General features: G+C 59.7%; 45 protein-coding genes and 2 tRNA genes (1 of these 47 running past the window's edge). 33 read left to right on the top strand and 14 right to left on the bottom strand.

The window, feature by feature from the left end:
* A protein-coding gene (locus ACP7BN_RS25705; RefSeq protein ID WP_426206615.1) for a Fic family protein crosses the window boundary here: on the top strand, nucleotides 1-734 show its 3' portion. The gene continues 313 nt to the left of window position 1, outside the view; only the last 734 of its 1,047 coding nucleotides appear in the window; the start codon falls outside the window, past its left edge; its stop codon occupies nucleotides 732-734.
* Nucleotides 735-758: 24 nt separating this feature from the next.
* Here ACP7BN_RS25705 and queG read toward each other — a convergent pair whose 3' ends face one another.
* A complete protein-coding gene (queG, locus tag ACP7BN_RS25700) occupies nucleotides 759-1,829 on the bottom strand; it encodes a tRNA epoxyqueuosine(34) reductase QueG (protein WP_426206614.1) in 1,071 nt (356 codons plus the stop codon).
* Between the two features lie 63 nt (nucleotides 1,830-1,892).
* On the opposite strand from queG, the gene ACP7BN_RS25695 reads away from it, so the two are divergent.
* From ACP7BN_RS25695 to ACP7BN_RS25640, 12 genes are all read left to right on the top strand, one after another.
* The gene (locus ACP7BN_RS25695; protein WP_426206613.1) at nucleotides 1,893-3,383 is read left to right on the top strand and encodes an NAD(P)H-hydrate dehydratase; all 1,491 of its coding nucleotides are present in this window, start codon (nucleotides 1,893-1,895) and stop codon (nucleotides 3,381-3,383) included.
* Nucleotides 3,371-3,841, top strand: a complete 471-nt coding sequence (gene tsaE, locus ACP7BN_RS25690; RefSeq protein WP_426206612.1) for a tRNA (adenosine(37)-N6)-threonylcarbamoyltransferase complex ATPase subunit type 1 TsaE — start codon at nucleotides 3,371-3,373, stop codon at nucleotides 3,839-3,841. The genes ACP7BN_RS25695 and tsaE overlap by 13 nt, the downstream gene beginning before the upstream one ends.
* Nucleotides 3,842-5,278, top strand: a complete 1,437-nt coding sequence (locus tag ACP7BN_RS25685) for an N-acetylmuramoyl-L-alanine amidase (RefSeq protein WP_426206611.1) — start codon at nucleotides 3,842-3,844, stop codon at nucleotides 5,276-5,278.
* Nucleotides 5,279-5,283: 5 nt separating this feature from the next.
* Nucleotides 5,284-7,185, top strand: coding sequence for a DNA mismatch repair endonuclease MutL (gene mutL, locus ACP7BN_RS25680; protein ID WP_426206610.1), 1,902 nt, complete (start codon nucleotides 5,284-5,286; stop codon nucleotides 7,183-7,185).
* Entirely contained in the window at nucleotides 7,185-8,156 is a 972-nt protein-coding gene (gene miaA / locus ACP7BN_RS25675) for a tRNA (adenosine(37)-N6)-dimethylallyltransferase MiaA (protein WP_420647012.1), read from the top strand. The genes mutL and miaA overlap by 1 nt, the downstream gene beginning before the upstream one ends.
* Nucleotides 8,157-8,249: 93 nt before the next feature.
* Nucleotides 8,250-8,510 carry an RNA chaperone Hfq gene (gene hfq, locus ACP7BN_RS25670; RefSeq protein WP_401216129.1) on the top strand — a complete coding sequence of 87 codons (261 nt, stop codon included), beginning with the start codon at nucleotides 8,250-8,252 and terminating at the stop codon, nucleotides 8,508-8,510.
* A gap of 12 nt (nucleotides 8,511-8,522) precedes the next feature.
* Nucleotides 8,523-9,824: a ribosome rescue GTPase HflX gene (hflX, locus tag ACP7BN_RS25665; protein WP_426206609.1), complete on the top strand. Its 1,302-nt coding sequence runs from the start codon at nucleotides 8,523-8,525 to the stop codon at nucleotides 9,822-9,824.
* A 96-nt stretch (nucleotides 9,825-9,920) separates the two neighbouring features.
* Nucleotides 9,921-11,090, top strand: coding sequence for an FtsH protease activity modulator HflK (gene hflK / locus ACP7BN_RS25660; protein WP_420647014.1), 1,170 nt, complete (start codon nucleotides 9,921-9,923; stop codon nucleotides 11,088-11,090).
* Entirely contained in the window at nucleotides 11,090-11,959 is an 870-nt protein-coding gene (gene hflC / locus ACP7BN_RS25655) for a protease modulator HflC (RefSeq protein WP_420647015.1), read from the top strand. The genes hflK and hflC overlap by 1 nt, the downstream gene beginning before the upstream one ends.
* A 314-nt stretch (nucleotides 11,960-12,273) precedes the next feature.
* On the top strand, nucleotides 12,274-13,461 hold the full coding sequence (locus tag ACP7BN_RS25650) for an ATP phosphoribosyltransferase regulatory subunit (protein ID WP_420647016.1): 1,188 nt from the start codon (nucleotides 12,274-12,276) through the stop codon (nucleotides 13,459-13,461).
* 54 nt (nucleotides 13,462-13,515) lie between these two features.
* Complete coding sequence (locus ACP7BN_RS25645; RefSeq protein ID WP_420647017.1) at nucleotides 13,516-14,805, top strand: adenylosuccinate synthase; 1,290 nt, start codon at nucleotides 13,516-13,518, stop codon at nucleotides 14,803-14,805.
* A 140-nt stretch (nucleotides 14,806-14,945) separates the two neighbouring features.
* Nucleotides 14,946-16,880, top strand: coding sequence for a methyl-accepting chemotaxis protein (locus ACP7BN_RS25640; protein ID WP_426206608.1), 1,935 nt, complete (start codon nucleotides 14,946-14,948; stop codon nucleotides 16,878-16,880).
* Between the two features lie 105 nt (nucleotides 16,881-16,985).
* On the opposite strand, the gene ACP7BN_RS25635 is transcribed toward ACP7BN_RS25640, so the two are convergent.
* The 4 genes from ACP7BN_RS25635 to ACP7BN_RS25620 all read right to left on the bottom strand — a co-directional run bounded on the left by ACP7BN_RS25635 (nucleotide 16,986) and on the right by ACP7BN_RS25620 (nucleotide 20,107).
* Complete coding sequence (locus ACP7BN_RS25635) at nucleotides 16,986-18,551, bottom strand: ABC transporter permease (RefSeq protein ID WP_426206607.1); 1,566 nt, start codon at nucleotides 18,549-18,551, stop codon at nucleotides 16,986-16,988.
* Nucleotides 18,551-19,561, bottom strand: a complete 1,011-nt coding sequence (locus ACP7BN_RS25630; RefSeq protein WP_426206606.1) for an iron ABC transporter substrate-binding protein — start codon at nucleotides 19,559-19,561, stop codon at nucleotides 18,551-18,553. Before ACP7BN_RS25630 ends, ACP7BN_RS25635 begins: the two co-directional genes overlap by 1 nt.
* 192 nt (nucleotides 19,562-19,753) lie before the next feature.
* Nucleotides 19,754-19,840: transfer RNA gene (locus ACP7BN_RS25625), tRNA-Leu, on the bottom strand.
* A 180-nt stretch (nucleotides 19,841-20,020) separates the two neighbouring features.
* Nucleotides 20,021-20,107: transfer RNA gene (locus ACP7BN_RS25620), tRNA-Leu, on the bottom strand.
* Between the two features lie 225 nt (nucleotides 20,108-20,332).
* On the opposite strand from ACP7BN_RS25620, the gene rnr reads away from it, so the two are divergent.
* The 7 genes from rnr to dnaB all read left to right on the top strand — a co-directional run bounded on the left by rnr (nucleotide 20,333) and on the right by dnaB (nucleotide 27,656).
* Entirely contained in the window at nucleotides 20,333-22,987 is a 2,655-nt protein-coding gene (gene rnr, locus ACP7BN_RS25615; protein ID WP_426206605.1) for a ribonuclease R, read from the top strand.
* Entirely contained in the window at nucleotides 22,984-23,751 is a 768-nt protein-coding gene (gene rlmB / locus ACP7BN_RS25610) for a 23S rRNA (guanosine(2251)-2'-O)-methyltransferase RlmB (protein WP_426206604.1), read from the top strand. Before rnr ends, rlmB begins: the two co-directional genes overlap by 4 nt.
* A 307-nt stretch (nucleotides 23,752-24,058) precedes the next feature.
* Nucleotides 24,059-24,484, top strand: coding sequence for a 30S ribosomal protein S6 (gene rpsF, locus ACP7BN_RS25605; protein WP_420647023.1), 426 nt, complete (start codon nucleotides 24,059-24,061; stop codon nucleotides 24,482-24,484).
* A gap of 28 nt (nucleotides 24,485-24,512) precedes the next feature.
* The gene (rpsR, locus tag ACP7BN_RS25600; RefSeq protein WP_002551829.1) at nucleotides 24,513-24,743 is read left to right on the top strand and encodes a 30S ribosomal protein S18; all 231 of its coding nucleotides are present in this window, start codon (nucleotides 24,513-24,515) and stop codon (nucleotides 24,741-24,743) included.
* Nucleotides 24,744-24,779: 36 nt separating this feature from the next.
* Entirely contained in the window at nucleotides 24,780-25,673 is an 894-nt protein-coding gene (locus ACP7BN_RS25595) for a hypothetical protein (protein ID WP_420647024.1), read from the top strand.
* 18 nt (nucleotides 25,674-25,691) lie between these two features.
* A complete protein-coding gene (gene rplI / locus ACP7BN_RS25590) occupies nucleotides 25,692-26,138 on the top strand; it encodes a 50S ribosomal protein L9 (RefSeq protein ID WP_008078307.1) in 447 nt (148 codons plus the stop codon).
* Between the two features lie 120 nt (nucleotides 26,139-26,258).
* Nucleotides 26,259-27,656 (top strand): replicative DNA helicase, encoded by a 1,398-nt coding sequence (gene dnaB / locus ACP7BN_RS25585; protein WP_420647025.1) that lies wholly within the window; start codon nucleotides 26,259-26,261, stop codon nucleotides 27,654-27,656.
* Nucleotides 27,657-27,698: 42 nt separating this feature from the next.
* Here the strand turns inward: dnaB and ACP7BN_RS25580 are convergent, their stop codons facing one another.
* Entirely contained in the window at nucleotides 27,699-31,409 is a 3,711-nt protein-coding gene (locus ACP7BN_RS25580; RefSeq protein ID WP_426206603.1) for an NEL-type E3 ubiquitin ligase domain-containing protein, read from the bottom strand.
* Between the two features lie 192 nt (nucleotides 31,410-31,601).
* Here ACP7BN_RS25580 and ACP7BN_RS25575 point away from each other — a divergent pair, with 192 nt between their 5' ends.
* From ACP7BN_RS25575 to ACP7BN_RS25560, 4 genes are all read left to right on the top strand, one after another.
* On the top strand, nucleotides 31,602-33,905 hold the full coding sequence (locus tag ACP7BN_RS25575; RefSeq protein ID WP_426206602.1) for a YgiQ family radical SAM protein: 2,304 nt from the start codon (nucleotides 31,602-31,604) through the stop codon (nucleotides 33,903-33,905).
* A gap of 365 nt (nucleotides 33,906-34,270) precedes the next feature.
* Nucleotides 34,271-37,546 (top strand): DUF2126 domain-containing protein, encoded by a 3,276-nt coding sequence (locus ACP7BN_RS25570; protein WP_426206601.1) that lies wholly within the window; start codon nucleotides 34,271-34,273, stop codon nucleotides 37,544-37,546.
* Between the two features lie 88 nt (nucleotides 37,547-37,634).
* Nucleotides 37,635-40,121: a circularly permuted type 2 ATP-grasp protein gene (locus ACP7BN_RS25565; protein WP_426206600.1), complete on the top strand. Its 2,487-nt coding sequence runs from the start codon at nucleotides 37,635-37,637 to the stop codon at nucleotides 40,119-40,121.
* Entirely contained in the window at nucleotides 40,121-41,011 is an 891-nt protein-coding gene (locus ACP7BN_RS25560; RefSeq protein ID WP_426206599.1) for a transglutaminase family protein, read from the top strand. Before ACP7BN_RS25565 ends, ACP7BN_RS25560 begins: the two co-directional genes overlap by 1 nt.
* A 142-nt stretch (nucleotides 41,012-41,153) precedes the next feature.
* Here ACP7BN_RS25560 and ACP7BN_RS25555 read toward each other — a convergent pair whose 3' ends face one another.
* Together ACP7BN_RS25555 and ACP7BN_RS25550 are read right to left on the bottom strand one after the other, a co-directional pair.
* The gene (locus ACP7BN_RS25555; RefSeq protein WP_426206598.1) at nucleotides 41,154-41,345 is read right to left on the bottom strand and encodes a hypothetical protein; all 192 of its coding nucleotides are present in this window, start codon (nucleotides 41,343-41,345) and stop codon (nucleotides 41,154-41,156) included.
* A 68-nt stretch (nucleotides 41,346-41,413) separates the two neighbouring features.
* Nucleotides 41,414-42,001 (bottom strand): TIGR00730 family Rossman fold protein, encoded by a 588-nt coding sequence (locus ACP7BN_RS25550; protein ID WP_426206597.1) that lies wholly within the window; start codon nucleotides 41,999-42,001, stop codon nucleotides 41,414-41,416.
* A gap of 343 nt (nucleotides 42,002-42,344) precedes the next feature.
* On the opposite strand from ACP7BN_RS25550, the gene azu reads away from it, so the two are divergent.
* Nucleotides 42,345-42,791 carry an azurin gene (gene azu, locus ACP7BN_RS25545; protein WP_420647033.1) on the top strand — a complete coding sequence of 149 codons (447 nt, stop codon included), beginning with the start codon at nucleotides 42,345-42,347 and terminating at the stop codon, nucleotides 42,789-42,791.
* A 130-nt stretch (nucleotides 42,792-42,921) separates the two neighbouring features.
* Here the strand turns inward: azu and nadE are convergent, their stop codons facing one another.
* From nadE to ACP7BN_RS25520, 5 genes are all read right to left on the bottom strand, one after another.
* Nucleotides 42,922-43,749, bottom strand: a complete 828-nt coding sequence (gene nadE, locus ACP7BN_RS25540; protein ID WP_426206596.1) for an ammonia-dependent NAD(+) synthetase — start codon at nucleotides 43,747-43,749, stop codon at nucleotides 42,922-42,924.
* Nucleotides 43,750-43,753: 4 nt separating this feature from the next.
* Nucleotides 43,754-44,977, bottom strand: coding sequence for a nicotinate phosphoribosyltransferase (gene pncB, locus ACP7BN_RS25535; RefSeq protein WP_426206595.1), 1,224 nt, complete (start codon nucleotides 44,975-44,977; stop codon nucleotides 43,754-43,756).
* 123 nt (nucleotides 44,978-45,100) lie between these two features.
* A complete protein-coding gene (locus ACP7BN_RS25530; protein ID WP_426206594.1) occupies nucleotides 45,101-45,286 on the bottom strand; it encodes a hypothetical protein in 186 nt (61 codons plus the stop codon).
* Nucleotides 45,279-45,548, bottom strand: a complete 270-nt coding sequence (locus ACP7BN_RS25525) for a hypothetical protein (protein WP_426206593.1) — start codon at nucleotides 45,546-45,548, stop codon at nucleotides 45,279-45,281. The genes ACP7BN_RS25530 and ACP7BN_RS25525 overlap by 8 nt, the downstream gene beginning before the upstream one ends.
* Before the next feature lie 28 nt (nucleotides 45,549-45,576).
* Nucleotides 45,577-47,010 carry an alanine/glycine:cation symporter family protein gene (locus ACP7BN_RS25520; protein WP_426206592.1) on the bottom strand — a complete coding sequence of 478 codons (1,434 nt, stop codon included), beginning with the start codon at nucleotides 47,008-47,010 and terminating at the stop codon, nucleotides 45,577-45,579.
* Nucleotides 47,011-47,184: 174 nt separating this feature from the next.
* On the opposite strand from ACP7BN_RS25520, the gene ACP7BN_RS25515 reads away from it, so the two are divergent.
* On the top strand, nucleotides 47,185-47,994 hold the full coding sequence (locus tag ACP7BN_RS25515) for a helix-turn-helix domain-containing protein (RefSeq protein WP_426206618.1): 810 nt from the start codon (nucleotides 47,185-47,187) through the stop codon (nucleotides 47,992-47,994).
* Nucleotides 47,995-47,996: 2 nt separating this feature from the next.
* Here ACP7BN_RS25515 and ACP7BN_RS25510 read toward each other — a convergent pair whose 3' ends face one another.
* Entirely contained in the window at nucleotides 47,997-48,902 is a 906-nt protein-coding gene (locus tag ACP7BN_RS25510; protein WP_426206591.1) for a LysR family transcriptional regulator, read from the bottom strand.
* Nucleotides 48,903-49,076: 174 nt separating this feature from the next.
* On the opposite strand from ACP7BN_RS25510, the gene ACP7BN_RS25505 reads away from it, so the two are divergent.
* The 7 genes from ACP7BN_RS25505 to ACP7BN_RS25475 all read left to right on the top strand — a co-directional run bounded on the left by ACP7BN_RS25505 (nucleotide 49,077) and on the right by ACP7BN_RS25475 (nucleotide 57,499).
* Nucleotides 49,077-50,567, top strand: coding sequence for an aldehyde dehydrogenase family protein (locus tag ACP7BN_RS25505; protein ID WP_426206590.1), 1,491 nt, complete (start codon nucleotides 49,077-49,079; stop codon nucleotides 50,565-50,567).
* Nucleotides 50,568-50,657: 90 nt separating this feature from the next.
* Nucleotides 50,658-51,941: an NAD(P)/FAD-dependent oxidoreductase gene (locus ACP7BN_RS25500; protein ID WP_426206589.1), complete on the top strand. Its 1,284-nt coding sequence runs from the start codon at nucleotides 50,658-50,660 to the stop codon at nucleotides 51,939-51,941.
* Between the two features lie 368 nt (nucleotides 51,942-52,309).
* Nucleotides 52,310-53,443 carry an ABC transporter substrate-binding protein gene (locus tag ACP7BN_RS25495; RefSeq protein ID WP_420647039.1) on the top strand — a complete coding sequence of 378 codons (1,134 nt, stop codon included), beginning with the start codon at nucleotides 52,310-52,312 and terminating at the stop codon, nucleotides 53,441-53,443.
* 254 nt (nucleotides 53,444-53,697) lie between these two features.
* Nucleotides 53,698-54,612 (top strand): ABC transporter permease subunit, encoded by a 915-nt coding sequence (locus ACP7BN_RS25490; protein ID WP_041480712.1) that lies wholly within the window; start codon nucleotides 53,698-53,700, stop codon nucleotides 54,610-54,612.
* A 3-nt stretch (nucleotides 54,613-54,615) separates the two neighbouring features.
* Complete coding sequence (livM, locus tag ACP7BN_RS25485) at nucleotides 54,616-55,917, top strand: high-affinity branched-chain amino acid ABC transporter permease LivM (protein WP_426206588.1); 1,302 nt, start codon at nucleotides 54,616-54,618, stop codon at nucleotides 55,915-55,917.
* Nucleotides 55,914-56,786: an ABC transporter ATP-binding protein gene (locus ACP7BN_RS25480; protein WP_426206587.1), complete on the top strand. Its 873-nt coding sequence runs from the start codon at nucleotides 55,914-55,916 to the stop codon at nucleotides 56,784-56,786. Before livM ends, ACP7BN_RS25480 begins: the two co-directional genes overlap by 4 nt.
* Nucleotides 56,783-57,499: an ABC transporter ATP-binding protein gene (locus tag ACP7BN_RS25475; protein ID WP_420647041.1), complete on the top strand. Its 717-nt coding sequence runs from the start codon at nucleotides 56,783-56,785 to the stop codon at nucleotides 57,497-57,499. The genes ACP7BN_RS25480 and ACP7BN_RS25475 overlap by 4 nt, the downstream gene beginning before the upstream one ends.
* Nucleotides 57,500-57,671 lie beyond the last annotated feature (172 nt).

The raw sequence follows: 57,671 nt of genomic DNA, 5'->3' as shown, positions 1-57,671 counted from the left end.
AGATGTCCTTTTCTGAAGGGATTTTGCAGCAGCTGCATACTGTGCTCTATCGATATCTTCCGCAGGACGGCGGCCATTGGAAGGCAACGAACAATGACATCATCGAGCGGCACATCGATGGAAGCTCACGCGTTCGTTTCCGGCCGGTCGCTGCGCATTTGACCCCTATCGCGGTTGCCGACATGGTCACGCAATACCGGCGAGCAGTGGACCAGAACTCGGCTGATCCCTTGGTTCTAGTTCCGCTCGTTGTTCTTGATTTTCTTTGTATACACCCCTTTTCGGATGGCAACGGGCGAGTTGCGCGCCTGCTGACGCTGCTGCTGCTTTATCAATTCGATTATCGAGTCGGGCGCTTCATCAGTCTTGAACGAATATTTGAAGAATCAAAAGAAGGTTACTACGAGACGCTTGAGCTGAGCTCAAAGGACTGGCATGAAGGTTTACATGACGTTCAGCCATGGCTTGACTATTTTTGGGGTGCGATGCTTCGAGCGTACAAAGAGTTTGAGAGTCGAGTCGGTAAGATTGATAGCCGTCGGGGAGGTAAGAGTGATCGGGTCAGAAGCGAAGCACTGAAGCGTGAATTGCCCTTTTCCATTTCGGACATTGAAAGATCCTGCCCTGGAGTAAGTCGCGACACAGTTCGAATGGTGCTGCGTGCGCTCAAGGCGGATGGGCTGATTGAGTCTACAGGCAACGGGCGCAGTGCCAAATGGAGGAAGCCGATGTGAGGCCGCGAATTTTCACCCGCTAAACTACCTAACGCGGTCAGCGTGTTGCCTCAAAGCCCATTCAACGTGTTCGCGCACCAGATCCGAAGGATAGTCGCGGCGTGATTTAAGTGCTTCCAGCACCGGAATGCTCGACGGCGCGTTGCCCAGCCCCACCGCCAAATTGCGCAACCAGCGTTCATAACCGGCGCGGCGCAATGGCGAGCCCTCGGTGCTGCTGAGGAACTTGTCTTCATCCCACATGAACAATTCGGCCAGCTCCGCGTTGTCCAGATTGTGCCGTGGCTTGAAGTCGCTCTCTTTCGAGGGGCTTGCGAAGCGATTCCACGGGCAGCAGATCTGGCAATCATCACAGCCGAATACGCGGTTGCCGATCAGTGGTCGCAAGTCTTCGGGAATCGCGCTCTTCAGCTCGATGGTCAGGTAGGAAATACAGCGCCGGGCGTCCAGCACATATGGCCCGACGAAGGCATTGGTCGGGCAGATGTCCAGACACGCCGTGCAGCGCCCGCAATGTTCGGTGCTGTGCGGCTCGTCCACCGGCAACGGCAAATCGACAAACAGTTCACTGAGAAAGAAGTAGCTACCGGCCTTGCGATTCAACACCAGCGTATTTTTGCCGATCCAGCCCAGACCAGCCTGTTCGGCGATGGCTTTTTCCAGCACCGGCGCGCTGTCGACGAAGGCGCGGAAACCGAACGGGCCGATCTCGGACTGGATCTTGTCTGCCAATTGTTGAACACGCTTACGGATCAATTTGTGGTAATCGCGGCCCAAGGCATATCGCGAGACGTAGGCTTTTTCCGGTTGGGCGAGCAAGTGCGCCATTTGCGTGTCGCCCGGCAGGTAGTCCATGCGTAGCGAAACCACGCGCAAGGTGCCCGGTACCAGTTCTTCGGGGTGCGAGCGTTTGCTGCCGTGGGCACCCATGTAATCCATTTCGCCGTGGTAGCCGGCATCGAGCCAGCGTTGCAGGTGCTGCTCGTGTTCAGCCAGATCCAGACCGCTGATGCCGACTTGTTGAAAGCCCAGCTCACGGCCCCAGTCCTTGATGGATTGGGCGAGGGCGGGCAGGTCTGTGGTGATGGCGGACATGAGGCGAGAGAAACCGGAGCTGAGGTGCGTATAATTCTGCCAGACATCGGAGCCGGAAGACGCATGCCGCACACTAAAGATGAATTACCCGACGCGCTGTACCGCGCCGCACAGGTGCGAGCACTCGACGCGCGGCTGATCGCCGCCGGCACGCCGGGCTTCGAATTGATGCAGCGTGCGGCGCATGCGATGTGGCGCGCATTGGTCCGGCAATGGCCTGCAGCGCACGAGTTAACAGTGGTGGCCGGGCACGGCAACAACGCCGGTGATGGATATCTGGTGGCCGCGCTGGCGCTGCGTGCCGGGTGGCAAGTGCGAGTATGGGCTGTCGGCGATCCGCGACTCTTGAAGGGCGATGCTGCGCTGGCGCATGCCGAAGCACTGGCCGAAGGCGTTACCGTCAATGCTCAAGGTGAGTTACGCGGAGTCATCCTCGACGCATTGCTCGGCACTGGCCTGAGCGGCGAAGTGCGCGAACCGTATGCCTCTGCGATTGCGGCGATCAATGCCAGCGGTCTACCAGTCGCCTCGGTGGATATTCCTTCCGGACTTTGCGCCGATACCGGCCGCGTGCTGGGCGATGCGGTGCATGCGGATCTCACCGTGACGTTCATTGGCCTCAAGCTGGGACTGTTCACTGGTGACGCGGCGGATCACGTCGGCGCGCTGGTGTTCAACGATCTGCAAGCCACCGACGAAACCTTCAGTGACATACCCGTCGCAGCCAAACGGCTCAACGCCGCTAATCTTGCCCTGCTGCCCGCCCGCGCGCCGACCTCCCACAAAGGCCGTTTCGGGCATGTCTTGCTGATCGGTGGCGATCACGGTTTCGGCGGCGCGATTCTGCTCAGCAGCGAAAGCGCGTTGCGTAGCGGCGCGGGCATGGTGTCGCTGGCAACTCGTCCGGAGCATGTGCCGGCCGCGTTGAGCCGGGTGCCGGAAGTGATGGTGCTCGGCACTTCCTCGGCCAATCAGTTGATGGGGTTGCTGGATAAGGTCTCGGTGCTGGTCGTCGGGCCGGGATTGGGCCAGGCCGGTTGGGGGCGCAGTCTGCTGTCCGCAGCGGCCAACGCACCGTTGCCGCAAGTGTGGGACGCCGATGCGCTGAACTTGCTGGCAAGCGGTTTGGTCAGCTTGCCCAAGGACTGTGTGATCACTCCGCATCCGGGCGAGGCTGCACGTCTTCTGGGGATCAGCACTGCCGAGGTCCAGGCTGATCGTCCGGCGGCGGCGTTGGCTCTGAGCAAAAAACATACAGCTGTCGTGGTGCTCAAGGGCGCCTGCAGCCTGATCGCCCATCCCGACGGGCGCTTGGCGCTGTGTCATCAGGGTCATCCGGCGATGGCCACTGCAGGTCTCGGCGATGTGCTGGCCGGGCTGGTCGGCGCGTTGCTCGCGCAAGGCATGGATGCTTTTGATGCCGCGTGTCTGGCGGTCTGGCTGCACGCCAACTCCGGAATGCAACAAGGCAAATTCGGCCGTGGGCTGGCGGCCAGTGATCTGATTCCAGCCATTCGTCAGTTGTTGGAGGAGCATGCACCGTGTCTGAAGTAACCCTGTACCTGGCCGATGAACAGGCCATGAGCGACTTTGGCGCACGCATCGCCGGCGTTACCCAGGGCCATGGCCTGATTTTTCTTGTAGGCAATCTGGGGATGGGCAAAACCACCCTGTCGCGGGGCATTATTCGTGGCTTGGGGCATATCGGTGCGGTAAAAAGTCCGACCTTCACTTTGGTCGAACCCTACGAGATCGGCGACATCCGCGCGTTTCACTTCGACCTGTATCGACTGGTCGATCCGGAGGAACTGGAGTTTCTCGGCATCCGCGATTACTTCGAAGACGACGCCCTGTGTCTGATCGAGTGGCCCGATAAAGGTGCAGGCTTTTTGCCAAAGCCGGACCTGACCATTACCATTAGCCCGCAAGACAGCGGGCGTTCGCTGAATATTTTGTCCCAGGGCTCGCGTGGCGAGGCCTGGTGTGCCGCTTTGGCATTGGAATCCAATTAAATGATGGGGTCAGGTATGCGCTTTCGCGCGGTGGTAGCTGCCGTTGGACTGTTGTTGATGGCAGTAACCGTCAACGCTGTGGCCGAAACAAAGGTCAACAGCGTGCGCCTGTGGCGGGCGCCGGACAACACGCGACTGGTGTTCGATCTTAGCGGCCCGGTGCAGCACAGTGTGTTCACCCTGACGTCACCCGACCGACTGGTGATCGACATCAATGGCGCCACCCTCGGAGCGCCGCTGAAAATCCAGTCGGCCAACACCCCGATCACCGCAATGCGCTCGGCGCAGCGCACGCCGACCGACCTGCGGGTGGTCATCGACCTGAAAAAAGCCGTTACCCCGAAAAGCTTCTCGCTGGCGCCGAACGCGCAGTATGGCAACCGTCTGGTGGTCGATCTGTTCGACAACGCCGCCGATGCCGCGCCGCCGCCTGCGCCAATCCCGACCCCGGCGGTGGCGAACATCCCGGCGGTGCCGGTCACCCCGACCGAGCCGTCGATCAAAATGCCACCGGCCCCGCCCGGCAAGCGCGACATCATCGTGGTGATCGACGCCGGGCACGGCGGCGAAGACCCGGGTGCGTCCGGCTCGCGCGGTCAGCGGGAGAAAGATGTGGTGCTGCAGATCGCCCGCGAACTGCAAAGGCAGATCAACGGCATGAAAGGTTTCCGCGCCGAGCTGACCCGCACCGGTGACTACTTCATCCCGTTGCGCGGCCGTACCGAAATCGCCCGGAAGAAGGGTGCTGATCTGTTCGTCTCGATCCACGCCGACGCCGCGCCATCTACGGCAGCCTTCGGTGCCTCGGTGTTTGCCCTGTCCGACCGTGGCGCCACCTCGGAGACCGCCCGTTGGCTGGCAGACAGCGAAAACCGCTCCGACTTGATCGGTGGTGCCGGCAACGTCAGCCTCGATGACAAGGACCGTATGCTCGCCGGTGTGCTGCTCGACCTGTCGATGACCGCGTCGCTGACCTCCAGCCTCAACGTCGGCCAGAAAGTCCTGACCAACATCGGCCGGGTAACTCCTCTGCACAAACAGCGCGTGGAGCAGGCCGGGTTCATGGTGCTGAAATCGCCGGACATTCCGTCGATTCTGGTCGAAACCGGTTTTATCTCCAACGCCAATGAAGCTTCGAAACTTGCGGCATCCGGCCACCAGCAGGCGCTGGCGCGGTCGATCAGCAGCGGCGTGCGCCAGTTCTTCCAGCAGAATCCGCCACCGGGCACTTACATTGCCTGGCTGCGTGATTCCGGCAAGATCGCTCAGGGGCCGCGTGATCACCGGGTTGGCCCGGGTGAAACCGTGGCGATGATCGCCGTGCGCTATCAGATCTCACCGGCCGCGCTGCGCAGCGCCAACAATCTGAAAAACGATGAGCTGAAAATCGGCCAGCACCTGACCATTCCCGGCACCGAACTGGCGTCCAAAGAATGAACCAGATGAGCAACACCGGCCGCATCGAACTGCTCAGCCCACGGCTGGCGAACCAGATCGCTGCGGGTGAAGTGGTCGAGCGCCCGGCATCGGTGATCAAGGAGTTGCTGGAAAACAGCCTCGATTCCGGTGCCAAACGCATCGATGTCGATGTCGAGCAGGGCGGCGTCAAACTGCTGCGGGTGCGTGACGATGGCAATGGTATTTCTGCCGATGACTTGCCGCTGGCGCTGGCGCGTCACGCCACCAGCAAGATTCGCAATCTGGAAGACCTGGAACAGGTGATGAGCCTGGGTTTTCGCGGTGAGGCGCTGGCATCGATCAGCTCCGTCGCACGCCTGACTCTGACCTCGCGCACCCGTGATGCCGATCAGGCGTGGCAGGTCGAGACTGAGGGGCGCGACATGGCCCCGCGCGTCCAGCCTGCGGCGCACCCGGTGGGCACCTCGGTGGAAGTGCGCGACCTGTTTTTCAACACCCCGGCGCGGCGCAAATTCCTCAAGACCGAAAAAACCGAATTCGATCACCTGCAAGAAGTGATCAAGCGTCTGGCGCTGGCGCGTTTCGACGTGGCATTTCATCTGCGGCACAACGGCAAGACCATCCTCAGCCTGCACGAGGCCCACGATGATGCGGCCCGTGCGCGGCGAGTCGCGGCGATTTGCGGGGCCGGGTTCCTCGAGCAGGCGCTGCCGATCGAGATCGAGCGCAATGGTCTGCACCTGTGGGGTTGGGTCGGGCTGCCGACCTTCAACCGCAGCCAGGCCGACTTGCAATATTTCTTCGTCAACGGCCGTGCGGTGCGTGACAAGTTGGTAGCCCACGCGGTGCGTCAGGCTTATCGCGACGTGCTGTTCAACGGGCGGCATCCGACCTTTGCACTGTTTTTCGAGGTCGATCCGGCGGCGGTCGATGTCAACGTGCACCCGACCAAACACGAAGTACGCTTCCGTGACGGACGCATGGTGCATGACTTCCTGTATGGCACCTTGCACCGCGCGCTGGGCGATGTGCGGCCCGAGGATCAACTCGCGGCGCCTGCCGCAACTGCTGGCATCGTTCGACCTACCGGTATCGATGCCGGGGAATTCGGCCCGCAGGGCGAGATGCGTCTGGCGGCGAATGCCTTGCTCGAACAACCGCAGGCGCAGCCGACGTTCAATACTTCATCCGGCGCCAGCACGGGCGGCGGTTATCAGTATCAATACACGCCGCGCCCGCAATCCGGTGTGCCGGCGGGTGAGGCGCAAGCGGCTTATCGTGAGTTTTTCGCGCCGCTGCCCGAGGCCAATGCCAACGCATTGCCAGCCGGTCAGGAAGACATCCCGCCGCTCGGCTACGCGCTGGCGCAGCTCAAGGGCATCTACATTCTGTCGGAGAACGCCCAGGGTCTGGTGCTGGTGGACATGCACGCCGCGCACGAGCGAATCATGTACGAACGGCTGAAAATCGCCATGGCCAGTGAGGGCCTGAGCGGCCAGCCGTTGCTGGTGCCGGAGTCGCTGGCGGTCAGTCAGCGCGAGGCCGATTGTGCTGAAGAACATGCGGCGTGGTTCCAGCGGCTGGGCTTCGAATTGCAGCGACTTGGCCCGGAAACCTTGGCAATCCGTCAGATTCCGGCGCTGCTCAAGCAGGCTGAAGCCAACCGTCTGGTCGGCGACGTACTTTCGGATTTGATGGAATACGGCACCAGCGACCGGATTCAGGCCCACCTGAACGAATTGCTCGGCACCATGGCCTGCCACGGCGCGATTCGCGCCAACCGGCGTCTGGCCCTGCCGGAAATGAACGGCCTGCTGCGTGACATGGAAAACACCGAGCGCAGCGGTCAATGCAACCATGGCCGACCGACCTGGACCCAACTGGGCCTGGACGATCTGGACAAACTGTTTTTGCGCGGACGTTGATGAGCCAGCTACCTCCAGCGATTTTCCTGATGGGCCCGACCGCTGCGGGCAAGACTGACCTGGCCATCGAGCTGACCAAGGTGCTGCCGTGCGAGTTGATCAGCGTTGATTCGGCACTGGTTTATCGCGGCATGGACATCGGCACCGCCAAACCTTCGAAAGAGCTGCTGACCGAGTTTCCGCACCGTCTTATCGATATTCTTGATCCGGCCGACGCCTATTCGGCTGCGGATTTCCGCCGCGACGCGCTGGAGGCCATGGCAGAGATCACCGCGCGCGGCAAAATCCCGCTGCTGGTCGGCGGCACAATGCTCTATTACAAGGCTTTGGTCGAAGGTCTGGCAGATATGCCGGCGGCCGATCCCGAAGTGCGCGCGCAGATCGAAGAAGAGGCTGCACGCCTTGGCTGGCAAGCCCTGCACGAGCAATTGGCGCTGATCGACCCGGTCTCGGCGGCGCGCATTCACCCGAATGATCCGCAACGCCTGAGTCGCGCGCTGGAAGTTTATCGAGTCAGCGGTAAAAGCATGACCGACCTGCGCCTGCAACAATCTGCGCAAAGTACTGAAGCTGCGGCATCGGGGCGCCAACAATTGCCCTATACTGTCGCGAACTTGGCCATTGCTCCGGCAAATCGCCAGGTACTGCACGAGCGCATTAAACAAAGATTCACAAATATGCTGGAACAGGGGTTCATCGACGAGGTCGTAGCCCTGCGTACAAGAAGTGACCTGCATTCGGGGTTGCCGTCTATACGTGCAGTAGGCTATCGCCAAGTCTGGGATTATCTGGATGGCAAGCTGACGTCAGCCGAGATGCAGGAGCGCGGCATCATTGCCACGCGCCAATTGGCCAAACGCCAGTTCACCTGGCTGCGCAGTTGGGAAGACTTACACTGGCTCGACAGTCTCGATTGCGACAATCTGCCACGCGCCTTGAAATACCTTGGGACCATCTCCATATTGAGCTGAGTCCTTGCAATTGCCGTCTATCCTTGGGGGTGTGACGGCCAAAGCCATCTGTTTACCTATTTTTATTATTGAATCCTTAAAGGAGTGCGGCACATGTCAAAAGGGCATTCGCTACAAGACCCTTACCTGAATACTTTACGTAAAGAGAAAGTTGGGGTTTCCATCTACCTGGTCAACGGGATCAAACTGCAGGGCACGATCGAATCGTTCGACCAGTTCGTCATCCTGCTGAAAAACACCGTTAGCCAGATGGTTTACAAACACGCTATCTCGACAGTCGTTCCAGTTCGTCCAATTCGTCTGCCTAGCGCAGCTGATGGCGAACAAGCGGACGCTGAGCCAGGTAACGCCTGATAGGAGTCTCCTTTGTTCTTTGAGCGCCACGGTGGTGGTGAGCGAGTAATCCTCGTTCACTTGGATGGACAGGACCCTGAGGCGCGCGAAGATCCGCAGGAGTTTCAGGAGTTGGCTAATTCGGCCGGCGCCGAGACCGTTGCGTTTTTTAACGTGCCGCGTCATCGGCCAACCGCCAAATTCCTGATCGGCAGCGGCAAGGTCGAGGAACTACGCGACCTGGTCCATGCCGAAAAGGCCGATCTGGTGATCTTCAATCACATCCTCACGCCCAGTCAGGAACGTAACCTCGAACGTGTTTTCGAGTGTCGCGTGATCGACCGTACCGGTCTGATTCTCGATATTTTCGCCCAGCGCGCCCGGACCCATGAAGGCAAGCTCCAGGTCGAACTGGCCCAGCTTGATCACATGAGCACCCGGCTGGTTCGCGGCTGGACTCACCTTGAACGTCAAGGTGGCGGTATCGGCATGCGTGGTCCGGGCGAAACCCAGCTCGAGACCGACCGCCGTCTGCTGCGGGTGCGCCTGCGACAGATCAAGGGCCGTCTGGAAAAAGTGCGCAGCCAGCGCGAACAATCGCGACGCGGCCGCATGCGCGCGGATATCCCTACCGTCTCTCTGGTGGGCTATACCAACGCCGGCAAATCCACGCTGTTCAATAACGTGACCAAATCCGACGTGTACGCGGCCGACCAGCTGTTTGCCACGCTGGACCCGACCCTGCGCCGTCTGGAACTGGACGACCTGGGGCCGATTGTCCTCGCCGACACGGTGGGTTTCATTCGGCACTTGCCGCACAAGCTGGTCGAGGCATTTCGGTCTACGCTCGAAGAGTCGAGCAACTCCGACCTGCTGTTGCACGTGATCGATGCGGCCGAGCCGGATCGCATGTTGCAGATCGAGCAGGTGATGGTGGTGCTGGGCGAGATTGGTGCCCAGGACTTGCCGATCCTCGAGGTATACAACAAACTCGATTTGCTTGAAGGCGTTGAGCCACAGATCCAGCGCGATGCCGATGGCAAGCCGCAACGGGTCTGGCTGTCGGCGCGTGATGGCAGTGGTCTGGAATTGCTTGAACAAGCCATTGCCGAATTGCTCGGCAGTGAATTGTTTGTGGGAACTTTGCGCTTGCCGCAACGATTCGCTCGACTGCGTGCGCAGTTCTTCGAACTCGGCGCGGTGCAGAAAGAAGAACACGACGAAGAGGGTGTCAGCTTGCTGGCCGTTCGATTGCCGCGCTCGGAGCTTAATCGGCTGGTCAGCCGTGAAGGCGTTGTACCGGCTGAGTTCATCGAACAACACACTTTGCAATAAAAGCCTGAAAAAGCGGTTGTGCCGCAGTCGCAGGCATTCTGTAGCATTGGTCGGCGCGCCGTGGGTGCGTCTTTGCTTTATCAGATGGAGAGCGCTATGGCTTGGAATGAGCCGGGTGGCAACTCGAATAATCAGGATCCTTGGGGTGGCAAGCGCCGCAATAACGGCGACCGCAAGGGGCCACCAGATCTCGACGAGGCCTTCCGAAAGCTGCAGGAAAGCCTGAACGGGTTGTTCGGTGGTGGTAAGAAACGTGGTGGCGACGGCGGTGGTTCGAGCAGGAGTGGCGGCTTTGGCGGCCTGCTCGGCATCGGCCTCGTTGTGCTCGCGGCCGTCTGGCTGTACAGCGCGGTGTACGTGGTCGACGAGCAGGAGCAAGCCGTTGTGCTGCGCTTCGGCAAGTACTACGAGACTGTCGGCCCGGGCCTGAACATCTACTTCCCGCCGATCGACAAGAAGTACATGGAGAACGTCACGCGTGAGCGGGCGTACACCAAGCAGGGTCAGATGCTCACCGAAGACGAGAACATTGTCGAAGTGCCACTGACCGTGCAGTACAAGATCAGCAACCTGCAGGACTTCGTGCTCAACGTCGACCAGCCGGAAATCAGCCTGCAGCACGCGACCGACAGTGCTCTGCGTCACGTGGTGGGTTCCACCGCGATGGATCAGGTGCTGACCGAAGGTCGTGAGCTGATGGCCAGCGAAATCAAGGAGCGTCTGCAACGCTTCCTCGATACCTATCGCACCGGTATCACCGTTACCCAGGTCAACGTACAGAGCGCAGCTGCACCGCGTGAAGTGCAGGAAGCCTTTGATGACGTGATCCGCGCCCGTGAAGACGAGCAGCGTTCGCGCAACCAGGCTGAAACCTACGCCAACGGCGTGGTGCCGGAAGCCCGTGGTCAGGCCCAGCGCATCCTCGAGGATGCCAACGGTTACCGCGACGAGACTGTCTCGCGCGCCAAGGGTGAGGCGGATCGCTTTACCAAACTGGTTGCCGAGTATCGCAAGGCGCCCGAGGTCACGCGTCAGCGTCTGTACCTGGACACCATGCAGGAAGTCTTCAGCAATACCAGCAAGGTTCTCGTGACCGGCAACAAGGACGGCCAAAGCAATCTGCTGTACCTGCCGCTGGACAAGATGATTCAGAATGGTTCGGGCGGCAATGCGCCGGTAACCGGTTCGGCCGCTGCCACCAACAACACGGACGGCACGCCGCATGTCACTGACCAGCCGCAATCGCGTACAAGGGAGACCCGCTGATGAGCAATAAATCGCTGATCGCCCTGATCGTTGGCGTTGTGGTGCTGCTGGTGGGCTGGAACTGCTTCTACATCGTCGCTCAGACCGAGCGTGCGGTGTTGCTGCAATTCGGTCGTGTGGTTCAGGCCGATGTCCAGCCGGGTCTGCATGTGAAAGTGCCTTACGTCAACCAGGTGCGCAAGTTCGACGCCCGCCTGATGACGCTGGATGCACCGACACAACGTTTCCTGACGCTGGAAAAGAAAGCCGTGATGGTCGATGCCTACGCCAAGTGGCGCGTGAAAGATGCCGAGCGCTTCTACACCGCAACTTCCGGCCTCAAGCAGATCGCCGACGAGCGTCTTTCCCGTCGTCTGGAATCGGGCCTGCGTGACCAGTTTGGTAAGCGCACCCTGCACGAAGTGGTTTCCGGTGAGCGCGATGCGCTGATGGCTGACATCACTGCGTCGCTGAACAAGATGGCGGAAAAAGAGCTGGGTATCGAAGTGGTCGATGTCCGGGTCAAGACCATCGACTTGCCAAAAGAAGTCAACCGCAGCGTGTTCGAACGTATGAGCACCGAGCGTGAGCGTGAAGCTCGTGAGCACCGCGCCAAGGGTAACGAGCTGGCCGAAGGCATCCGTGCCGACGCCGATCGCCAACGCCGCGTGCTGCTTGCTGAAGCCTATCGTGAATCGGAAGAGGTTCGTGGTGATGGTGACGCTCAGGCCGCTGCGATCTACTCCAAGGCCTACGGCCAGGATCAGGAGTTCTACGGTTTCTACCGTAGCCTGCGTGCCTACCGTGAAAGCTTCGCAAATAAAACCGACGTCATGGTCCTCGACCCAAGCAGCGACTTCTTCCGTTACCTGGAAAAGTCCAAGCCTTGATACAACGTTGACCTGAATCATCCCCGCCTGGCGGCTAAAAACTGCGGCGGGGTGATCCTTTGGGAAAACGTGTGTATGATGCGGCAGCCGGGAAATTCCCGGCTTTTTTGCGTCTGCACGTTTGATTGGTGTTGTTGGTTGCAGGCGTCGGGTTGAATGACCCGACAGTTTTTCGAGGAAAGTGATGGGCGAAGCCGCTGACAGGCCTTTCGCTGCGTCGTTCATGCGCGTGCGTTTTGAACAGACTGGTCATTTTCTGCTTCACTCAAGGCTCGCCCTAGTGCTGGCCGCCCGGATCAAAGGGGAATGGCGTAATGGCAACGGTAGACCGCTGGCTGCTGCCAGATGGCATCGAAGAAGTACTGCCACCGGAAGCGGCGCGCATTGAAGTAGCGCGTCGTCAGGTGTTGGATCTGTTCCAGAGCTGGGGTTACGAGTTTGTCGTGACTCCCCATATCGAGTACCTGGAATCCCTGCTGACCGGCGCGGGCTCCGATCTCGATCTGCGTACCTTCAAGGTCATCGACCCGCAATCGGGCCGGCAGATGGGTTTTCGCGCGGACATCACGCCGCAAGTGGCGCGCATCGATGCGCATACCCTGCGTCGCGAAGGCCCTAGCCGTCTGTGCTACGCCGGCAGCGTGCTGCATGCGCAGCCGCGTGCATTGTCTTCCTCACGCAGCCCGATCCAGTTGGGCGCCGAGTTGTATGGCGATGGCAGCCCGAGCAGCGACGTTGAAGTGATCAGCCTGATGCTGGCCATGCTGCAACTGGCCGATGTGCCGGATGTGCACATGGACCTCGGGCATGTTGGCATCTACCGCAGTCTGGCCCAGGCGGCTGGTCTGTCGGGCGAAGTCGAGCAACAGTTGTTTGACGCCTTGCAACGCAAGGCCATCGACGAGGTCATTACCCTGACCGAAGGCCTGCCGGCCGATCTGTCCGGCATGCTGCGTGCGCTGGTCGACCTGTGTGGCGGACGTGAAGTGTTGAGCGCTGCCCGCGAGCGTCTGGCCAATGCGCCGGCGCCGGTATTGGCGGCACTGGAAGATTTGCTGGCGATCGCCGAGCGCTTGTCGGCGCGCTTCCCGGAGCTGCCGCTGTACTTTGATCTGGGCGAGTTGCGCGGCTACCACTACCACACCGGTGTGGTGTTCGCGGTGTTCGTACCGGGCGTTGGCCAGTCCATCGCGCAGGGCGGTCGTTACGATGACATCGGCGCTGATTTTGGTCGCGCGCGTCCGGCGACTGGCTTTTCCACCGATTTGAAAACCCTGGTGACCCTGGGGCGTGCTGAGATCGAGCTACCGTCTGGCGGTATCTGGATGCCTGACAGTACGGATGCGGCACTCTGGCAGCAGGTTTGTCAGTTGCGCAGTGAGGGTCAGCGTGTCGTTCAGGCATTGCCTGGACAACCATTGGCCGCCGCCCGTGAAGCGGACTGCGACCGGCAATTGATCCAGCAGAACGGGCTTTGGCAAGTATCGCCACTGGCTTCTTGAGTTTTCCTGCCGGCTGACGCCGGCACCAAGTTTGCGCGAATGAGGACAAGTGTTATGGGTAAGAATGTCGTAGTCCTGGGCACCCAATGGGGTGATGAGGGCAAAGGCAAGATCGTTGATCTGCTGACCGAACATGCTGCCGCCGTAGTGCGCTACCAGGGTGGCCACAACGCTGGTCACACTCTGGTCATCGATGGCGAAAAAACTGTCTTGCACCTGATCCCGTCCGGCGTGCTGCGCGAAGGCGTGCAGTGCCTGATCGGCAACGGCGTGGTGGTTGCACCTGACGCCCTGCTGCGCGAGATCATCAAGCTGGAAGAGAAAGGCGTACCGGTGCGCGAGCGCCTGCGTATCAGCCCGTCCTGCCCGCTGATCCTGTCCTTCCACGTGGCGCTGGACCAGGCCCGTGAAAAGGCCCGTGGCGAGCTGAAGATCGGTACTACCGGTCGCGGCATCGGCCCGGCGTACGAAGACAAGGTTGCACGTCGTGGCCTGCGTGTTGGCGATCTGCTGAACATGCCGCGCTTTGAAGACAAGCTGCGTGAACTGGTGGATTACCACAACTTCATGCTGGTGGGTTACTACAAAGAGCCGGCCATCGAGTTCGAAAAGACTCTGGCCGAGTGCAAGGAATACGCTGAGCTGCTCAAGCCGCTGATGCTGGATGTGACTGCCGAGCTGCACGACCTGCGTCGCGCTGGCAAAGACATCATGTTCGAAGGCGCCCAAGGCTCCCTGCTGGACATCGACCACGGCACCTACCCGTACGTGACCAGCTCCAACACCACTGCGGGCGGCGTTGCCACTGGTTCGGGCGTTGGCCCGATGTTCCTCGACTACATCCTGGGCATCACCAAGGCTTACACCACTCGCGTCGGTTCGGGTCCATTCCCGACTGAGCTGTTTGACGAAGTGGGTGCGCACCTGGCCAAACAAGGTCACGAGTTCGGCGCTACCACCGGCCGTGCCCGTCGTTGCGGCTGGTTCGATGCCGTAATCCTGCGTCGCGCTATCGATGTGAACAGCATCTCGGGCATCTGCCTGACCAAGCTGGACGTACTCGACGGCCTGGAAACCATCAACATCTGCATCGGCTACAAAGATGCCGAAGGCAAGGCAGTTGCCCCGACTGACGCTGACAGCTACGTCGGCCTGCAGCCTGTGTATGAAGAAGTGCCGGGCTGGACCGAATCGACCGTGGGCGCCAAAACCCTGGAAGAGCTGCCAGCTAACGCTCGCGCCTACATCAAACGCGTTGAAGAGTTGATCGGCGCGCCGATCGACATTATTTCGACGGGCCCGGACCGCAACGAAACCATCGTTCTGCGTCATCCGTTCGCTTGATAAGTCGTTGATGTAACAACACAAAGGCCCCTCAATCGGGGCCTTTGTCGTTTATGCCTGTTGGACGGCATGACCTTTGCTGTGAATCTGTCTACAAGAGTGCCATCAAATTAATGGCGTCAGAAGTAGAGGGATTCAAAGTGTCAGCCGTTCTCTCACTGTTACAAAGCCGGTTGTTGCGACCGGTGTTCGTTACCCTTGGTATCGCCCTTTTGGTGCAAGTGCTGGTGGCTGTTGCCCTGACACGGAGCACCGTCACGGCGCTGGAAGCCGATCTCTCTGCAAGGCTGGGCGCCGACAGCCAGAAACTCTCTGGCGAACTGGAGCAGGCCGGGCGTGAAGTCACGTCAAGCCTCGACACTCTCTCGACCAATACCCGTCAGCGTCTTACCGCCGGTTTGTCCTCGCGTCTGAAGGACGAGCAGGCGCAACTGCGTGCGACCCTGGAAAAAGACCTCAAGGACTCGGCCAATGACATGGCTCAGTTGCTCGCCTCGGTGGCGCCACGCGCCATGTGGGACAGCGACGTGCCGACCCTGTCCGAGTTCGCTCGGCGCGCCCAGCGCAATCCCAACGTGCTGTTCGTGGTCTACGACGACGCCACCGGCCAGCATTTGACCCGCTACCTCAATCGCGAAAACCCGATCAACAAGGCCCTTTTGGAAAAAGGCCAGGGCGAGCGCGCGCTGGACAAAGTGCTGGATGCGGCAAAAAACGATCCTTCGGTCTACTACCTCGAAGCCTCGATCAACCCCAATGGCGTAGAGATTGGCAAAGTGCTGATGGGCGTTTCTACCGCCTCGGTGGAAACTGATCTGGCAGCGTTGGATAAGCGCTTCACGGCGCTGATCGCCAGCAGCGATCAACTGGTCGGCGACAGCCTCAAAGGCGCCGCCGCCGACAGCGCCACAGCGATGCGCGCGCGCTTGCAATCAGCGCAGTCCACCGCCGCCGAGATGAAAGCCAACACCACCAGCACCGTGCAGGACGCCGCTGGCACCTTGCGCTGGCGCATCGGTATGGGGCTGGCGTTGGTCGGCGCCGGCGTGTTGCTGTTGATCGCAATCGTGCTCGGTCGGCGTGTGGTCAATCGTCTGAAGCTGCTGATAGCCGCAATGGATGATCTGGCGGCGGGTGAGGGCGACCTGACCAAGCGCGTGCAGATCAACAGCAAGGACGAGATCGGCGACATGGCCTCGGCGGTCAATCGCTTTGTGGATAAGTTGCAGCCGATCGTGCGTGAAGCGGGCGATGTGGCCCAGCGGACGGGAGTCGAAATTGGTGCCATGACTTTGCGCAATGCTGGCGCGGATGCAGCGGCCGGGATGCAGCGGGATGAGGTCGCGGAAAGTCTGCGTGCGTTGTCGCAGATGGCCGATGAAGCACAATCGGAAAGCCATGCGATGCAGGCCGCGTTGAAGCAAGTGGTCGATATTCGTCAGGCCACGGATGAAAACACCCGCACATCCGCCAAGGTCGGCAGCCTCATCGAAGCGCTGGCGGGGCAGGTCGATACCGGTTCGAAAGTCATCGAGCGGCTGGCACAGCAGAGCGAGCAGATTGAAGTGGTGTTGACCGTGATTCATGGCATCGCCGAGCAGACCAATTTGCTGGCGCTCAATGCCGCCATCGAAGCGGCACGAGCGGGCGAAACCGGTCGCGGCTTTGCTGTGGTGGCAGACGAAGTCCGGGCTCTGGCGAGCAAGACGCAAAACTCGACCGGCGACATTCAGGCGCACATCGTTGCCTTGCAGCAGGGCGCACGTGAGGCGGTGGAAGCGATTGGTCAGGCCGGACGTCAGGCCAGCGAAGGTTTGCTGGTGCTGCGCGACAGTGCGCGGTTGCAGCAGTCGGTGCAGGCTTCGGTCGAGCAGGTGCATGCGGCGATTGGGCTGGCGACCCAGGCCGCAGCGCATCAGGCGCAGGGCGCGCAAGCGGTGCGTGGGCGAGTCGAGACCATTCATGCACAGGCTGAGAAAGCGGCGCAGGCAGTGGTGGAAACCACGGCCAGTGGCAAAGTGCTGGATGGGTTGGCTGCCCAGTTGAAAGCGAGCTTGGGGCAATTTCGGGCCTGAAGATCAAACGATCGTCCGATCGCGGCCCGGGCCTTCGGCAGCTCCTACAGGGGAAACGCAATATCCTGTGTAGGAGCTGCCGCAGGCTGCGATCTTTTTGCTTTTTCAGCGGCTCAGATACATCCGCGTCGTCAGCAGATAAACCGGCAAACCCGAGACCAATATCAACAACGCCGCATATGGCGCCGCCGCCGCAAACTCGACGTTCGCGGTATGCGCCCAAACTTCGGTGGCCAAGGTATTCAGCCCGGTCGGACTCAACAGCAGAGTCGCAGTCAGTTCCTTCATCGCATCGAGAAACACCAGCGCAAATGCCGCGCCCAGTGCCGGAAAAATGATCGGCAACGTCACCCGACAAAACGCCGAAAACGACGACGCGCCCAACGTACGAGCAGCCTCTTCCAGCTGTGGCGCCGCCTTGTTCAGCGCCGTGCGGATCGGCGCCTGGGCCAGTGGCAGAAACAGCAGCGCATAAGCAATCAGCAACAACGCCGACGTCTGATACAGCACCGGCACGTAATGCAGCGCGAAATACACCAGCGTCAGCGCGATGACTAACCCCGGCAACGCATGCAACAGATACGGCAGGCGCTCGGCCCAGATCGCCAGTTGACCTTTGTAGCGCACCACCAGCAGCCCGACCGGCACCGCCAGCACCAGGCACAACGCTGCGCCACCCAACGACAGTGCCAAGGACGACAGCAATGCTTCGGTAATGGCGGCCACCGGGAATGCCGCCGACGAACCCACCGCCAGCCAGTAAGCGAGCATGCCCAGCGGAATCCCGCTGCCGATGATCGCCAGTGCCAGGCAATACACCTGACCTGCCGCTGCCCATCGTCCCAGGCTGACTTGCTCGGCTCGGCGCGCCGCACCCTGACCAATGCGTACATGTCGGCCCTTACCGCGCACGCGCAGCTCCAGCCACAACAACATCAGGCACAGCGCCAGCAGCACGGCAGACAGCATCGCCGCATTGGCGTTGCTGAATTCCAGTTCGAATTGCTGATAGATCGCGGTGGTGAAAGTTTGCAGGCCGATGATCGACAGTGCGCCGAATTCCACCAGCATGTGCAGCGCGATCAGCAGCGAACCGGCCAGCAGCGACGGCCAGAGCAAGGGCAGGGTGACGCGGAAAAACACCCCCCAGCGACTTTGTCCGAGGGTGCGTGCTGACTCTTCAAGGGACGGATCAAGATTGCGCAGCGTTGCGGCCACCGGCAAAAAGATCAGCGGATATTTCGACAGGCTCATCACCAGGATTGCCCCGCCGAGGCCTTCGAACTGTGCGCTCAACGAAACCCAAGTGAAGCTGCTGACGAATGCCGGCACGGCAAACGGCAGACACAGGATCACGCCCCACAAGCGCCGTCCCGGCAGATTGCTGCGTTCCAGCAGCCAGGCCAGCGACAGGCCGATGAGGCCGCAGGTCAGCGTCACGCCGACCATCAACGCCAGGGTGTTTTTCAGCAAGCCGAACACATACGGGCGCCACAACAAATGCAGCGCCTCGGCCCAGCCAGCCTGCCAGGCTTTCAGTCCGACGTACGCCAGTGGCAGCAGACTGAGCACCACCAGTACCAACACCGGCAGCAGCAGCCAGATCGACGGCCGTTTTCGCTTTGGCACGAAACCCCCGCGCGCGGCGGGGGCGGATAACGATGCGCTCATCAGTTCAGGCCGACTTCACGTTCCAGATCCAGCGCCTCTTCGGCATTGCCCAGATCGGCCGGGGTGACTTTCGGTGCTTCCAGTTCGTTGAACGGCTTTAGGCCGCGATCCGATTGCATGCCTTTGTGCAGTGGGTATTCGGCAGTGGTCTGGGTGATCACGCGCTGACCTTCTTCGCTGGCCATGTAGGCGAGGAATTGCTGGGCTTCTTTCGGGTGTTTGCTGGATTTCAGCACGGCTGCGCTGGAAACCGTGATCAGCCCGCCGACGTCACCGCCGGTGAAGTAATGCAGTTTCGAATCCAGCTGGCCTTTCTCGCGTTGCAGGGCGAACCAGTAGTAGTTGTTCACCAGCACGGTGGCGACTTCGCCGTTTTCCACGGCTTTGAGGGCGACCATGTTGTTGCTGTAGGTTTTGCCGAAGGCGCGCAGGCCGGTCAGCCATTCTTCGGCAGCGTCGCGACCGTGCAGCTTGATGATCGCAACGGCTTGCTCCTGGAATGCACCGCTGGTCGGAACGAAGCCGACTTTGCCCTGCCATTTCGGATCGGAGAACTCCATGACCGATTTCGGCAGGTCTTTTTCATCCACCAGTTTCGGGTTGTAGGCCACTACACGAACTCGCGCGGTGACGCCGATCCAGGTGCCGTTGCCGGCGACATATTCTTTGGGCAATACCGCCAGAGTCGCATCGTCAGCCTTGGCCAGCAGGCCTTGTTCGCCGAGCTTGTTCAGTGGCGGAGATTCTTCGGTATAGATCACGTCGGCGGGGGAACGCTCGCCCTCTTCGACGATCTGGCTGGCGAGCTGGTTGCTGCTGCCCTTGCGCACATTGATGTGGATGCCGGTCTTGGCCTCGAAAGCCTTGGCGATCGCATCGCCGACTTCCTTGTGTTGACCGTTGTAGAGCGTCAGGGAAACTGCATCGGCAGCCTGGGTGAGGGGAGTGGCGAGTGCCAGGCCGAGCAGGGTGAAGGTCAAGCCACGGCGCAGGGTATTTCGAAACATCATTCGCAGGGTTCCTCACTGTCGCATTGCAAAAACTTGTAACAATGATAAACGATATTGTTTCTCAAGTGCGCCTTGCGGGGAGGGTGCGGGTTTGTTAGGGCGTGACGCGGGATGGTTTCTGAACGCCAGAAACGCAAAAACCCGCTTTCGCGGGTTTTTGTGAAATTCATGGTCGTAACCATGAATTTGAATTGGTGCCCAGAAGAAGACTCGAACTTCCACGACCTTGCGGTCACCAGCACCTGAAGCTGGCGTGTCTACCAATTTCACCATCTGGGCATTCATCGCAAGCGTTGCCGCTGTTGATGTGGCGCACTATACGGAGCGTCTTTTGATCTGTAAACCCCTGATTTGGTTTTAATAAATCAGTTTTAAGAAAGTACGGGCTTAGAATGCAAAAAACCCGCTTTCGCGGGTTTTGTGTGAGTCTTGAAACTGATCTAGTCTCAAACTCGAAATTGGTGCCCAGAAGAAGACTCGAACTTCCACGACCTTGCGGTCACCAGCACCTGAAGCTGGCGTGTCTACCAATTTCACCATCTGGGCAGTATCGGCAGCGCGTCTGCGTCGTCGATGGCGCGCACTATACGGAGCACCTTTTTAACTGTAAACCCCCGTCGGGAAAATAATTGATTTTTTTTACCAGCGGCGTTGAAATCGCCTTTCAAAGGTCGATACAAGCCTTTAGATGGGCCTTTATAGCCTGAAATTTCCCGTTTCATGGCGCCTATGCCAAACTAACCCGCATATAGACAAGGTGAAAACTCTCTAATGGCCGATTGGCAGTCCCTCGATCCCGAGGCCGCTCGTGAAGCGGAAAAATACGAAAACCCTATTCCTAGCCGCGAACTGATCCTGGCGCATCTCGCCGATCGGGGTTCGCCTGCTGCCCGCGAGCAACTGGTCGAAGAGTTTGGTCTGACCACAGAAGACCAGGTCGAAGCCCTGCGCCGCCGTCTGCGCGCCATGGAGCGCGACGCTCAGTTGATCTACACCCGCCGTGGCACGTATGCGCCGGTGGACAAGCTCGACCTGATCCTTGGCCGCATCAGCGGTCACCGTGACGGCTTCGGCTTCCTGGTGCCGGACGATGGCTCCGACGACCTGTTCATGAGCCCGGGCCAGATGCGCCTGGTGTTCGACGGTGACCGTGCGCTGGCGCGGGTTTCCGGTCTGGACCGTCGCGGTCGCCGCGAAGGCGTGATCGTCGAAGTGGTCTCGCGTGCTCACGAAACCATCGTCGGTCGCTACTTCGAAGAAGGCGGCATCGGCTTCGTGCTTGCGGACAACCCGAAGATTCAGCAAGAAGTGCTGGTCACCCCGGGCCGTAATGCCAACGCGCAGATCGGTCAGTTCGTCGAAGTCAAGATCACCCACTGGCCGACGCCACGCTTCCAGCCGCAAGGCGATGTGGTTGAAATCGTGGGCAACTACATGGCCCCGGGCATGGAAATCGATGTTGCCCTGCGCGCGTACGATATCCCGCACGTCTGGCCTGAAGCGGTCTTGAAAGAAGCCGCCAAGCTCAAGCCGGAAGTCGAAGAGAAAGACAAAGAGAAGCGCATCGACCTGCGCCATCTGCCGTTCGTGACCATCGACGGTGAAGATGCTCGCGACTTCGATGACGCCGTTTATTGCGAAGCCAAACCGGGCAAGTTGCGCCTGTTCTCCGGCGGCTGGAAGTTGTACGTGGCGATTGCCGACGTCTCCAGCTACGTGAAGATCGGTTCGGCGCTGGACAACGAATCTCAGGTTCGCGGCAACTCGGTGTACTTCCCCGAGCGCGTGATTCCGATGCTGCCTGAGCAACTGTCCAACGGCCTGTGCTCGCTGAACCCGCACGTTGATCGTCTGGCCATGGTTTGCGAGATGACCATCTCCAAATCCGGCGAAATGACCGACTACTGCTTCTACGAAGCGGTGATTCACTCCCACGCTCGCCTGACCTACAACAAGGTCAGTGCCATGCTGGAAACGCCGAAACTTACCGAGGCGCGTCAGCTTCGGGGTGAGTACAACGACGTTCTGCCGCACCTCAAGCAGCTGTACTCGCTGTACAAGGTGTTGCTGGCCGCTCGTCACGTGCGCGGCGCGATCGATTTCGAAACGCAGGAAACCCGGATCATCTTCGGCACCGAGCGCAAGATCGCCGAGATCCGTCCGACCGTTCGTAACGATGCGCACAAACTGATCGAGGAATGCATGCTGGCGGCCAACGTGGCCACCGCTGAATTCCTCAAGAAGCACGAAATACCTGCGTTGTATCGCGTTCACAACGGCCCGCCGCCGGAGCGTCTGGAAAAACTGCGCGCGTTCCTCGGCGAGCTCGGCCTGTCCCTGCATAAAGGCAAGGATGGCCCGTCGCCGAAGGATTACCAGGCATTGCTGGCGAGCATCAAGGATCGTCCGGATTTCCATCTGATCCAGACCGTGATGCTGCGTTCGCTGAGTCAGGCGGTGTACAGCGCTGACAATCAGGGCCACTTCGGCCTGAACTACGAAGCCTATACCCACTTCACCTCGCCGATCCGTCGTTACCCGGATTTGCTCACGCACCGCGCGATCCGCAGCGTGATCCATTCGAAACAGGACACCCCGCACGTTCGCCGTGCCGGTGCGATGACCATTCCGAAGGCGCGCATTTATCCGTACGACGAAGCGGCTCTGGAGCAGCTCGGCGAGCAGTGCTCGATGAGCGAGCGCCGTGCCGACGAAGCGACCCGCGACGTAGTGAACTGGCTCAAGTGCGAGTTCATGAAAGATCGCGTGGGCGAGTCGTTCCCGGGTGTGATCACCGCCGTGACCGGTTTTGGCCTGTTCGTCGAGCTGACCGATATCTACGTCGAAGGCCTGGTGCATGTCACCGCGCTGCCGGGTGATTACTACCATTTCGATCCTGTGCATCACCGCCTGGCGGGCGAGCGCACCGGTCGCAGCTTCCGTCTGGGTGACACGGTTGAAGTGCGCGTGATGCGCGTCGATCTCGACGAGCGCAAGATCGACTTCGAGATGGCCGAAAAAACCATCAGCGCGCCGATCGGTCGCAAGAAACGTGGCGCCGAAACTGCTGCGCCTGCTGCCAGGACTGCGGGTAAAACTGCTAGCAAAACCGCGGCAGAACCGGCTCCGGCAAAAACCGCTGGCCGCCGTCCCGCCAAGGAAAAGGCTTCTGAAGCGTATCGCCCTAGCGACGCCGTGGCGAAAAACGCCGAGCTGCGCAAAAGCCGTGAAATGAAGCAGGCCTTGCTGGCCGATGCCAAAAACGGTGGTAAAGCGGCGTCCGGGGGAAAGACCGGACGGTCGGCGCCTGAAAAGGACTCCGGCGGCAAGCCAGCCAAACCGAGCAAGCACCGTAAAGGCCCGCCAAAAGCGGGTTCTGCTCCAGCCAAAAGTGGCGGGGCGCGTAAACCTAAGGCCAAGTCATGAGTCAGCTGGAAAAAATCTACGGTGTGCACGCAGTAGAAGCGTTGCTGCGTCATCACCCTAAACGCGTCAAGCAGATCTGGCTGGCTGAAAGCCGCAACGATCCGCGGGTGCAGACGCTGATCGAGCTGGCCAACGAAAACCGCGTCCAGGTCGGTCAGGCCGAGCGCCGCGAAATGGACGCCTGGGTTGAAGGCGTGCACCAGGGCGTAGTCGCGGACGTCAGTCCGAGCCAGGTCTGGGGCGAGGCGATGCTCGACGAATTGCTCGATCGCACCGACGGCGCGCCACTGTTGCTGGTGCTCGACGGCGTGACCGATCCGCACAACCTCGGCGCCTGCCTGCGTTCGGCAGATGCTGCCGGTGCGCTGGCGGTGATCGTGCCCAAAGACAAGTCGGCAACCCTGACGCCGGTCGTGCGTAAAGTAGCCTGCGGCGCTGCGGAAGTGATTCCGTTGGTGGCAGTGACCAACCTTGCGCGCACGCTGGAGAAACTTCAGCAGCGTGGTCTGTGGGTGGTCGGTACGGCCGGCGAAGCTGAAGTCAGCATCTACGACCAGGATCTGACTGGCCCGACCATTCTGATCATGGGCGCTGAAGGCAAAGGCATGCGCCGCCTGACCCGCGAACATTGCGACTATCTGGTGAACCTGCCAATGGCCGGTAGCGTGAGCAGTCTCAACGTGTCCGTGGCAACCGGTGTGTGCCTGTTCGAAGCGCAGCGCCAGCGCAGTGTCAAAGCCAAGGCTTCTGCCAAGAAGTCCTGAGCCGTACACGATTCAAGTGTGGGAGCGAGCTTGCTCGCGAAAGCGGAGTGTCAGTCGACATAAATGTTGCCTGACAAACCGCATTCGCGAGCAAGCTCGCTCCCACAGTGGTTTGTGGTGTGGCATGAGTTGGGGGTTGTTCAAATAATCACCAATTGCCTTGCACCTATTCAGTCCCTTCTCTACAATTGCGCCCCTTGCTGTGACGGCAGGCACGCATGTGCCCCGCGCCAGCAAGTCCATAAGTGTCATTCACTCCTTGTCTGACCGTTTTTGAGCGGCAGGCTACAACCCGTAAGGAGCATTCATGCGTCATTACGAAATCATCTTTTTGGTCCACCCGGATCAAAGCGAGCAAGTCGGCGGCATGGTAGAGCGTTACACCAAGCTGATCGAAGAAGACGGCGGCAAAATCCACCGTCTGGAAGATTGGGGCCGTCGTCAACTGGCCTATGCAATCAACAATGTTCACAAGGCTCACTACGTGATGCTGAACGTTGAATGCACTGGCAAGGCTCTGGCCGAGCTGGAAGACAACTTCCGCTACAACGATGCAGTGATCCGTAACCTGGTCATCCGTCGCGACGAAGCCGTTACTGGCCAGTCCGAGATGCTCAAGGCTGAAGAAAACCGCAGTGAGCGCCGTGAGCGTCGCGACCGTCCTGAAGACCACGAAGGCGCTGATAGCGCTGATCGTGATGACAGCGACAACAGCGATAACGCTGACGAGTAATCCACGGACCTTTTAAGGAGCCTATCAAATGGCACGTTTCTTCCGTCGTCGTAAATTCTGCCGCTTCACCGCTGAAGACGTGAAGGAGATCGATTACAAAGATCTCAACACTCTGAAAGCCTACGTATCCGAGACCGGCAAAATCGTTCCAAGCCGCATCACCGGTACCAAAGCTCGTTATCAGCGTCAGCTGGCCACCGCTATCAAGCGCGCCCGCTTCCTGGCCCTGCTGGCCTACACCGACAGCCACGGCCGCTGAGACCGGGCAGTCGACAAGTAGCAAAGGATAGAATGTATGCGTGCCTTAGCTGAGTTCATCATGCGCGGCCGCATGCAGGCCACTCTCGTAGTGGCTGGATGTGCGACATTGCCGTTGTTGTATTGGTTGGGTGCTGCCGCTGGAAGCTTCGTGCTTTTGCGGCGCGGATTGACAGACGCCCTCGGCGTTCTGTTGCTGGGACTGCTGCCAGCATTGGTCTGGTGGTTGTATGCCGATGACCCACGGGCACTTCTGGTGCTGCTGGGTTCTTCGGGGCTTGCGTTGGTATTGCGCGCAAGCGAGTCCTGGGTCCGCACGCTGCTGGTCAGCGTAGCCATGGGATTGGTGTTTGCAGTGGTGCTCGGGGCGGTTTTCGCGCCCCAGATCGAGATGCTCGCGCAGGCCTTGATAAAGGTCATGCCAGCGCTTCTCGGCGAGTCTTACCAACAATTGTCGGTAGACGAGCAAGCGCGTTTCGCGTCGCTGATTGCACCCGTCCTGACCGGACTGATTGCGGCCTTGTTGCAGATCCTCAGCGTTGTGAGCCTGATTGTCGGGCGTTACTGGCAGGCGTTGTTGTACAACCCGGGTGGTTTTGGTCGCGAGTTTCGCGCCATTCGAATCCCGCTGGGGCCGGCGATGTTACTGCTGGCGTTGATGCTTCTGGGCCCGAATCTCGGTGCACAGATGGCTATGTTGACGCCGTTGTGCAGTGTACCGCTGGTGTTCGCCGGGCTGGCCCTGATTCATGGGCTGGTGGCGCAAAAGCGACTGGCCGGATTCTGGCTGGTGGGGTTGTACGTCACGCTGTTGCTGTTCATGCAGCTGGTCTATCCGTTGCTCGTGGTCTTGGCCATTGTCGACAGCCTGATTGATTTTCGCGGTCGTCACGTGTCGAAAGACACCGACAGCGCGAACGGTGAAGGTTAAAAGTTAGAGGATTTTCACATGCAACTGATCCTTCTGGAAAAAGTCACCAACCTGGGCAACCTGGGTGACAAAGTAAACGTTAAGGCCGGTTACGGTCGTAACTACCTGCTGCCATACGGCAAGGCTACCGCCGCGACCCCAGCGAACATCGCTGCGTTCGAAGAGCGTCGTGCCGAGCTGGAAAAAGCAGCAGCAGACCGTAAAGCATCGGCTGAAAGCCGTGCTGCCCAACTGGCCGAGCTGGAAGTGACTATCACTGCCACCGCTGGCGACGAAGGCAAGCTGTTCGGTTCGATCGGTACTCACGACATTGCTGACGCACTGACCGCCTCCGGCGTTGAAGTTGCGAAAAGCGAAGTTCGTCTGCCGAACGGCACCATCCGCAACGTAGGCGAATTCGACGTAGCCGTGCACCTGCACGCTGAAGTTGAAGCCACCGTACGCGTTGTCGTGGTAGCAGCTTAAGCAACACCTGATCGGCTGGCGGCTTGCCCGTCAGACGGTTAACATCGGGCACGATCCTGTTTACAGGTCGTGCCCTTTGTCTTTCTGTACTCCCTGCTTTTACCTAACAAACAAGTGGCCATGAACGAAATCTCCGCTCCTGAGCAATACGATCTGCAAACCGCTGCCCTGAAGGTGCCGCCGCATTCCATCGAGGCCGAACAGGCCGTGCTCGGTGGTTTGATGCTGGACAACAACGCCTGGGAACGCGTGCTTGATCAAGTCTCCGACGGCGATTTCTACCGACATGACCACCGTCTGATCTTCCGTGCGATCGCCAAACTGGCCGATCAGAACTCGCCGATCGACGTCGTGACCCTTGCCGAGCAACTGGACAAGGAAGGTCAGACCTCGCAGGTCGGTGGCCTCGGTTACCTTGGCGAACTGGCAAAGAACACGCCGTCCGTCGCCAACATCAAGGCCTATGCGCAGATTGTTCGCCAGCGTGCGACGTTGCGCCAGCTGATCGGCATCAGCACCGAGATCGCCGACAGCGCTTTCAACCCGGAAGGCCGCACCGCCGAGGAAATCCTCGACGAAGCCGAACGCCAGATCTTCGCAATTGCCGAGGCCCGGCCAAAAACCGGCGGCCCGGTAAGCGTGAACGACCTGTTGACCAAGGCCATCGACCGTATCGACACCCTGTTCAACACCGACAACGCGATCACCGGCCTGTCCACCGGCTACACCGACCTCGATGAGAAGACCAGCGGCCTGCAGCCGTCCGACCTGATCATCGTCGCTGGTCGTCCATCGATGGGTAAAACCACCTTCGCCATGAACCTGGTGGAAAACGCCGTACTGCGCAGCGACAAGGCAGTGCTGGTGTACTCCCTCGAGATGCCAGGTGAATCGCTGATCATGCGTATGCTCTCATCGCTTGGGCGTATCGATCAGACCAAGGTGCGTTCCGGTCAGTTGGAGGACGATGACTGGCCGCGCCTGACCTCGGCGGTCAACCTGCTCAACGATCGCAAGCTGTTCATCGATGACACTGCCGGCATCAGCCCGTCGGAAATGCGTGCGCGTACCCGGCGTCTGGCGCGCGAGCACGGTGACATTGGCCTGATCATGATCGACTACCTGCAACTGATGCAGATTCCGGGTTCCGGCGGTGATAACCGGACCAACGAGATTTCCGAAATCTCGCGTTCCCTGAAAGCCCTGGCCAAGGAATTCAACTGCCCGGTGGTCGCACTGTCCCAGCTCAACCGTTCCCTGGAACAGCGACCGAACAAACGTCCGATCAACTCCGACCTCCGGGAATCAGGAGCCATCGAGCAGGATGCTGACGTCATCATGTTTGTGTACCGGGACGAGGTGTATCACCCGGAAACCGAACACAAAGGCATCGCCGAAATCATCATCGGCAAGCAGCGGAACGGCCCGATCGGCTTTATCCGCCTGGCGTTCATCGGCAAATACACACGCTTTGAAAACCTCGCGCCGGGTAGCTATAACTTCGACGACGACGAGTAAGGGCTGGCCGGTGAAAACCGCCAGGCCCTTTCCCGGTTGCCCTTAGTTCGCTGGATTGATGTTGTCGCCAGGGGCAGGGGCGTCGAGCTCCTGAATCGTCAGGGTCTGCATCAGCGCCGCCTCTTCTATCGCCAACTGAGCCTGCAAGTCTTCGCTTTTCGCTTTGTACTCGATCTCGGTCAACTGCCGATCGACGAAGCTGTCATGCAGGTCGGCCAGTCGATCCTGAAACGGCGCACGTTGGTCCTCGAATTGCTGGCGATGTTTATTCGTCAGATAGTCCTTCCAGAATTCCCGGGACAGCAACGCTTCACGCTCCTGCGGCGAATTATCCAGCGCCTTGACCGTGTCATGGGCGTTGTCCAGTTTGTCCTGATCGACCTTGCCCATGTGGGTGAAGCTGGTTTGCTCGGGCTGTCCCGGCAAATCAAGCCGCGCCTTCAGGCCAAAACGATAAGCCAGTCTGATCTCGACCTCCTCTGAGAGACGCAGGCTATGCAGATGCCTGTCTGCCGCAGAGGTGTGCGGATCACGCAAGATGGCTTCGCTGTTCTTGATGTCGAGCGATGCGAACTTGTCGACTTCATGCAAGCGGAACAGGCGTCGGGAGAAGTCTGCCAACTGTTGGCCCTGAGACTGATCCAGCGCTTGAGTCCGTGCCTTGTACGCCATGGACAGGACTTCAAGATTGCCGAAAGAGAATGCCGCGCGGTCACAGCAGGCAGGTTCCCCTGCGCGGTTGAACAGATCGTCGCGCAGGCGCTCCGACTCGGGACTGTTTTCGCTCATGGTATCCAGCACATCCCAGACCCGGCGTTGCTGATCGGTATGGCCGGCACCGCCATGCTTGAGGCGGTTGAGAATTTCGAAGAACGGGTCCGAGCCTTGATGCGCCTTCAATATCTGCCACTGCACGCGTCGGATCGTTGTCTGCTCTTCTGACAAACCTTCCGACCAGCGCTTGAACGGCGAGTCCGCCAGGTTGTTGGCCTGTCTGCGATTGGTCCGAGAGTGCGCGGTGGCGACCAGGCGATTGGGTCGGCCGGGTTCGGTCAGTGCGTGCCTGTTCAATCGTTCGGCATAGTGCTGCACTTGCTCCATCGTCGCATCGGACAACGGGTTGTCGCTCAGGTTGGTCACGTCGTTGATGCGCGTCATCTGCGCCAACCGGGAATCTGTCGGCGCAATGACCGAGTCGGGAATTGTCGTGATCCGATTGCCGGCCAGATTGATCAGGTCGAGCGAAGGTTGCTCGGCCAGCCCGTTCGGCCAGGCGTCGATCCGCGTATTGGCTAAATTCAGCGAACGCATATCGCTGATCAGGCTGAAATCCGGGGCGATGCCCAACGGGTTTTTTTCCAGCATCAACGCTCGCAGCGTCACCCGCTCGGAAAGGATCCGCGCCGTGTCCGGGGTGAGCATGATCTGGTTGTTTTGCAGAAACAGACGCGTCATTGCGTGCATCTCGCCGATGGCGGGGGGCAGGTCGCGCAGTTGATTGTTCGACAGGTCCAGCCAGCGAACATGGCGAAAACCCGACAGGAAGCCTTCGGGAGACGCGCTCAAGTTCATATTGTTGAGTTTCAGTGCACCCACATGGCTGAAATCAACATCCAGGTCCGGCAGGCTTGGCAGGGTCAGGCCGCTCAGATCGAGCATCAGCCCTATGGGCGTGCCGTCGTTTGCCAGTTTCTGCGGCGTTTCACGGCGCCAGCACTGAAAGATCCGGCGCCGTGCTTCATAGCGATCGCCGACTTCGCTCTGGTCCAGGCGCATCTGGTTGGCGCGAACGTAACGCTGCTGCGCGCCGCCACCAGAAAACGACCATGCACCCAATTGATCCTCCAGAACCTGATATTCGCGTTCCAGGCGCAGCAGTTCAGGCTCGGCCCCGGCGCCGAGCGCCCTGATAAATTGCCGGGCCTCTGGCAAGGTTTTGTCCGGGAACATAAGCCGGTAGCGCTCGACTTTAGGGTTTGCGCTATCGAAAGCGCCGGGCGTGGCGAGTGCCAGCAAGTCCGGACGCTCCAGATGCAGGCGTTGCCAGTACGCGTCGAAGTGCTGCCAGTAATCGGCAGGGAACGGATTGCCGTCCAGCAGTGTGACGCCGTTGATCTTCGCGACCGCCTCGAGCTGCTCGGCTGGCGGGTTCAGGTAGGCCGGTGGCACCGCACGCAAGCGGTTGTTGCGCAAATCGAGGATTTTCAGACCTGTGCGGGTCTGCAACCCCGTGGGCCACTGCTCGATGGCGGTGTTGCTCAGGTTAAGCACTTTCAGTGCGGACATGCCTTGCAGGTCGGGCGCAACGCCCAATGTATTGTGCGACAGATCAAGTTGTTCGAGGCGGGTGGGCGCGCTGAGTCGAGCGACGCCTTCAGCGTTGATCTTGATGCGATTGGCGTGCAGGTCCAGCGTGGTCAGATTGTGCATCCCCAGGATCGCAGCGGGGACTTCTCCCAGAGTGGAGCGCACGATGCTCAGATGATTCAGCGCGGAGAAATTGCCGAGGAAGGCTGTGGCAGTGTCGGACCACTCGATCGCCCGCAAATTCAGAGACTCGATATGCTCGAAATCCGCTTTCAATGCCGGCAAGGCTCCGCCTGCCTCTGGCAGCGTAAGCGTGGTCCCGGTTTCCCGGCGCCAGCCACGCAGGATTTCTGCGGACACGTCCTTGGCCCAAGTCCCGGGAGATCCCGCGGCGGTTTGCTGGCTCCAGGTTTTCAGCTCCTGCTTGAGGGTTCCCAGTTGGGTTTCCCGGCGGGTCAGCCCTGCTGCAACGTCGCCCCCGAGCGATTGAATAAACACTTCGATCCCGGCCTGGTCCATTGCTGGAAACAGTTTGCGAGCGCGGCTTTGCGCACTGCGCAGATGTTGATTCACCGCGGCGCCCAGTTGCCTGCGCCAGGAGCGCTCCTGGCCGCTGAACATCCCGCCCGCACCGCCAACAATCAGGCCGGTCCAGCCGATCTGCCGGTTGAAAAACACCGGCTCCGATTTGCCCGGTCGCGTGGCGACGTAACGGTTATTTTCGTCACTGGCGACGGGGTCCGCGGGCCGGACGATGCGCATCACGGCCAGCTCGGGCGATGACGCATCGAGATCATGCATGACTTGATAGGCCTGATCCTCGATGACCGCATACACGCGCTTTTCGAAGTGATAGAGCCCGGCACTGTCAGGTTGCGCGGCGCCGAAGTCCAGCGCCGTGCGGTAGTCCTGGAGGCGGCTGGCCGATAGCGCGAAGGTCATCGCTTCCAACTGTTGCAGCGGATGCCAGAGGCCGGTTTCCGGGTCACGCAGCAAATCAGGCCCGGAGGCCTTCTGTTCACTCTGCAGTTTGGCCCGGTACAGACCGCTCTCAGGATCGCGACCTACGTGCAGGGTGCTGCCATCGTAGCCGTCGACGAACAGGCGACCCTTGAAACTGCGCAGGCCCTGAGCATCCGCCGCCGGCAGGTGATTGGCGTTGGGAACCCGGTAGTCCTCCAGCGGGCGGCGCAGTGGCCTGGATTCAATCTCGGAGGGCGACAGTTCGTTGATGGTCAGCGATGACTCCGGGAGGATTGCATCCAGGTCGGTGTCGGCCGGTCCTTTGTTGTGTCCGCGCGGTTTTTGTCCGGGGCTGAAAATCGAAGTGTCAGGTTCGAAATGGCCCGGCGCGCCGATGCGCGGCGGGGTTTCATTCCCGGGGCGGAGGGGCGGTGTGTGCACCTCGACGTGGGTACTGCCCCTGACAGGCGGTTTCAATGGCATGTTTGTTCATCCTTGTGTGTAGGCGCATCCGTCGAAAAGAGACTGACGAGCGTTCGGCTTCATTGCCGGTTTTGCAGCGACTGGGTGGAGTTGGGCGGGGGCAAAGAGAAACCGACCATTGCCGTCGGAATTGGTTAATTTTTGTGCTATATTCCGCGCCCGCGATTTTTCATCTCAACACCGGTCGTCGACATGCAAACAGCCAAGCCGTTATTTGACTATCCAAAATACTGGGCCGAATGTTTCGGCCCAGCGCCATTCCTGCCGATGAGCAGGGAGGAGATGGATCAGCTTGGCTGGGATTCCTGCGACATCATCATTGTTACCGGAGATGCCTACGTCGATCATCCGTCGTTCGGCATGGCGATCATCGGCCGGCTGCTGGAGTCGCAAGGCTTTCGCGTCGGGATCATTGCCCAGCCGAACTGGCAGTCCAAAGATGACTTCATGAAGCTCGGCGAGCCGAACCTGTTCTTCGGCGTCGCGGCCGGCAACATGGACTCGATGATCAACCGCTACACCGCTGACAAGAAAATCCGCTCCGACGACGCCTACACCCCTGGCGGTATGGCCGGCAAGCGTCCGGATCGCGCCAGCCTGGTCTACAGCCAGCGCTGCAAGGAAGCCTACAAAAACGTACCGATCGTGCTCGGCGGCATCGAAGCTTCCCTGCGCCGCATCGCGCACTACGATTACTGGCAGGATCGCGTGCGTAACTCGATCCTGATCGACGCCTGCGCCGACATCCTGCTGTACGGCAACGCCGAGCGGGCAATTGTCGAAGTCGCCCAGCGTCTGTCCTACGGTCACAAGATCGAAGACATCACCGACGTGCGCGGCACCGCGTTCATCCGTCGTGACACGCCGGCGGGCTGGTACGAAGTCGATTCCACGCGCATCGACCGTCCGGGCAAGGTCGACAAGATCATCAACCCGTATGTGAATACCCAAGACACTCAGGCTTGCGCAATCGAGCAGGAAAAGGGCCCGGTTGAAGATCCGCAGGAAGCCAAGGTCGTACAGATCCTGGCCAGCCCGCGCATGACTCGCGACAAGACGGTGATCCGTCTGCCGTCGATGGAAAAAGTCCGTGGCGATGCGGTGCTCTACGCTCACGCCAACCGCGTACTCCATCTCGAAACCAACCCGGGTAACGCCCGCGCGCTGGTGCAGAAGCACGGCGAAGTCGACGTCTGGTTCAACCCGCCGCCGATTCCGATGACCACTGAAGAAATGGACTACGTGTTCGGCATGCCTTACGCACGGGTTCCGCACCCTGCTTACGGCAAGGAAAAGATCCCCGCCTACGACATGATCCGTTTCTCGGTGAACATCATGCGTGGCTGCTTCGGCGGCTGCACCTTCTGCTCGATCACCGAGCACGAAGGCCGGATCATCCAGAACCGGTCCGAAGAGTCGATCATTCGCGAGATCGAAGAGATCCGCGACAAGGTTCCGGGCTTCACCGGTGTCATCTCCGACCTCGGCGGCCCGACCGCGAACATGTATCGCATTGCGTGCAAGAGCCCGGAAATCGAATCCGCGTGCCGCAAGCCGTCCTGCGTATTCCCCGGCATCTGCCCGAACCTGAACACCGACCACTCGTCGCTGATTCAGCTGTACCGCAGCGCCCGTGCATTGCCGGGTGTGAAGAAAATCCTGATCGCTTCCGGCCTGCGCTATGACCTCGCGGTCGAGTCGCCGGAGTACGTCAAAGAGCTGGTGACCCACCACGTCGGTGGTTACCTGAAGATCGCCCCGGAACACACCGAGGAAGGTCCGCTCAACCAGATGATGAAACCGGGCATCGGCAGCTATGACAAGTTCAAGCGCATGTTCGAGAAGTACACCAAGGAAGCCGGCAAAGAGCAGTACCTGATTCCGTACTTCATCGCCGCGCACCCGGGCACCACCGACGAAGACATGATGAACCTGGCTCTGTGGCTCAAAGGCAACGGCTTCCGTGCTGACCAGGTGCAGGCGTTTTATCCTTCGCCGATGGCCACCGCCACCGCGATGTACCACTCGGGCAAGAACCCGCTGCGCAAGGTCAGCTACAAGAGCGACAGCGTGACCATTGTCAAGAGCGAAGAGCAGCGTCGTCTGCACAAGGCGTTCCTGCGTTATCACGATCCGAAAGGCTGGCCGATGCTGCGTGAAGCTCTGATCCGCATGGGCCGTTCCGACCTGATCGGGCCAGGCAAGACCCAGTTGATTCCGGCACATCAACCGGCGACTGACAGCTACCAGAGCGCCCGTCGCAAGAACTCGACGCCGGCTGGCAGCCACAAGGTTGCGGGTGAGAAGACCACCAAGATCCTCACCCAGCACACCGGTTTGCCACCGCGTGCCAGTGATGGCGGTAATTCGTGGGACAAGCGCGAACAGGCCAAGGCCGCGGCATTTGCCCGCAACCAGCAAGCGGCCAAGGATCGCAAGGACGCAGCGAAGGGCAAAGGGCCGAAACCGGCACGCAAGCCTGTAGTGCCGCGCTGAGCCTTTGTTGAAGTGAACAGAACGCCAACCTTCGGGTTGGCGTTTTGCGTTTCCGGGTTCAAGAGTTGTGCTGAAGCCATCGGCCTCATCGCTGGCAAGCCAGCTCCCACAGGGTTATCTGTCGCTCACAAAACTGTGGCCACTGAAGATCCCTGTGGGAGCTGGCTTGCCAGCGATGGCGTCGGATCAGGCAACGCATGAACAACTGCTCGCAACATTTGCGTGCAACTGTCACCAACCATTTCCTCGCATCGCCCGTTTTTGGTGCTGTACTGCCCTGAGCATTTCCGGAAAAGCGCCCAGGCCTGTGCATGGCATAACTCTTGCGCGCTTTCCAATACGCTTAGGCTCGCAGGAGGCACGCCGTGTCGATTCATGTCGCATTGCATCACGTCACGCATTACCGCTACGACCGCGCTGTCGAGCTCGGTCCGCAGATCGTTCGCCTGCGCCCGGCCGCCCACAGCCGCACGCGGATTCTCTCGTATGCGTTGAAAGTCTCGCCCGAGCAGCACTTCATCAACTGGCAGCAAGACCCGCAGGGCAACTACCTTGCGCGGCTGGTGTTCCCCGAGAAGACCGACGAGCTGCGCATCGAAGTCGACCTGCTCGCGGAAATGGCCGTGTTCAACCCGTTCGACTTCTTCCTCGAACCCTACGCCGAGAAAATCCCCTTCGATTACGCCGCCGATGAGCGCAAAGAGCTGGCGCCGTACCTCGAAACCCTGCCGCTGACCCCGGCATTCAAGGCCTACCTCGACAGGATCGACCGCACGCCGCTGCCAGCCGTGGATTTCCTCGTCGCGCTGAATCAGCGTCTGAGCGAAGACATCAGCTACCTGATCCGCATGGAGCCGGGCGTGCAAACCCCGGAACACACCCTCGAACACGCCTCCGGTTCCTGCCGCGACTCGGCATGGCTGCTGGTGCAACTGCTGCGCAATCTCGGACTGGCCGCGCGTTTCGTCTCCGGTTACCTGATTCAACTGACGGCAGATGTGAAAAGCCTCGACGGGCCGTCCGGCACCGAAGTGGATTTCACCGATCTGCATGCCTGGTGCGAAGTGTATTTGCCCGGCGCCGGCTGGATCGGTCTCGACGCGACGTCCGGGCTGTTCGCCGGTGAAGGGCATATTCCGTTGGCCTGTAGTCCCGATCCGTCATCGGCGGCGCCGATCAGTGGTTTGGTCGAACCGTGCGAGACGCAATTCACCCATGAAATGTCGGTAGAGCGGATCTGGGAGGCGCCGCGGGTCACCAAGCCCTATACCGACGAGCAATGGCTGGCGATTCAGGCGTTAGGCCGTCAGATCGATGCTGACCTGCTGGAAGGCGACGTGCGTCTGACCATGGGCGGTGAACCGACTTTCGTCTCCATCGACGATCCCGACGGCGCCGAATGGAACACCGCCGCCCTTGGCGCGGACAAGCGCAAACTTTCCGCCGAGTTATTCCAGCGCATGCGCACACATTACGCGCCCAACGGATTGGTGCATTTCGGTCAGGGCAAATGGTATCCGGGCGAACAACTGCCGCGCTGGTCGCTCAATTGCTATTGGCGCCGCGACGGAGTGCCGATCTGGCACAACAGCGCATTGATTGCCGACGAACAGCAGGACTACGGCGCCGATGGCGCTCTGGCCGGACGCTTTCTGGCGAGTGTCGCCGAGCGTTTGAAGTTGCCGGCGCGATTCGTGTTTCCTGCTTATGAAGACAATTTCTATTACCTCTGGCGCGAGGGCGCGCTGCCGAGCAACGTCAGCGCCGAAGACTCACGCCTGGAAGAGCCCCTCGAGCGTGCGCGGCTGCGCAAGGTGTTCAGCCAAGGCCTCGACAAGGTTATCGGCCAGGTGCTGCCACTGGCGCGCACTGCCAAGGGCGATCAGTGGCAGAGCGGCCGCTGGTACCTGCGTGACGAACATTGCCGGCTGGTGCCCGGGGATTCGGCGCTCGGCTATCGCCTGCCATTGGCTTCGCAACCGTGGGTGAAAGCGGCCGAGTATCCGTTCATCCATCCGAACGATCCAAATCAGGATTTCCCGGCGCTGCCCGACCCTGCGCAACTCGCCAGTCATGGCGCATCGGCCACTGTTGATGAACGCGTGCCGAAGATCGACGAATCCGCCGACTGGCTGACCCGCACGGCCTTCTGCGCCGAGGCGCGCGAAGGCCGTTTGTACCTGTTCATGCCGCCACTGGAGCAAGTCGAGGATTACCTGGAACTGGTCGCCGCCATCGAAGCCACCGCTGAAGAACTGCGCTGCCCGGTGCTATTGGAAGGCTACGAGCCACCGAGCGATCCGCGGCTGAGCAACTTCCGTATCACCCCGGATCCGGGCGTGATCGAGGTCAATGTGCAGCCGTCCGCGACTTGGGACGAGTTGGTCGAACGCACCGAATTTCTCTACGAAGAAGCCCGGCAAACCCGTCTGACCACCGAGAAGTTCATGATCGACGGCCGCCACACCGGCACGGGCGGCGGCAACCATTTCGTCCTCGGCGGCGCGACACCGGCGGACTCACCGTTTCTGCGGCGTCCCGATCTGTTGCGCAGCCTGATCAGTTACTGGCACAACCATCCTTCGTTGTCCTACCTGTTTTCCGGGCTGTTCATCGGCCCGACTTCGCAGGCGCCTCGCGTGGACGAGGCGCGTAATGACGCGTTGTATGAGCTGGAAATCGCTTTTGCGCAGATGCCCGAACCGGGTGAGGAGTGCGCGCCGTGGCTGGTGGATCGGCTACTGCGCAATTTGCTAATCGACGTCACCGGCAATACCCATCGCGCCGAATTCTGCATCGACAAACTCTATTCACCGGACGGTGCGACCGGGCGTCTCGGCTTGCTTGAGCTGCGCGCGTTCGAAATGCCGCCGCATGCGCGCATGAGTCTGGCGCAGCAACTGTTGCTGCGAGCGCTGGTGGCGCGCTTCTGGCGTGAGCCTTACGCGCCGCCGAAACTCGCGCGTTGGGGCACTGAACTGCACGACCGGTTCCTGCTGCCGCATTTCATTGAGCAGGACTTCGCCGACGTCATCGTTGAGCTGAACAACGCCGGTTATCCACTGCGCGCCGAATGGTTTGCCGCGCATCAGGAGTTCCGCTTTCCCAAGGTCGGCGATTACGCCGTCAACGGCATCGAACTCGAGCTGCGACAGGCGCTTGAGCCTTGGCATGTGCTGGGCGAGGAGGGCGCGGTGGGCGGCACGGTGCGTTATGTCGATTCATCGCTGGAGCGCTTGCAGGTCAAGCTCAAAGGCTTGCCGCCGCAACGTTATCTGCTGACCTGCAACGGCGTTGCGGTGCCGCTGCAATCGACCGGGCGCGTTGGCGAGTTCGTGGCTGGTGTGCGTTTTCGCGCCTGGCAACCGGCCAACTGCCTGCAACCGACTATCCCGGTGCATGCGCCGCTGGTGTTCGACCTGCTCGATACCTGGATGCAGCGTTCGCTGGGTGGCTGCCAGTACCACGTCGCCCATCCGGGCGGCCGCAATTACGAGACGCTGCCAGTGAATGCCAACGAAGCCGAGAGCCGACGCATGGCGCGTTTCTTCCGCATCGGACACACGCCGGGAAAACTTCCTGTACCGATTCTGGAAACGACTGACGAGCTACCGATGACGCTCGATTTACGACGTTTCTAAGTCGTACACGACGCCCGGATTTTTCGTATATCCGGGTGTCATGTGCCTGCGTTAGTCTGACCGTTCCCTGCTGGCTGCCGAGCTTTCCATGCCTGACCTGCTTGACCGCTACCCGCTGACCGCGGGCACTTACCACGAACTGCTCGACGACAGCGGAGCCGTGCGCCCGCACTGGCGGCGGCTGTTCGACCAATTGCAGCGCAGTACCCCAGCGCAACTGGTGCAGCGTCAGGCATTGCTGGCGCGGCAGATTCAGGAAAATGGCGTCACCTATAACGTGTATGCCGACCCCAAAGGCGCCGACCGCCCGTGGGAGCTGGATCTGCTGCCGCATGTGATTGCGGCGGATGAGTGGCACCAGTTGTCGGCGGGGATCGCCCAGCGTGCGCGGCTGCTCAACGCAGTGTTGGCGGATCTGTATGGGCCGCAGAAATTGATCAGCGAAGGTTTGCTACCGGCAGAACTGGTGTTCGGGCACAACAACTTCCTTTGGCCGTGTCAGGGCATCTCGCCGCCTGACGGAGCGTTTCTGCATCTGTACGCCGTGGATCTGGCACGCACGCCGGATGGCCGTTGGTGGGTGACGGCGGATCGTACCCAGGCGCCGTCCGGTGCCGGTTATGCGCTGGAAAACCGCACCATCGTGTCACGGGCGTTTCCCGAGCTGTATCGCGATCTGAAAGTGCAGCATCTGGCCGGATTCTTTCGGACCTTGCAGGAGACGCTGGCGCGGCAGGCGCCGAGCGACGATGAAGCGCCGCTGATCGTGCTGCTGACGCCGGGGCGTTTCAACGAAAGCTATTTCGAGCACCTGTATCTGGCGCGCCAGCTCGGCTATCCGCTGGTCGAGGGCGGCGACCTGACGGTGCGCGATGCCACGGTCTACCTGAAAACCCTCAGCGGTCTGCGTCGGGTGCACGCGATCATGCGCCGGCTCGACGATGATTTCTGCGACCCGCTGGAGCTGCGCACCGATTCGGCACTGGGCGTGCCCGGTCTGCTCGAAGCGGTGCGTCAGGGGCGGGTGCTGGTGGCCAACGCGCTAGGCAGCGGCGTGCTGGAATCGCCGGGGCTGCTGGGGTTTCTGCCGAAGATCAATCAATACCTGTTCGGCGAGGAGCTGATCCTGCCGTCCATTGCGACCTGGTGGTGTGGCGAGCCGCCGGTGTTGGCCCAAGCGTTGGAAAAATTGCCGGAGTTGCTGATCAAACCGGCATTCCCCTCGCAAAGCTTCGCTCCTGTGTTTGGCCGGGATCTGAGCGAAAACCAGCGCCAAGAGCTCGCCGAGCGCATGCGTGCACGGCCTTACGCTTATGTCGCGCAAGAATTGGCTCAGCTGTCTCATGCGCCCATCTGGCAGCCCGAGGACGATCAACTGCAACCTCGGGCTATCGGCATGCGCATGTATGCGGTGGCCAGTCGTGACGGCTACCGGGTGTTGCCGGGAGGCCTGACCCGGGTCGCCGCTGACGCCGATGCCGAAGTGGTGTCGATGCAACGCGGCGGCGCGAGCAAGGACACCTGGGTGCTGGGTGACCGACCTCCCAGCGGCGAACAGTGGAAGGCCCAGCGCAATATCGGTGTGCATGATCTGGTGCGGCGCGATCCGTATTTGCCGTCGCGGGTGGTGGAGAACCTGTTCTGGTTTGGCCGTTACTGTGAGCGCTGTGACGACAGTGCGCGGCTGTTGCGCATCATGCTCGCACGCTACGTCGACGGCGATGATCCATTGGCCCTGCAAGCAGCGGTGGAACTCGGCGAACGGCTGATGCTGCTGCCCGAAGAAGGCGAACTGCCGGAGCGCTTGCTCGCGGCGCTGCTCGGTGATGACTGGTCGTTCAGCCTGCGCTCCAACCTGCAACGTTTGCAGTGGGCGGCTTCGCAGGTACGCGGCAAGCTCTCGCGGGAAAACTGGCAGGCACTGGTCGAGTTGCAGCGCGAAGCCATGGAGCTGGAAACCGACGATCCAGACTTCGGCGAACTGCTGGATTTCCTCAACCGCTTGGTAATGTCGCTGGCGGCGCTGTCCGGTTTTGCTCTGGACGACATGACCCGTGACGAAGGCTGGCGTTTTTTGATGATCGGCCGGCGGATTGAACGGCTGCAGTTTCTCAGCAGCAGTCTGGCGGGATTCCTGCGCGGTGCCGGTGCGTTTGATCAGGCCGGGCTTGAGTGGTTGCTGGAACTGGGTAACAGCAGCATTACTTACCGCTCGCGCTATCTGGCGGTGGCGCAGTTGATCCCCGTGCTCGACTTGTTGCTGCTCGACGAGCAGAACCCGCATGCGGTGCTGTTCCAGCTGAAACTGGTGACGCGCACCGTCAAGCGTTTGAACCAGGATTTCGCTGCACCGCGGGAAGCGGTATTGCCGGAATTGGTCGAGCGTCTGGCGCATTTTGATTTCGGTTGCCTGGAGAATCCTTTGTTCGGCGAAACCAGCGTACGTGCGGCACTCGATGGTCTGGCGGATCTGTTGCAGGAAATCGCCGATGCCAGCGGCCAAGTCTCTGATCGACTGGCGCTGCGTCATTTCGCGCATGTCGATGATGTCAGCCAACGCACGGTGTCCGTCTGATGAGCGCGCATTACCAGATCCTCCACGACACCTGCTACCACTACGACAGCCCGGTGTCCCTCGCTCAGCAATTGGCGCACCTGTGGCCGCGTGAGTGCGCGTGGCAGCGCTGCACTGAACAACAACTGCTGATCAGCCCCCAGCCCTCCGCACGCCGGGATGAGCTGGACGTGTTCGGCAATCCGCTGACGCGGCTGGCTTTCGAACGGCCGCATGATGAATTGCAGGTCAACGCCCGCCTCACCGTTGAAGTGCTGGCGCGACCGACATTGGATTTCAGCCTGTCACCGGCGTGGGAACTGACGCGCAATGCACTGACTTACAGCAGCCAGCCGTTGTCCGCTGATGTACTCGAGGCTTGCCGTTATCGTTTTCAGTCACCCTATGTTCACTTGAAGCGCAGCTTCGTCGAGTTCTCTGAAAGTTGTTTTCCAGCCGGAAGACCACTGATGCTCGGCGTGCAGGCGTTGATGCAGAAGATATTCAGGGAATTCACTTTCGATGCCGAAGCCACCCAGGTCGCAACGCCACTGGTCGAAGTGCTGGAGCGGCGGCGCGGAGTGTGTCAGGACTTTGCGCACTTGATGCTCGCTTGCGTGCGTTCCCGAGGGCTGGCAGCGCGTTATGTCAGCGGCTATCTGCTGACGCAGCCGCCACCGGGGCAGCCACGGCTGATCGGCGCCGATGCGTCCCACGCCTGGGTTTCGGTGTATTGCCCGGTGCTGGGTTGGGTGGATTTCGATCCGACGAACAATGTGCAACCGGCACTGGAACACATCACCCTGGCCTGGGGCCGGGACTTTTCCGATGTATCGCCGTTGCGCGGGGTGATTCTGGGGGGAGGGAGCCATGATCCGGAAGTGCGGGTCACGGTGATGCCGCTGGAGTAAGGACGATTTATTGTGGGAAGCTTTTGTGGGGAGCTTTTGTGGCGAGGGAGCTTGCTCCCGCTCGGCTGCGAAGCAGTCGCGAAAGTTTTGGGGTCGCTGCGCAACCCAGCGGGAGCAAGCTCCCTCGCCACAAATCAATCATTCAAGCGTCAGGCGCCTGCTCTTTCGGTGCATCGGTATTCACTTCTGCATCGTCTTCTGCTGCCACTTCACCGTCAGGGTTCAGTGCTGCTTCTTCAGCTGATTGTTTCTTGCGCTGAAGCTTTTCCTCTTTCTTCTTTTCCTTTTCCAGGTCACGTTGACGTTTGGCGAAGGAGTAATTGGGTTTGGCCATGGGCGATCCTCTAGGGTCGAAGGTGAGGTTGAGCGGCGCGTATTCTGCCCTGTATCGGGGCTCGGCTGTTAGCCGGGTTTTTGATCAACCCACTTCGGCACGACGGTTGGCCGCCATTGGTCGAGGGCATCGAGCAGGGAAAGAGGCGATTCGCTCACTTGCAGCATGTCACGGTGTGGCGCGCGAACGAAGCCTTCGCCGACGATATGGTCAAGAAAAGCCGTGAGTTTGCTGTAGAAACCCTTCACTTCGAGCAGTCCCAGCGGTTTGCCGTGGTAGCCGAGCTGGCCCCAGGTCCAGACTTCGAACAATTCTTCGAGAGTGCCAAGGCCGCCGGGCAGTGCGACGAAGGCATCGCTGAGTTCGGCCATCCGCGCCTTGCGCGCATGCATGCCTTCGACCACTTCCAGGCGTGTCAGGCTTTTATGGCCGATTTCCTTGTCCATCAGGCTCTGCGGAATGATCCCGATCACTTCACCGCCTGCCGCCAGTGCAGCGTCGGCCACGATACCCATCAAACCCACGGCGCCACCGCCGTACACCAGGGTCAATTTACGCTCGGCGAGTGCTCGGCCAAGGGCGATGGCAGCTTCGGTATAAGCCGGATCAGTGCCGGCGTTGGCACCGCAAAAAACACAAACGGATTTCAAAGACATGCCTTCCTCCTGGATCAATCAGGCTCACAGGGTAAAGGCTCGCAGCGCTCGATCCAAGGGCTACGCGTCGCGCTTCGGCGTTTCGTAAGTGCCGCTGGCACCACAGGCGTAAGCGGCAAGCAGACTGCACAACAGGCTGTTGAAGGACATGGCGAAGACTCCGGTGATTAACGATGCGCCGATCATAGGGCCGGGCCAGAGCATTGGCCGGTAGATTGTTTCGATGAGTGTCATAGCCTGAAAGTTGTATACAATTTTTGACTCAGGTCATAGGAACTTGCGAAGATTTCAGGCAGTCTTCCAACCATTAGTGTTTTTGTTAACCCTGCCTTGGAGATTCACCATGTTTTCCAAAGTTATTGCGGTATCCCTGCTGGCGCTGGCCAGCAGCCAATTGATGGCTGCCGAGTGCAAAACCACCATCGACTCCACCGACCAAATGTCCTTCAACACCAAGGCCATCGAAATCGACAAGAGCTGCAAGACTTTCACCGTCGAACTGACCCACTCCGGCAACCTGCCGAAGAACGTCATGGGCCATAACCTGGTGATCAGCAAAGAAGCTGACATGCAGCCGATCGCCACCGACGGCCTGGCCGCCGGCATCGACAAGAACTACCTGAAAGACGGCGACGAGCGCGTCATCGCTCACACCAAAATCATCGGCGCCAAGGAAACCGACTCGGTGACCTTCGACGTGTCCAAGCTCAAGGCCGACGAGAAATATGGTTTCTTCTGCTCGTTCCCGGGCCACATCTCGATGATGAAAGGCACCGTGACCCTGAAGTAATCAGGTTCACCCCACACCCTGTGGGAGCGGGCTTGCCCGCGATGAGGTCATTAGCATCGATAGATGTTTCGACCAAAGAAAAAGCCCGCTGAGAATCACTTCTCAGCGGGCTTTTTCATGCATTCATCGATCAAGGCGCGAACGGCATTACCCGTTTGTGATGCGTCTTCTGGTAAGTGTTAACGATGATGTCGAACGCTTCCTGACGCACCGACTCGCCATGCAGAAACGCATCGATCTCGGCATAGGTCACGCCATGTGAAGCTTCGTCCGGCTTGCCCGGCGACAAGTCTTCCAGATCCGCCGTCGGCACTTTCTCCACAAGCGATTCCGGCGCGCCGAAACTGCGCGCAATCGCCCGCACCTGATTTTTCACCAGCCCGCTGAGCGGAGCCAGATCACAAGCGCCATCGCCGAATTTGGTGAAGAAACCCATCACCGCTTCCGCCGCGTGGTCGGTGCCAATCACCAGCCCGTGTGCTGCGCCAGCGATGGTGTACTGCGCCACCATGCGCATCCGCGCCTTGGTATTGCCGAGCACGAAATCTACCGACACCGCATGCTTGCCTTCAAACGCTGCCACTTCATTGGCCAGCGATTTGACCGCCGGACCGATGTTCACCGTGTGGCGTTCATCCGGGGCGATGAAGTCCACCGAAGCCTGGGCATCTTGCTCGTCGAACTGGGTTTCATACGGCAGGCGCACGGCGATGAACTTGTAGGCGTCGTCGCCCGTGCGCTCGCGCAGTTCGCGCATGGCGCGTTGGGCCAGCAGGCCGGCAGTCAGCGAATCGACGCCGCCGCTGATGCCCAGCACCAGCGTCTTCAGGCCGGAATTGGTCAGGCAGTCCTGAATGAAGCTGATGCGTCGGGCGACTTCCGTTTCGAGGGCCTGTCGATCGGCGAACGGTGGCTGAACCTTGAGCTGTTCAGCAATCTCACGCTGTACGGCTTGCATGAATTCACTCCTTGCTAGATGTGCTGGAAATGGCAGGAACCTGAAACACATGCCGCAGATAGGCGACGAAATTCGGGTCTTTGCAGTGAGTCTTGCCTGGCTCGTCGGAGATCTTCGCCACCGGTTGGCCGTTGCAGGCGGTCATTTTAAGCACGATGCTCATCGGTTCAACCCCCGGAATGTCACAGGTGAGGTTGGTGCCGATGCCGAAGCTGACATTGATCCTCCCACGCAGCGCACGGAATATCTCCAGCGACTTGGGCAGCGTCAGGCTGTCGGAGAACACCAGTGTCTTGCTCATCGGGTCGATGCCGAGCTTGTGGTAACGGGCGATGCATTTTTCGGCCCAGACCACCGGATCCCCGGAATCGTGGCGCAGTCCGTCGAAGAGCTTGGCGAAGTACAGGTCGAAATCGCTGAGGAAAGCATCGGTGGTGATGCAGTCGGTCAGCGCAATCCCCAGCAGCCCGCGATACTCGCGCACCCAGCAATCGAGCGCGGCGATCTGACTGTCGATCAGTCGTGGGCCGAGTTGCTGATGCGCCATGATCCACTCATGGGCCATGGTGCCCAGCGGTTTCATGTCCAGTTCGCGCGACAGGTGCACGTTGCTGGTGCCGACAAAACGTCCGGGGAAATCGTGCTTGAGCACGCTGACCACTTCTTCCTGTACGCGGTAGGAAAACCGGCGACGCGTGCCGAAATCGGCGACCTGCAACTCGGACAATTCCTCGCTCGAAGCGTTGGCCGTCAGCCAGTCGAACTTTCGATACAGCTGTTCGCGCGCCTGTTCCAGCACGGTTTCGCGGTAGCGATAGCGGTTGCGCACTTCGCTGACCAGCGCCAGCAGCGGCACTTCAAACAGAATCACATGCAGCCACGGCCCGCGGATGCGGATAAACAGCTCACCGTTTTCGATGCCGGTGTGCAGATAGCGCAGATTAAAGCGGAACAGTCCGAGAAAGCGCAGGAAGTCCGGTTTGAGAAAACTGATGCGCTCGAGAAAACTCAACTGATCGGCACTCAGGCTCAAATCCGCCAAGCGCTCGATCTGAAAACGGATCTCGGCCAGATACGGGCGCAGATCCTCACTGTTACGGCAACGAAACTCCCATTCGACTTCGACGTTGGGGTAGTTGTGCAGCACCGCCTGCATCATCGTCAGTTTGTAGAAGTCGGTGTCGAGCAGGTTCTGCACGATGCGATCGGCAAACACGCTCTCGCTCATAACGGGGTCTCCAGACGGGCCGCGCGGTGGCGCGGAAGCAATCAATGGCGCTAGTGGCGCATATCCCGTGTGAAGATTGCCAGCGATTTTTTTGCGCGGCCGCCTGCTCTTTCTTCTATCCCTTTATATTGTTCGGCCCGAGCCAGCATCTGTTGCGGGGCGCGCAGCGAGCGCGGCTTGAATGACCAACTCCAGCCGCTCCCAACTTTTTACATATTCAGCAAGAAGCGAGTGTCGAGGAATGAGGGTTGTCTCAATCGCTTTGATCATTGCGGCCCGGAGCATTTCATAGGTTGGAGTTTCAGGCATGAGCCAATTCTCCCTTGAAAGAAATTTGCTCCAGCGAGTCCACTCCATCTTGAAGTAATACATACACAGGAAGTATCAGTCGATACAGATCAGAGTCGTTAGTGTGTTTGATGGTGACCGATGTCAATGTTTCCAGAAGGCTGACAGCTGCGCGAATTCTGAAACAGGCATCTTCGAATAGCTGGTTAGGAGCAGCCTGCGAATCAATGAAATAAGTGGGTGTGCTGGTTGCATTGGCTTTAAGTGGGAAGTAGCGATTCATCAGGGAGCATCCTCAAATTGTTTTTGGATTAAAGAGTTGCTGGGTTTTTAGTTCTAACTAGTGAAATTTGCGGCAGCGGTGGCCATGCCAACGGGTCGAGATCCAGATCGAGAAACTGGCTGGAATCGAATATGGGCTTCTTGATTCCGGCACGTCGCTGCTCGTCGTAATCGCGCAGGATGCGCATGCAAACTTTAAACAGCAGGGCCATGGCCACAAGATTGACCAGTGCCAGCAAGGTCATGGTGATGTCGGCGAACGCGAGGACGGTCGTAAGATCTTCGACCGATCCCCAGAACACCAGAACCAACACCAGTGCGCGGTACAAGAACAACGCTTTTCGAGGTTCGTCGAAGATGAACCGCAGGCTGTTTTCCCCCAGGTAATAGTTGTAAAGCATCGCGGTGAATACGAACAATGCCAGCACCACGCTGATGAACATTCGCCCCCATTCTCCAACCACCGCTGCCAGCGAGTTTTGTGCCAGAGCTATACCGTCGCCCTCGAATCCTGGCGCGTAGAAACCCGAAAGCAGAATGAGTAAAGCGGTGCAGGTGCAAATCACGAACGTGTCGATAAAGACGCTGAATGCTTGCACGACACCTTGCGCAACCGGGTGGGCGATTTTCGCCACCGAGGCGACGTTGGGCGCGCTGCCGAGTCCGGCTTCGTTGGAAAAAACGCCACGCCGTACACCCATGACGATCGCACTGCCGACCAACCCGCCAAATGCCTGATCGAGGCCGAACGCGCTGCGGATGATGGTCAACAGCATCGCTGGCACTTGATCAAACTGCAGCACGATCACATAACCAGTCACCGCGATGTAGGCGAGCACCTTCAGCGGAACCAGCAGGTCGGCGACGGCGGCGATGCGTTTTATCCCGCCAATAAACACCGCTCCGAGTAGCAATGACAATGCGAACCCTGTCCACATGGGCTCAAGACCAAAAGCGTCTTTGAGCGAGTGAGACACCGCATGCGATTCGAGGCCGTTGATGGCAAATCCAAACGTCACCAGCAGGAGCAGCGCTGCGATGATTCCGAGCCAGCGTTTGTTCAGACCATGTTCGATGTACCACGATGGCCCGCCTCGATACAGGCCATTGCCGTCGCTGTGTTTGTAGAGTTGGCCCAGCGTACATTCGAAGAAACTGCTCGACATGCCGAGCAAGGCTGTCATCCACATCCAGAACACTGCGCCGGGGCCGCCCATGCTGACGGCGATTCCGACCCCGACGATATTGCCAGTGCCCACCCGGCCGGCCAGGCTCAGGGTCAACGCCTGAAACGAGCTCAAATGCTGGCTGCCGCTGCGCCAGCTGCCCTGCAGAACGCTAAACATATGCAGGAAATATCTGAACTGGACAAATCTTGATCGGATGGTGAAGTAGCTGCCCAGTCCAAGAACGACGGGAATCAATATCTTCCCCGAGAGAAAGTCGTTAATGATGTCTAGCATTCAAAGCTCCTTGCTGTTGAAAGTGCTGGCGATGTTTGTTGGTGTTAAAGCCTGAAGCCATTCAGGACTCGTAATATCCAGCCATATTTCCCTCGGCGCAATTTCGCAAGTTGCTCAAAAGTGATGCGAGTTGCTGCTATGGTTGCGTCTTCTAAAACAGTTGTCGGGATATTTATGGAGGAATTTCTTCCAGCTAACTTAAGGCTGCTGTGCAGCCACTACAGATCTGTCGCGGAAGTTTGTAGGAAAATTCGAATTAACCGTGGGCAATTTAATAAATACCTGTGCGGAAACAGCATTCCTACAGCGTTCAACTTGAAAAGAATCTGCGATTTTTTTGGCGTCGAAGAGTTTGAAATAACACTTCCAACAGCGCAGTTCATTTCGCTGATTGGGGCCAATGCGAGGCGAGTCAGGCCTGTCGAGACAGCAACAGCAGCGCAGAGCATGCTGGAGCACCTGCGTCAAAAGTCTTCCCCGGAGCTGATGGCGCACACTGGTTATTACTACGAGTACTACCACGCCATGACAGAGCCTAGCTCGATCTTGTGCGCATTGGTGCATGTGCGAGAAGACGGATCAGACGTCGTCTACGAACGAAACGAGCGCTTACAGATTGCGGGCTCCGAAGGCGAGTTTGAGCGGTATCGATACGTCGGGATCGCCTATTACCTGAGAGATCGCCTGTTTCTCATCGATTACGAGTCGCTGACTTCGAACGAGGTCAGCCAGACCATTCTCATTCCGAGCTTCAAAAGCTGCATCACTCGGCTCAATGGCCTGAAGATCGGTGTTTCCGCTGCTGACCATCGCGCTCCGGCGTGTTCGAGAGTGGTGTGGGAGTATCTGGGGCAGGAAATCAATCGGATCGATGCCTATCGCCGGGTACGTCTTTACGACGTTGATGACCCGGCTATCGATGAAGACCTACGCTCGAGGCTTTCGCAAACCAAAGTGGTTGATGGTTTGTTTGTGATTGCGTGACGTCAGTCGGCAGGAGGATTGTCGATTTGCTCCAGCATCCACTTCACAAAATCCCTCACCTTGGGCACTTCCGCCGAGTGTTCCGGGTACGCCAGGTAATACGCGTCCGTGCTGGGCATTGCATGCTGCCAGGGAATGACCAGTTTGCCGTCGGCCAATTCCTCTTCCACCAGAAACCTCGGTAAAAGGGCTACACCGCAACCGACCTGGGCGGCGCGGATGCACATATAGAAGGTTTCGAAGCGCGGGCCGTGGTAGCTGTGTTCGGTGTGGTAACCCTGAGCGTCGAACCATTCGTGCCAGGATTGGGGGCGTGAGGCGTTTTGCAGCAGTACCAGATCGGTGAGTTGCGTCGGGTCGGTGAACGGCTCGGCCGGCAGGCTGGACGGCGCGCAGACCGGCACCAGCTCTTCTCCGAACAACTTCAGGCATTCGGTACCGGGGCGCGCGCCCTGGCCGAAGTAGAACGCCAGATCGCTGCGCCCTTGCAGCAAGTCATCGGCTTCCTGTTCGTTGCACAAGTCCAGATGAATCGATGGATGGCGCAGACGCCAGCCTTTCAAGCGCGGCACCAGCCAGCGCGCGCCGAAGGTCGATGGCGTGGAGACGCGCAGGACTTCGGTCTCGCCGCCGTAGGAGCGCAGGTAATGCGTGGACATTTCCACCTGGGTGAGGATTTTTCGTACCTCCACCAGGTACAAATCGCCGGCCGGGGTCATCTGCAAACGGCGGCGCACGCGGCGGAACAGCAAGTGCTGCAGCAGTTCTTCCAGCTGCGCCACCTGTTTGCTGACGGCGCTCTGGGTCAGGTTCAGTTCCTCGGCGGCGCGGGTGAAACTCAAGTGCCGGGTCACGGCTTCGAAGCACTGCAACGCGGTGATCGATGGCAAGTGGCGTTTGTTGAGCATGGCTGATCCTTTTTCTTGTCTTTGTACGGCACGCAACGCGCAGCATGAATAAACGGAATGATATCTCGCTTAATGGTCGTTTGTTGCCTCACCGAAGGAGCGCTACAACTAATGGTCTGCACGGGTGGAAAACAGCGCCCGCACACATTCAGTTTTTTGCTTGAGGAGTGACCCATGGTTGCCGCATTGCTTGATCGTCTTGGTGTGAACCCGGCCCTGTACCAGAACGGCAAAGTGCCGGTGCATTCGCCCATCGACGGCAGCCGCATCGCGGCTGTGAACTGGGAAGGCGCGGCCGAAGTCGAGCAGCACATCAGTCGCGCAGATCATGCGTTCGAACATTGGCGCAAGGTGCCGGCCCCGCGTCGCGGTGAGCTGGTGCGCCAGTTCGGCGAAGTCTTGCGCGAATTCAAGAGCGATCTCGGCGAGCTGGTGTCCTGGGAAGCGGGCAAGATCACTCAGGAAGGTCTGGGCGAAGTGCAGGAGATGATCGACATTTGCGACTTCGCTGTCGGCCTGTCCCGTCAGTTGTATGGCTTGACCATCGCCTCCGAGCGTCCGGGCCATCACATGCGTGAAACCTGGCACCCGCTGGGCGTGGTCGGCGTGATCAGCGCGTTCAACTTTCCGGTCGCGGTGTGGGCGTGGAACACCACGCTGGCGCTGGTCTGCGGCAACCCGGTGGTGTGGAAACCATCGGAGAAAACCCCGCTGACCGCGCTGGCCTGTCAGGCGTTGTTCGATCGCGTGGTGAAGAATTTCAGCGACGCGCCGGCGAATCTTTGCCAGGTGATCATTGGCGGCCGCGATGCCGGCGAAGCGCTGGTGGATGATCCGCGTGTGGCGCTGATCAGTGCCACCGGTAGCACGCGTATGGGCCGCGAAGTGGCACCGAAAGTCGCCGCACGTTTCGCGCGCAGCATTCTCGAGCTGGGTGGCAACAACGCCATGATCCTCGGCCCGAGCGCTGATCTGGACATGGCCGTGCGCGCGATTCTGTTCAGCGCCGTCGGCACTGCCGGTCAGCGTTGCACCACGTTGCGTCGCTTGATTGCGCATGAATCGGTCAAAGAAGAAATCGTCACTCGTCTCAAAGCCGCCTATTCGAAGGTACGCATCGGCCATCCGCTGGAGGGCAATCTGGTCGGCCCGCTGATCGACAAACACAGCTTCGAAAACATGCAGGACGCATTGGAACAAGCACTGAGCGAGGGCGGCCGGGTGTTTGGCGGCAAGCGTCAGTTGGAAGAGCAATTTCCCAATGCCTACTACGTGTCGCCAGCCATCGTCGAAATGCCCGAGCAGAGCGACGTGGTGTGCAGCGAAACCTTCGCGCCGATTCTGTACGTGGTCGGTTACAGCGACTTCCAGGAAGCGCTGCGTCTGAACAACGCCGTGCCACAAGGTTTGTCGTCTTGCATCTTCACGACCGATGTGCGCGAGGCCGAGCAGTTCATGTCGGCGATCGGCAGCGACTGCGGGATCGCCAACGTCAATATCGGCCCGAGCGGTGCGGAGATTGGCGGCGCGTTTGGCGGTGAGAAAGAGACCGGCGGCGGGCGCGAGTCTGGTTCGGATGCATGGCGCGCTTATATGCGTCGGCAGACCAATACCGTGAACTACTCGCTGGAATTGCCGCTGGCGCAGGGCATTACGTTCGATTAAGCAGCGGCAAGCTTCGAGCCACAAGCTTCAAGCGAACTGGCTTGCAACTCGTGGCTTGAAGCTTGAGGCTGCTCCGACAGGAGCTTGGCAATGCCGTTACGCGAAGAATGTCTGTGGGAAAAGCTCACGCCGCAAAGGCCGGATAATGCGGCGCTCAGGAGTGAAGTCAAAGTCGATGTCTGTGTGATCGGCGCCGGGTTTACCGGGCTGTCGGCAGCGCTGCATCTGCTGGAACAAGGCAAAAGTGTCTGCGTGCTTGAGGCGCATCGTGCTGGTCACGGTGGATCGGGGCGCAACGTCGGGCTGGTCAACGCCGGGATGTGGATCCCGCCGGACGAGATCGAAGCCGGCTTCGGCGAAGCGGTCGGCAGTCAGCTCAACCGCATGCTCGGTGGGGCGCCGGCGCTGGTGTTCAGCCTTGTGGACAAGTACAACATCGATTGCCAGTTGCGCCGCGAAGGCACGTTGCACATGGCGCACAACGCCCGTGGCGAGGCGGATTTGCGCAGTCGTGAGGCGCAGTGGAAGCGTCGCGGCGCCCCCGTCGAGCTGCTTACCGGCCAGGCTTGCGAGCAAGCCACCGGCACCAAAAAAATCGCCGCAGCGTTGCTCGATCGACGCGCCGGCACGCTCAATCCGATGGCGTATACAACCGGTCTGGCCAACGCCGTTGTCAGCCTCGGCGGGCAGATGTTCGATCATTCGCCAGTCACCCGTCTGGAGCGCCAAGGCTCGCAATGGTCGGTGCAGACCGAACAGGGTTCTGTTCTCGCCGAGAAAGTGGTGATCGCCTCCAACGCCTACACCGAAGGCGACTGGACCGAGATCAAGCGCAATTTTTTCCCCGGTTATTACTATCAGGTCGCCTCGGTGCCGCTGACCGAAGACGCCGCGCAGGAAATTCTGCCGGGCGGGCAGGGCTCGTGGGATACCCGGCAGGTACTGAGCAGCATTCGCCGCGACAAAGAAGGCCGGCTGCTGCTCGGAAGCCTGGGCAACGGCAACCAGAAACCGGCCTGGTTCCTCAAGGCCTGGGCCGACCGCGTACAGCAGCATTACTTCCCCAACCTGAAACCGGTGGAATGGGAATGCACCTGGACCGGGCGCATCGCCTTCACGCCGGATCATCTGATGCGGCTGTTCGAACCGGCACCGGGACTGGTCGCGGTCACCGGTTACAACGGTCGTGGCGTCACCACCGGGACTGTGGTCGGCAAAGCCTTCGCCGACTATTTGTGTAACGGCAATCCGCAAACCCTGCCGATCCCCTTCGCGCCAATGCAGCCGCTGGCCGGTGTCGGCTTGCGCAGCTGCCTGTACGAGGCCGGATTCTCGCTGTACCACGCGGGCCAATGCCTGCGCATTGTTATCTGATTGTTGAAATATGTTGCCGGAAGCGGCGCTTTTCGATGCAGCGACTAGCCTGTAATGGTGCGGGTTGTAGCAGTTCCGCACCAGCAGTGTGCAGTTCGGTGACGCGGGCTGTTACAGGCTGGTTGCACGTCGTTTGCTAGCGCGGTTGCAATGATGGCGCGCGCGGGTTGCGCCTGAAAATATTTACGGTTTCACCTTCCGCGGTTTAGACGGTTGCACGCCCAATGAAAATGGGATCGAAACAGTCGAAATAACAACAAGGCAGCGACGTTTTGCAAAATAAAAAACCGATGGCACGGCGCTTGCTCTGAGCATCCAGTGAACTGAAGTCGCAGTGCCAACTAAAAAAAACCTTGGAGCACCACCTCATGTCCCAGACGTTTTACAAGAAAGGCTTTCTGGCCCTCGCAGTGGCTACTGCGTTGGGTGTTTCTGCGTTTGCACAGGCTGATGTGAAAATCGGTGTCGCCGGTCCGATGACGGGCGCCAACGCGGCATTTGGCGAGCAGTACATGAAGGGTGCACAAGCGGCGGCCGATGCGGTCAACGCAGCGGGCGGCGTCAACGGGGAAAAAATCGTACTGGTCAAAGGCGATGACGCCTGCGAACCGAAGCAGGCCGTGACGGTCGCCAAGGACCTCACCAACCAGAAAGTCGCCGGCGTGGTCGGTCACTTCTGCTCCTCTTCGACCATTCCAGCGTCGGAAATCTACGACGAAGCCGGAATCATCGCGATCACTCCGGGTTCCACTAACCCGCAAGTTACCGAGCGTGGCCTGAGCGCGATGTTCCGCATGTGCGGGCGTGACGACCAGCAAGGCATCGTCGCCGGCGACTACATTGTCGACGTGCTCAAGGGCAAAAAGGTCGTCGTGCTGCACGACAAAGACACCTACGGCCAAGGCCTGGCAGACGCCACCAAGGCGCAACTGGTCAAGCGCGGCGTAACGCCGGTGCTGTATGAAGGCCTGACCCGTGGCGAGAAAGATTTCAGCACCATCGTTACCAAGATCCGTGGCGCTGGCGCCGACGTCGTGTACTTCGGCGGTCTGCACCCGGAAGCCGGCCCGCTGGTTCGCCAATTGCGTGAGCAAGGCCTGAAAGACGTCAAGTTCATGTCCGACGACGGCATCGTCACCGACGAACTGGTGACCACCGCTGGCGGCCCGCAATTTGTTGATGGCGTGCTGATGACCTTCGGCGCCGACCCACGCATGCTGCCTGACAGCAAAACCGTGGTGGACGCTTTCCGCAAGGCCGGTACCGAGCCTGAAGGCTACACCCTGTACGCCTACGCTTCGGTTCAGACCTTGGCTGCTGCGTTCAACGGCGCCAAGTCGAACAAGGGCGAAGAAGCTGCCAAGTGGCTGAAAGCCAACCCGGTGAAAACCGTCATGGGCGAGAAGGCCTGGGACTCCAAGGGCGACCTGAAAGTCTCCGACTACGTGGTTTACCAGTGGGACAAGGATGGCAAGTATCACCAGCTGGAAAAACAGAAGTAAGGGCTGACTTGATCGGCTGATCTCCACCATTTCCTGTGGGAGCGGGCTTGCACCGGGCGGCGTTCCGACGATGACGGACTGACAGACAACATATTCGTTGAATGCTCGACCGCTATCGCTGGCAAGCCAGCTCCCACAGTGGACGGTGTGGTCTGGCTGATCGTGGCTGACATTGCTCCGACGTATATCTGTATTTTCCTTAGAAGAGCCGCACACTTTCGGGTGTGCAGGTTCTCACTGCGTGAGATTGCGTTATGGATGGTATTTTCCTGCAGCAACTGGTCAACGGCCTGACCCTCGGGTCGGTCTACGGCCTGATCGCCATCGGCTACACAATGGTCTACGGCATCATCGGCATGATCAACTTCGCCCACGGCGAGGTTTACATGATTTCCGCTTACCTCGCGGCAATCAGTCTGGCTCTGCTGGCGTACTTCGGTATCGAATCTTTCCCTCTGCTGATGCTTGGCACGTTGATCTTCACCATCGTCGTCACGGCGGTGTATGGCTGGGTCATCGAACGTGTCGCTTACAAACCGCTACGCAACTCCACCCGACTGGCTCCGCTGATCAGCGCCATCGGCATTTCGCTGATTCTGCAAAACTATGCACAGATTGCCCAAGGCGCCAAACAACAGGGCGTGCCTACGCTGCTGACCGGCGCATGGCGGGTCGAAGTCGGCACTGGATTCGTCCAGCTGACCTACACCAAGGTGTTCATTCTGATCGCCGCGTTCGTCGGCATGGGACTGCTGACCTACATCATCAAATACACCAAGCTCGGCCGCATGTGCCGCGCCACCCAGCAAGATCGCAAGATGGCTTCGATCCTCGGCATCAATACCGACCGGGTGATTTCCTACGTGTTCATCATCGGTGCAGCCATGGCGGCTCTGGCCGGCGTGCTGATCACCATGAACTACGGCACGTTCGACTTCTACGCCGGCTTCATCATCGGCATCAAGGCGTTTACCGCTGCGGTACTCGGCGGGATCGGTTCGCTGCCCGGTGCGATGTTGGGCGGGATCATCCTCGGCATCTCCGAGTCGCTGTTCTCCGGTCTGGTCAACTCCGACTACAAAGACGTGTTCAGCTTCTCGCTGCTCGTACTTGTTCTGGTCTTCCGGCCGCAGGGCCTGCTGGGCCGTCCTCTTGTGTCGAAGGTGTAAGCGATGTCTGCAACCACTGAAAAATCCATTGATATCAAAAAGAGCCTGGTCGAGGCGATTCTGGCCGGTCTGATTGCCCTGATCGTCTTCGGGCCGATTGTCGGCGTCGTACTCGACGGCTACAGCTTCAACCTCGAAACGACCCGCGTGGCGTGGATCATTGCCATCGTCATGGCCGGGCGGTTTGCCCTCAGCCTGTTCCTGCAAACGCCGAAAGGCCTGAAAATTCTCGACGGATTCGAGAGCACCGGCTCCGGTGTGCATGTGTTGCCAGCCGATCACAAATCCAGCCTGCGCTGGATCATTCCGCTGCTGATTGTGCTGGCGGTGATCGTACCGTTCGTTTCCAACTCCTATCTGCTGGGCGTGGTCATCCTCGGATTGATCTACGTTCTGCTGGGGTTGGGGCTGAACATCGTGGTCGGTCTGGCCGGTCTGCTCGACCTCGGTTACGTGGCGTTCTACGCCATCGGTGCCTACGGTCTGGCGCTCGGTTATCAGTATCTGGGGCTGGGTTTCTGGACGGTATTGCCGCTGGCGGCGATCACTGCGGGGCTGGCGGGGTGCATCCTCGGGTTTCCGGTGTTGCGCCTGCACGGCGACTATCTGGCAATCGTGACGCTGGGCTTCGGTGAAATCATTCGTCTGGTGCTCAACAACTGGCTGTCGCTGACCGGTGGTCCGAACGGCATGCCGGCGCCGCTGCCGACGTTCTTCGGTCTGGAGTTCGGCAAGCGCGCGAAGGATGGCGGGGTGCCGTTCCACGAGTTCTTCGGCATCGCCTACAACCCGGACGTGAAGTATTACTTCATCTATGCGGTGTTGTTCCTGGTGGTGCTGGCCGTGCTGTACATCAAGCATCGTCTGGTGAAAATGCCGGTCGGTCGCGCCTGGGAAGCCTTGCGTGAAGACGAAATCGCCTGCCGGTCGATGGGCCTCAATCACGTGCTGGTCAAGCTCTCGGCGTTCACCATCGGTGCGTCGACCGCCGGTCTGGCCGGTGTGTTCTTTGCCACCTACCAAGGCTTCGTCAACCCGACCTCGTTCACTTTCTTCGAATCGGCACTGATCCTCGCCATCGTCGTACTCGGCGGCATGGGTTCGACCATCGGTGTGGTGATCGCAGCGTTCGTGCTGACGGTCGCGCCGGAACTGCTGCGCGGCTTCGCTGAATACCGCGTGTTGCTGTTCGGCATCCTGATGGTGTTGATGATGATCTGGCGCCCACGCGGGCTGATCCGCATCAGCCGGACCGGGGTCAAACCACGCAAAGGGGTGATTCACTACGAGAGGGCTGCGCCATGAGTGAAGTCGTGCTCTCTGTGGAAAAACTGATGATGCACTTCGGTGGCATCAAGGCTTTGAGCGATGTCAGTCTGAAGGTCCAACGCAACTCGATCTTCGCCCTGATCGGCCCCAATGGTGCGGGCAAGACCACGGTTTTCAACTGCCTGACCGGTTTCTACAAGGCTTCCGGCGGCAAGATCGAGCTCAACGTGCGCGGCCAGCAGACCAACGTGATTCAACTGTTGGGCGAGTCGTTCAAACCGACCGACTTCGTTTCGCCGAAGAGCTTTCTCAGCCGGATGTACTACAAGATGTTCGGCGGCACCCACCTGGTAAACCGCGCGGGCCTGGCCCGCACGTTCCAGAACATTCGCCTGTTCAAGGAAATGTCGGTGCTGGAAAACCTGTTGGTGGCCCAGCACATGTGGGTCAACCGCAACATGCTCGCCGGCATCCTCAACACCAAGGGCTATCGCAAGGCCGAGAGCGACGCGCTGGACTGCGCGTTCTACTGGCTGGAAGTGGTCGATCTGGTGGACTGCGCCAACCGTCTGGCCGGTGAACTGTCCTACGGCCAGCAACGCCGTCTGGAAATCGCCCGGGCCATGTGCACGCGGCCGCAGATCATCTGCCTCGACGAACCGGCCGCCGGCCTCAACCCTCAGGAAACCGAAGCGCTGAGCGCGATGATCCGGCTGCTGCGCGACGAGCATGATCTGACCGTGGTGCTGATCGAACACGACATGGGTATGGTCATGAGCATTTCCGATCACATCGTTGTACTGGACCACGGCATCGTCATCGCCGAGGGCGGACCAGAGGCAATTCGCAACGATCCGAAAGTGATTGCTGCGTATCTGGGCGCCGATGAAGAGGAGCTGGTATGACGCAACCCATCCTCGAACTCAAGGAGCTGGACGTGTTTTACGGGCCGATTCAGGCCCTGAAAAAAGTCTCGCTGCAGATCAATGAAGGCGAAACCGTGAGCCTGATCGGCTCTAACGGTGCTGGCAAATCCACGCTGTTGATGTCGATCTTCGGTCAGCCGCGCGCGGCCAGCGGGCAGATCCTCTACCAAGGTGTGGACATCACCCACAAGTCATCGCACTACATCGCCTCCAACGGCATCGCGCAATCGCCGGAAGGGCGGCGGGTGTTCCCTGACATGACCGTCGAGGAAAACCTGCTGATGGGCACCATCCCGATTGGCGACAAGTACGCCAAAGAGGATATGCAGCGCATGTTCGCGCTGTTTCCACGGCTCGAAGAACGCCGCACGCAACGGGCGATGACCATGTCTGGCGGCGAACAGCAGATGCTCGCCATCGCCCGCGCGTTGATGAGCCGGCCGAAGTTGTTGCTGCTGGATGAGCCGAGCCTGGGGCTGGCGCCCATCGTGGTGAAACAGATCTTCGCCACCCTGCGTGAACTGGCGAAAACCGGCATGACCATTTTCCTCGTCGAGCAGAACGCCAACCATGCGTTGAAACTGTCCGACCGGGCGTATGTGATGGTCAACGGCGAGATTCGCCTGTCGGGCACCGGCAAGGAATTGCTGGTGAACGAGGAGGTGCGTAACGCCTATCTGGGCGGGCACTGAATTCTCTGCAGTTATAAACAGCCCCGCGACGCAAGTCCCGGGGCTTTTTTACATGTGCGCCAGGCATGGCGCGTTGCGCGCAAGCGCAACCAGCTTGGCTGTGGTGGCCTCGCTGGTGACTTGGAGGTGAAAGTCCTCTACACACCCGGCAAGGGGAAGTGTTAGCCAGAGG

This window comes from Pseudomonas sp. TWP3-1, from assembly GCF_049896625.1.
GTDB lineage: Bacteria > Pseudomonadota > Gammaproteobacteria > Pseudomonadales > Pseudomonadaceae > Aquipseudomonas.
This window is presented reverse-complemented; position numbering and strand designations above follow the sequence as displayed.

What these genes read in the sequence shown, in the direction of transcription:
- queG (WP_426206614.1), bottom strand. Translation starts at nt 1,829, where the DNA reads ATGTCCGCCATCACCACAGACCTGCCCGCCCTCGCCCAATCCATCAAG.
- ACP7BN_RS25695 (WP_426206613.1), top strand. Translation starts at nt 1,893, where the DNA reads ATGCCGCACACTAAAGATGAATTACCCGACGCGCTGTACCGCGCCGCA.
- ACP7BN_RS25685 (WP_426206611.1), top strand. Translation starts at nt 3,842, where the DNA reads ATGATGGGGTCAGGTATGCGCTTTCGCGCGGTGGTAGCTGCCGTTGGA.
- mutL (WP_426206610.1), top strand. Translation starts at nt 5,284, where the DNA reads ATGAGCAACACCGGCCGCATCGAACTGCTCAGCCCACGGCTGGCGAAC.
- miaA (WP_420647012.1), top strand. Translation starts at nt 7,185, where the DNA reads ATGAGCCAGCTACCTCCAGCGATTTTCCTGATGGGCCCGACCGCTGCG.
- hfq (WP_401216129.1), top strand. Translation starts at nt 8,250, where the DNA reads ATGTCAAAAGGGCATTCGCTACAAGACCCTTACCTGAATACTTTACGT.
- hflK (WP_420647014.1), top strand. Translation starts at nt 9,921, where the DNA reads ATGGCTTGGAATGAGCCGGGTGGCAACTCGAATAATCAGGATCCTTGG.
- hflC (WP_420647015.1), top strand. Translation starts at nt 11,090, where the DNA reads ATGAGCAATAAATCGCTGATCGCCCTGATCGTTGGCGTTGTGGTGCTG.
- ACP7BN_RS25650 (WP_420647016.1), top strand. Translation starts at nt 12,274, where the DNA reads ATGGCAACGGTAGACCGCTGGCTGCTGCCAGATGGCATCGAAGAAGTA.
- ACP7BN_RS25645 (WP_420647017.1), top strand. Translation starts at nt 13,516, where the DNA reads ATGGGTAAGAATGTCGTAGTCCTGGGCACCCAATGGGGTGATGAGGGC.
- ACP7BN_RS25635 (WP_426206607.1), bottom strand. Translation starts at nt 18,551, where the DNA reads ATGAGCGCATCGTTATCCGCCCCCGCCGCGCGCGGGGGTTTCGTGCCA.
- ACP7BN_RS25630 (WP_426206606.1), bottom strand. Translation starts at nt 19,561, where the DNA reads ATGATGTTTCGAAATACCCTGCGCCGTGGCTTGACCTTCACCCTGCTC.
- rnr (WP_426206605.1), top strand. Translation starts at nt 20,333, where the DNA reads ATGGCCGATTGGCAGTCCCTCGATCCCGAGGCCGCTCGTGAAGCGGAA.
- rlmB (WP_426206604.1), top strand. Translation starts at nt 22,984, where the DNA reads ATGAGTCAGCTGGAAAAAATCTACGGTGTGCACGCAGTAGAAGCGTTG.
- rpsF (WP_420647023.1), top strand. Translation starts at nt 24,059, where the DNA reads ATGCGTCATTACGAAATCATCTTTTTGGTCCACCCGGATCAAAGCGAG.
- rpsR (WP_002551829.1), top strand. Translation starts at nt 24,513, where the DNA reads ATGGCACGTTTCTTCCGTCGTCGTAAATTCTGCCGCTTCACCGCTGAA.
- ACP7BN_RS25595 (WP_420647024.1), top strand. Translation starts at nt 24,780, where the DNA reads ATGCGTGCCTTAGCTGAGTTCATCATGCGCGGCCGCATGCAGGCCACT.
- rplI (WP_008078307.1), top strand. Translation starts at nt 25,692, where the DNA reads ATGCAACTGATCCTTCTGGAAAAAGTCACCAACCTGGGCAACCTGGGT.
- dnaB (WP_420647025.1), top strand. Translation starts at nt 26,259, where the DNA reads ATGAACGAAATCTCCGCTCCTGAGCAATACGATCTGCAAACCGCTGCC.
- ACP7BN_RS25580 (WP_426206603.1), bottom strand. Translation starts at nt 31,409, where the DNA reads ATGCCATTGAAACCGCCTGTCAGGGGCAGTACCCACGTCGAGGTGCAC.
- ACP7BN_RS25575 (WP_426206602.1), top strand. Translation starts at nt 31,602, where the DNA reads ATGCAAACAGCCAAGCCGTTATTTGACTATCCAAAATACTGGGCCGAA.
- ACP7BN_RS25565 (WP_426206600.1), top strand. Translation starts at nt 37,635, where the DNA reads ATGCCTGACCTGCTTGACCGCTACCCGCTGACCGCGGGCACTTACCAC.
- ACP7BN_RS25560 (WP_426206599.1), top strand. Translation starts at nt 40,121, where the DNA reads ATGAGCGCGCATTACCAGATCCTCCACGACACCTGCTACCACTACGAC.
- ACP7BN_RS25555 (WP_426206598.1), bottom strand. Translation starts at nt 41,345, where the DNA reads ATGGCCAAACCCAATTACTCCTTCGCCAAACGTCAACGTGACCTGGAA.
- ACP7BN_RS25550 (WP_426206597.1), bottom strand. Translation starts at nt 42,001, where the DNA reads ATGTCTTTGAAATCCGTTTGTGTTTTTTGCGGTGCCAACGCCGGCACT.
- azu (WP_420647033.1), top strand. Translation starts at nt 42,345, where the DNA reads ATGTTTTCCAAAGTTATTGCGGTATCCCTGCTGGCGCTGGCCAGCAGC.
- nadE (WP_426206596.1), bottom strand. Translation starts at nt 43,749, where the DNA reads ATGCAAGCCGTACAGCGTGAGATTGCTGAACAGCTCAAGGTTCAGCCA.
- pncB (WP_426206595.1), bottom strand. Translation starts at nt 44,977, where the DNA reads ATGAGCGAGAGCGTGTTTGCCGATCGCATCGTGCAGAACCTGCTCGAC.
- ACP7BN_RS25530 (WP_426206594.1), bottom strand. Translation starts at nt 45,286, where the DNA reads ATGCCTGAAACTCCAACCTATGAAATGCTCCGGGCCGCAATGATCAAA.
- ACP7BN_RS25525 (WP_426206593.1), bottom strand. Translation starts at nt 45,548, where the DNA reads ATGAATCGCTACTTCCCACTTAAAGCCAATGCAACCAGCACACCCACT.
- ACP7BN_RS25520 (WP_426206592.1), bottom strand. Translation starts at nt 47,010, where the DNA reads ATGCTAGACATCATTAACGACTTTCTCTCGGGGAAGATATTGATTCCC.
- ACP7BN_RS25515 (WP_426206618.1), top strand. Translation starts at nt 47,185, where the DNA reads ATGGAGGAATTTCTTCCAGCTAACTTAAGGCTGCTGTGCAGCCACTAC.
- ACP7BN_RS25510 (WP_426206591.1), bottom strand. Translation starts at nt 48,902, where the DNA reads ATGCTCAACAAACGCCACTTGCCATCGATCACCGCGTTGCAGTGCTTC.
- ACP7BN_RS25505 (WP_426206590.1), top strand. Translation starts at nt 49,077, where the DNA reads ATGGTTGCCGCATTGCTTGATCGTCTTGGTGTGAACCCGGCCCTGTAC.
- ACP7BN_RS25500 (WP_426206589.1), top strand. Translation starts at nt 50,658, where the DNA reads ATGCCGTTACGCGAAGAATGTCTGTGGGAAAAGCTCACGCCGCAAAGG.
- ACP7BN_RS25495 (WP_420647039.1), top strand. Translation starts at nt 52,310, where the DNA reads ATGTCCCAGACGTTTTACAAGAAAGGCTTTCTGGCCCTCGCAGTGGCT.
- ACP7BN_RS25490 (WP_041480712.1), top strand. Translation starts at nt 53,698, where the DNA reads ATGGATGGTATTTTCCTGCAGCAACTGGTCAACGGCCTGACCCTCGGG.
- livM (WP_426206588.1), top strand. Translation starts at nt 54,616, where the DNA reads ATGTCTGCAACCACTGAAAAATCCATTGATATCAAAAAGAGCCTGGTC.
- ACP7BN_RS25480 (WP_426206587.1), top strand. Translation starts at nt 55,914, where the DNA reads ATGAGTGAAGTCGTGCTCTCTGTGGAAAAACTGATGATGCACTTCGGT.
- ACP7BN_RS25475 (WP_420647041.1), top strand. Translation starts at nt 56,783, where the DNA reads ATGACGCAACCCATCCTCGAACTCAAGGAGCTGGACGTGTTTTACGGG.